The organism is Azospira sp. MPR-E4 (assembly GCF_058809645.1).
Genome location: NZ_JBXAST010000006.1, coordinates 1 through 54,743, shown reverse-complemented (window position 1 = coordinate 54,743; position 54,743 = coordinate 1). Strand labels below are relative to the sequence as shown.

Genomic DNA, 54,743 nt, shown 5'->3' with positions numbered 1-54,743 from the left:
CGCCCTGCGGCCCCGCACCCTGCCGGTGGCGGCGGCCCCGGTGCTGTCCACCTGCGCCCTGGCCTGGTCGGAAACGGGCCAGCTGCGCTGGCTGGTGGCCCTGGTGACCCTGGCGGCGGCCCTGCTGATCCAGATCGGCACCAACCTGCTCAACGACGTGGGCGACTTCGAGCGCGGCACGGACGCGCCGGACCGCCTGGGCCCGCCCCGGGCCACGGCCATGGGCTGGCTCAGCGCCGCCCAGGTCAAGCGGGGCGGCTTCCTGGCCCTGGGCGGCGCCTTCCTGCTGGGCATCTATCTGGTGGGGCAGGGCGGCTGGCCCATCGTCTTGCTCGGCCTGGCTTCCCTGTTCTGTGGCTGGGCCTACACCGGCGGCCCCAAACCCATTGCCTACGGGCCTTTCGGCGAGGTCTTCGTGTGGCTGTTCTTCGGTCTGGGGGCGGTGCTCGGCACCTACTACCTGCAGACCGGCGGCCTCAGCCGGGCCGCCCTGGCCCTGGCCAACATGTCCGGCCTGTTCGCGGCGGCGGTGATCGTGGTGAACAACACCCGGGATAGGGCCGGGGATGCCCGGGCCGGCAAGCGGACCCTGGCGGTGCGCCTGGGCCTGACGGGATGCCGGGTGGAATACGGGCTGTTGATGCTGGCGCCCTTCGTTTTGCTGGGCTGGCTGGCCGCCTCCGGCCACCATCTGGCCGCCGGCCTGCCCCTGCTGGCGCTGCCGCCGGCCCTGCTGCTGGTGGTGCGCTTCGCCCGGGCGACGCCGGGTACCGGCCACAACCTGCTGCTCGGCCGCACCGCCCAGTTGCAGCTGCTGTTCTCCTTCCTGCTGCTCCTGGGCTGTCTCTTTCGACCCGGCTGATCCGGCTTAGACCGTCTCGGCTGCAGCCTGGGGTTCGAACCAGCTGAGCTGGGGCTGCAGCTGCAGCACGCCGCCGACGAAAATCAGGGCCGGCGTGGTGATGCCCGCTTCCTGCACCTTCGCTTCCAGAGTGGCCAGATCGGCCACCACCACCCGCTGCTGGCGGGTGGTGCCCTGTTGCACCACGCCAGCCGGCGTTTGTGGCGGCAGGCCGTGGGCGATCATCTGCCGGCTGATTTCTCCCAGGCCGGCAATTCCCATGTAGAAAACCACGGTCTGCTTGGGCCGGGCCAGGGCCTGCCAGTCCAGATTGACCGTGCCGTCCTTCAGGTGGCCGGTGGCGAACACCAGCACCTGGGCGTGGTCCCGGTGGGTCAGGGGGAAGCCGGCGTAAGCGGCGCAGCCAGCCGCCGCGGTGACGCCGGGCACCACCTGGAAGGGCACGCCGTGGCGGGCCAGGATCTCCAGCTCCTCGCCGCCGCGGCCGAAAATGAAGGGGTCGCCGCCCTTGAGGCGGACCACGCAGCGGTATTTCTGGGCCAGCTGCACCAGCAGGTGGTTGATGTCGTCCTGGGGCAGGGTGTGTTTCGAGGCTTCCTTGCCGGCGTAGATGATCTCGGCGTCGGGCCGGGCCAGGTCCAGAATGCCGTCGCCGATGAGGTGGTCGTAGACCAGCACGTCGGCCTGGGCAATCAGGCGGGCGGCGCGTACCGTCAGCAGGTCGGGGTCGCCAGGGCCGCCGCCGACGAGATAGACGGTGCCGGGCAGGGCAGGGTGGGTGCGGTTCGGATCGGGCATGAGCATTATTTTTTCTCGTTTGGCAAAAGGCAGCATAGCCGGGCTGGCCGTCGGCCTTCAATCCCTTTTGGGGGTGTTTCGGCCTAGGCACCACTCTAGTGAATATCCCTACTTTTTGAAGTTGATTCGCATCAAGGATTTGGACAAGTCACCGGGCGCAATCTTTCGCCATCCCCGGATGCTGTGTCGGGGGTAACGGTTTGCTGATAATTCCTATTGAGGAGAGGAAAGCATGAAAAAGGGAGTTAGTGCCTTTATCTTTACGGCCCTCGCGGCCGCCATGGGCTCCGCATTCGCTGCACCCGCAGCCAACGCGCCGAGCCTGACCAAGGAAGCCAAAGAGGCTTCCGCCAAGATCTACTTCGAGCGTTGCGCCGGCTGCCACGGCATGCTGCGCAAGGGCGCCACCGGCAAGAACCTGGAGCCGGCGAACACCCAGAAGCTCGGCCAGGGCCGTCTGGAAAAGATCCTGACCTACGGTACCGAAGGCGGCATGCCCAACTTCGACGACATCCTGTCCAAGGATGAAATCAAGAACATGGCCACCTACATCCAGCAGCAGCCGGATGTGCCGCCCGAGTGGGGCATGAAGGAAATGAAGGCCAACTGGAAGGTGCACGTGCCCGTGGCCGAGCGCCCCACCAAGCAGATGAACAACATCAATCTGCAGAACGTCTTCTCCACCACCCTGCGTGACTCCGGCGAAGTGGCACTGATCGACGGCGACACCAAGAAGATCTGGGGCATCGTCAAGACCGGCTACGCCGTGCACATTTCCCGCACTTCCGCTTCCGGTCGCTACGTCTATGTGATCGGCCGCGACGGCCGTCTGGACCTGATCGACATGTGGTTCGAGAAGCCCACCATCGTCGCCACCCTGAAGGCCGGCCTGGAAGCCCGTTCCGTCGATACCTCCAAGTTCAAGGGCTGGGAAGACAAGTACGCCATCGTCGGTTCCTACTGGCCGCCCCAGTACACCATCCTGGACGGCATGACCCTGGAGCCCCTGAAGAACGTCTCCACCCGCGGCATCACCGTGGATGGCGAGTATCACCAGGAGCCCCGCGTCGCCTCCATCGTTTCCTCCCTGATCAAGCCCGAGTGGGTGGTGACGGTGAAGGAATCCGGCCTGGTCAAGCTGGTGGACTACTCCGACGTGAAGAACCTGAAGGAAACCACCATCGAAACCGCCAAGTTCCTGCATGACGGCGGTTGGGATGCCACCAAGCGTTACTTCCTCGTCGCTGCCAACGCCTCCAACAAGGTGGTGGTCGTCGATACCAAGGAAGGCAAGCTGGCTGCCCTGGTCGATACCAAGCCGAAGCCCCACCCCGGCCGCGGTGCCAACTTCGTGCATCCGAAGTTCGGTCCCGTGTGGTCCACTTCCCACCTGGGTTCCGACGTCATCAGCCTGATCGGTACCGATCCGGAGAAGCATCCCCAGTACGCCTGGAAGGTCGTGGCCGAGCTGAAGAACCACGGTTCCGGTTCCCTGTTCGTCAAGACCCATCCCAAGTCCAACAACCTGTGGGCCGATGCCCCGCTGATGCCGGAGAAGGATGCGGCCGAATCCGTCACTGTCTACAGCATCGACCAGCTGGGCAACCCGGATGCCAAGCCTGAGGTGATCAACGTCGCCAAGATGGCCGGCCTGCCGGAAACCAAGGGCGTGAAGCGGGTGGTGCATGCCGAGTACAACGAGAAGGGTGACGAAGTCTGGTTCTCCGTTTGGACGGGCAACAAGACCGAGCCTTCCGCCATCGTGGTGCTGGACGACAAGACCCGCAAGTTCAAGACCGTGATCAAGGATCCCAAGCTGGTCACGCCCACCGGCAAGTTCAACATCCACAACACCCAGCACGACGTGTACTAAGCGTTATTGCCGGAATCGTTGTCTAATGACCGGGGGCTGCGGCCCCCGGTTTTTTCATGGTGCACGCCTTTTGTCGAAGGAGATGAGGATGTCGCTGACGACCCGAACCCTGCTCTGCGCCGCCCTGCTCGGCGTGGTCGCCGTACCGGCCCAGGCCGCGGACAAGAAGCGGGATGCCGCCATGCTCGAACTGGCCGAGCGGCACCGCTGCCTCAATTGCCACGAGGTGGACGTCAAGGTGCGGGGCCCGGCCTGGCGCGAGGTGGGGCGCCGCTACCGGGACGACCCGGAAGCCGAGGCCCGCCTGCTGGTGAAGGTGAGGGAAGGCGGCAGCGGCGTCTGGGGCGACGATTTCATGTCGCCCAACAAGCGGGTCGGCGATGCCGACCTGCAGGCCCTGGTGCGCTGGATACTCTCCCTGCGCTAAGACTGGCGCCCTTTTCCGGCCGCCCCTGCGACCTTTGGTCGCATCCCCTTGGCGACCGTTGAACCCTAGAATTACGGGGTTCGCCACCCTCTCGCCAAAGCCGGCATGGCCGCCCTGGCGACGGCGTTTCCGGCAGTCCCGCGAGCCCTCGTCGGGATGCCGCTGCGGGGCCCCTCGCGGCCCGAAAAGGATCGTTTTCTGTCTGCTTCATTGCCCAGTCCATGGCCCTCCCTCTCCCGGGGGCGCCGGGGCTCGATCTTCCTGCTGGTGCTGGCCCTCCATGGGGGCGGTCTGGCCTACGCCCTGCATTCCGGTAGTGCCGTGGTCAGCGCCATGGTGCCCCAGCCGATGAGCGTGCGCCTCATCGACGCCGCGCCTGCTGCCAGGCCCCAGCCCGAGGTGGCGCCGCCCCAGCCGATGCCGCCCAAGGTCGAGCGGCCACGGCAGCCCAAGGCCCCGGCCCCCGTGCCGCTGGCGAAGACGCCGGCGCCGATACTGGCCGCAACGCCGGCGGCGGCCGTCAGCAGCGACTTCGCCGCTCCCGAAGCACCGCCCAGCCGTCCCGCCAGCAGCACCATTGCGGCGGCACCCGCCCTGGTGCCGGCCCGTTTCGATGCGGACTACCTGCACAACCCGAAACCTGTTTACCCCCCCATGTCCCGCCGTTTCGGCGAGGAAGGCAAGGTCCTGCTCAAGGTGCGGGTGACGCCCCAGGGCACGGCGGAGCAGGTGGATATCCAGACCGGCAGCGGCTATTCCCGCCTCGACAGCGCCGCCCGGGAGGCCGTCCAGCGCTGGCGTTTCGTCCCCGCCCGGCGCGGCGACGAGGCCGTGGCGGCTTCTGTCATCGTTCCCATCACTTTCGCTCTCGACAGCTAACCCATTGCAGGAGTCCCCATGAACACCCAACTCGGTCTTTCCCATTTCTGGGCCCAGGGAGATGGGGTTTCCCATTCCGTCGCCCTGATCCTGCTGCTGCTGTCGGTGGCCAGCTGGTGCGTCATCGTCGGCAAGTTCATCGCCCACTGGCGCGCTTCCCGCACCCAGAGCCGGGCCCTGGCCGCCTTCTGGCAGGCCAATTCCCTACCCGAAGCCCTGGAAGCCATCCGCCGCGAGGACGCCAGCGGCATCCTGGCCGGCCTGGCCCTCTCCGGCGCCCACGCCGCCCAGGCCCATGAGCAGCATGCGGCCCGGGGCATCGGCGCCGGCGTCAATGCCAGTGAATTCGTCACCCGCTGCCTGCGCCAGAGCATCGTCACCGCCCAGGCCCGCATCGAGCAGGGTCTCACCTTCCTCGCTTCGGTGGGCTCGACGGCGCCCTTCATTGGCCTGTTCGGCACGGTGTGGGGCATCTACCACGCTTTGGTGGGCCTCTCCGGCTCTTCCCAGGTGGTGCTGGACAAGGTGGCCGGTCCCGTCGGCGAGGCCCTGATCATGACCGCCGCCGGCCTCTTCGTCGCCATTCCCGCCGTGCTGGCCTACAACGCCTTTACCCGGGCCAACCGCCTGGTGCTGGCCCAGATGGACGGCTTTGCCCACGACCTCCACGCCTATCTCACCACCGGCGTGCGTCTCTCCAGCACCGTGCCCCAGGGCGGCCTGGTGCGGGTTGCCTGAGGCCGCCGGCATGGCTTTCGGATCCTTCAACGAGGGCGGCAGCGCCCAGCCCATGGCCGAAATCAACACCACGCCCCTGGTGGACGTGATGCTGGTGCTTTTGGTGATCTTCATCATCACCGCGCCCCTGCTCAATCAGGCCGTGCCGGTGGATCTGCCCAAGGTCAGCGCCACCCAGGTGGAGCAGAAACCCCAGGTGGTGCAGCTGGCCCTGGACGGCAACAGCCAGGTCTTCATCAACGGCGAGGTCGTGGCCGGCGAAGCCCTGGCCACCCGCCTGCAGGGCCTGGCCGGGCCGGAAACGGAACTGCACCTGCGGGCCGACCGCGGCACCCGCTACGAGAAGGTGGCGGAAGTGATGGCCACCGCCCAGCGGGTGGGCATCGCCAAGATCGCCTTCGTCACCGAGGAACCCGGCCGTCCCTGAGGTCGGGATTTTTCTGCCGGGGGCGGGAAAATCCCTCCTTGCGCTTGCCCCGCTTTTTTCCCACTATGAAACAGGTGGGCATCTGGGCATGGGCGAAAGGAGACGGGCATGGATATGGATGGCTTGGTCAAGGCGCTGGAACTGCGTTTTGCCTGCACCTGCTGTGCCGACGGTTGCCGCCTGCGTTCCTACCGGGGGCACAGCCTGCTCTGCCTGACCTACGATACGCCCTGGGTGCCCCACACCTGGGAGGATTTCGTCCGCTTTGACGACGGCACCCGCCGCAACATGCTGGAATTCCTACGCCTGGAACTGGGCATTTCGGAAAGCGTGGAGATTTCCATCGAACATGCGGCCCGGGCCCTGCGCCTGCGCTGGATGCCCGTCGGCACCTGCGGCGTCATGCAGGTGCCCGATCCGCCCCTGTATTTCGAGCGCACCCAGCAACTGGACAAGTACCGCACCGACGAACACGTCATGGGGCGCAACTTCAGCCAGTTCTGAAGGCGCCGGCCAGCAAAAAGGGACTCCCGCGGGAGTCCCTTTGCTTTGCTGCGTCCGGACAGGCTCAGTGCTTCATGGCGCCGTGGTTGTGCTGGCCCATGTCTTCCGGCTTGGCGGCGGGAACCTGGATCTTGCGTACCGGGGCTTCGATCTTGGTGGAGGAACCGTCGTCCAGCTTCAGGGTGATGGGTACCACGTCGCCTTCCTTCAGGTCCTGCTTGAGGCCGATCAGCATGACGTGCAGGCTGCCGGGCTGCAGTACGGCCTCGCCCTTGGCCTTGACCTCGATGTCGGCCACCGGGCGCATGCGCATGACGCCGTTGTCGTTGATGTGGTTGTGCAGTTCCACCACCTTGGAGACGGGGCTCTCGGCCTTCAGTACCTTGCGGTCGGCGTTGCCGCTGTTCTTGATTACCATGAAGACGCCGGTGTTGGGGGTGCCGGTGGGAACCAGGCGCACATAGGGGTCTTCCACCTTGATCGGGCTGTCGGCCAGGGCCGGCAGGGCGAACAGGGCGGAACAGGCCAGGGCGGCGGAAATGAGGCGGCGGTGCAGTTGCATGGGGAACTCCTGTGGGTGAAGTCGGTTACTTGGGGTGGGGCAGCAGGCGCCGCATGGCGGCGGCCATGTCTTCCGGCGTCGTGCCGTGGGGCAGGGAGGCGGCCAGGCGGCCGTCGGGAGCCAGCAGGTAGACGAAAGAGGAGTGGTCCACCACATAGCCGCCTTCCGATTTGACCTCCTGCCGGCTGTAGCTGGCGCCGTAGGCGTGGGCAATGGCGGCGATTTCCGCCGGGGTGCCGGTCAGGCCCTTGAGCTTGGGGTGGAAAAAGACGGCGTAGTCCTTGAGGCGGGCCACGCTGTCCCGCTCCGGGTCCACGGAGATGAACAGGGGCTGGACCTGGGCCAGTTCCGCCGGCGTCAGCTTTTCCAGGGCGCTGCCGAGGGCCGCCAGGGAGGTGGGACAGACGTCCGGGCAGTAGGTGTAGCCGAAATAGAGGGCGACCACCTGACCGCGGAAGTTCTGGGTGGCAATACGGCCGTCAGCGCTGTCCAGGCTGAAATCGCCGCCGCTGGGCGGGGCGGCCAGGGTCAGGCCGCCGGGGGCTGGCGGGGTGTCGCGGGAACAGCCGGGCAGGCCCGGGATGGCCAGGGCCAGGATGGTGAGCAGGGCAATGAGGCGCATGGTGTCTTTCAGTGGCCTTCCGGGGCGGCCGACTCGAAGCGGAAGGGGACGGCGATATTCTTGCCGCCGCTGCCGACCAGTACGGTGGCCTGCCAGATCATGGTGCCGGTGATGCAGACGGGCAGGTTGCCCTGCCCGACAAAGGTGCCGGCTTCCTTGGCGGCGGCCAGCAGGGGGCGGTTATAGCCCATCTTCATGTCCACCCCGGCAAAATCCACCTCCACCTGGCTGGCCGGGATGCCGCTGACCCGGGCGCTCAGGGTCAGGGGCTTGAGGGCCGGGACCGGGCGGGGGCTGATGCTGAATTCCACTTCGCCGCCTCCGGGCAGGGCCGCCCGGCAGGGACCCCGGTTCAGGTCGCAGTCCGAGAGGGGGGCTGCCAGGTCGGTCTTGGGGGTGAGCAGGGGGGCCAGGGTGTAGCCGAGGCCGCCGAGGGCGATGACGGCGCCGAGGATGGCCAGGTCATAAATAATTTTTTTGAACATTCGTTGCTTCGGGGCTGGGGCAGGTAATGGGTACCGGTGTTGCGGAGGGCCGGCGGACCGCGGTAGGGCTTGGTGGACCGGGTGGCGGTGCCGCGAAGGCGCGTATTTCCTTGGCTATCCTGACACGATGGCGCCAAAGCCGCTACTGGCTTGGCGATGGGCTCGATTCTCAACCCCGAGCCATTTCCCCAATTTAACCTGCATCAAAGTTTAGAAGTGTGGCGGCGCCGATGATGTGCGACATATTGCCGCATAGTAGGTGCGCACCCTATGGTGCCTAGGGCAATAGCAGAGAAATTTCCTTTATTTATCAACGGGAGAGTCAAAATGAAGACTCGTATGAAGCAGACCGTCGCCGCGCTGGTTGCAGCCGGTATCGGTTTCGCGGCAGCGGGGGCTGCCACGGCAGCAGAGTCCCTGCAGGACGTGATGAAACGTCGCAGCCTGTCCCAGCAGGACCTGCTGGCAGCGGCCAAGACCTACGTTCCCACCGGTAAGCGTGATGAATTCGTCGCCTTCTCCTCCGGCGGTCAGTCCGGCCAGGTGATCGTGTATGGCATTCCGTCCATGCGCATCCTCAAGTACATCGGCGTGTTCACCCCCGAGCCCTGGCAGGGCTACGGCTACGACGAGAACTCCAAGGCTGTGCTGAACCAGGGCATGATCGACGGCAAGCAGATCACCTGGGGCGACACCCACCACCCGGCCATCTCCGAAACCGATGGCAAGTACGACGGCCAGTTCCTCTTCATCAACGACAAGGCCAATCCCCGTCTGGCAGTGATCGACCTGCGCGACTTCGAGACCAAGCAGATCGTGGTCAACCCGATCTTCAAGTCCGAACACGGCGGCGCCTTCGTCACCCCGAACACCGACTACGTCATCGAGGCTGCCCAGTACGCTTCCCCGCTGGAAAACAAGAAGTTCTACCCCCTCGAAGAGTTCAACGAGAAGTACCGCGGCGGCGTCACCTACTGGAAGTTTGACCGCAAGGAAGGCCGCATCGATCCGAAGCAGTCCTTCTCCCTCGAACTGCCCCCCTACAGCCAGGATTTGTCCGACGCTGGCAAGGGTCCGTCCGACGGCTGGTCCTTCACCAACTCCTTCTGCTCCGAGCGCTATGTGGGCGGTATCGAGAAGGGTCGTCCTCCCTATGAAGCCGGCTGTTCCGCCAAGGACACCGACTATCTGCACGTGATCAACTGGAAGAAGGCTGCCGAACTGGTCGCCAAGGGCATGGCCAAGAAGATCAACGGCCATAACGTCCTGGCAATCGAAACTGCCGTCAAGGAAGGCGTGCTGTTCCTGATTCCGGAACCCAAGTCTCCCCACGGCGTCGACGTGACCCCGGACGGCAAGTTCATCACCGTTGCCGGCAAGCTCGACACCCACGTGTCCGTGTATTCCTTCGACAAGATCCAGGCCGCCATCAAGGCCGGCAAGTTCGAGTCCAAGGACGCCTACGGCATCCCCGTGATCGCCATGAAGGACGCGCTGCACACCCAGGTGCAACTGGGCCTCGGCCCCCTGCACACCCAGTACGACTCCAAGCAGTGTCTGGCCTACACCTCCCTGTACGTGGATTCCCAGGTGGTGAAGTGGAACTTCTGTGAAGGCAAGGTTCTCGACAAAATCAGCGTGCACTACAACATCGGTCACCTGATGACCATGGAAGGTGACTCCGCCGATCCCAAGGGCCGTTACCTGGTGGCGCTGAACAAGCTGTCCATCGACCGCTTCGTGCCCGTCGGTCCCCTGCACCCGCAGAACCACCAGCTGATCGACATCAGCAACGACAAGATGCAGCTCCTGTACGACATGCCCCTGCCGCTGGGCGAGCCGCACTACGTTGTCGCCATCGATGCCGCCAAGCTGAAGCCCGGCGTCCGCTACAAGGTGGGTACCGACTCCCGCACCGACAAGCCGCACCCCGGCGCCGTCCGTGCCGGCGAGGAAGTCACCACCAAGAAGGGCAACAAGATCGAGGTCAAGGGTACCCTGATCCGTTCCCACATCACCCCGGAAACCATCGAGGCTGAAGTTGGCGACGAAATCACCATCCACCTGACCAACCTCGAACGTGCCCAGGACGAGACCCACGGCTTCACCGTCTCCACCTACAACGTCCATGCTTCCGTCGAGCCGGGCAAGACCGTCACGGTCAAGTTCAAGGCCGACAAGGAAGGCGTCTATCCCTACTACTGCACCGAGTTCTGCTCCGCGCTGCACCTGGAAATGCAGGGCTACCTCCTGGTCAAGCCGAAGGGCTGGAAGGCGACCAAGACCGCCGGTGCCGAGAAGGCGATCTACAGCGAAGACGACTACAAGAAGCAACTGAAGAAGGTGGCCGATACCCAGGCCGTCATCGATCAGGTGGTCGGCTACATCACCTCCGTGAATTACAAGGACTTCCCGGATGTGGTGAACATGATGGACGACGCCGTCGATCAGCTGAACAAGATCAAGGACGCCAAGGCCAAGCATGAAGACGCTGCCAAGAAGAAGGACTGGAACCAGGCCACCCTGTGGGCCGAGCAAGTCTGGCAGTACCAGGTGAAGGCAGCCGACCTCGGCCTGCGCGCCAAGACCTATCTGGAACAGAACGGCGCCAAGAAGGTGAAGTAATCCGCCGGATTTGATTCAGGTAATAGTTGTTGAACGCGGGGAGCATCACCATGCTCCCCGTTTTCTTATGAAAGGGAATACCCATGAAAAAACTGGTGCTTTTCACCGCCCTGGCCGCCGCTGTGGCCGCCCCCGCCTTTGCTGCCGACGGCGCCAAGCTGTTTGCCGAGAAGACCTGCAATGCCTGTCACGGTGCCGAGGGCAAGAAGCCCCTGATGCCCAACTACCCGAAGCTGGCCGGCCAGAATGCCGCCTACGCCGAGCAGCAGATGAAGGACATCAAGAGCGGCGCCCGCAACAACGGCCAGACCGCCGCCATGAAGGGCGTCATGCACCTGGTCAATGACGAAGAGATCAAGGCGCTGGCCGACTACCTGTCCAAGGTCAAGCCCTGATCCGAATCCCCGGAGGACGGCGGTGCGGCTAGCTTGCCGACCGGCGTCTTTTTTTCGGATTGACCCGCATCAAATACAGGCCCCGCCGGGCCCGACTAACATTAGTACATAGCAATTTTCTCTCTGTAAGGGGATTCAAATGAAAAAGCTGATCATCGCCGCCTCCCTTTCCCTCATCGCCCTGGGGGTGGCCCACGCCGGTCCGCCGGCTCCCCACCAAGGCGGTATCGAGTCGAAGGACTACAAGTGGAATGCCCAGGAGGGCGAGAAGATCGAAGCCCTGAAGCTCAAGGGCGACAAGAAGCGCGGCCAGGAAGCCTACGAGGTCTGCGGCGCCTGTCACCTGCCTTCCGGTGCCGGCCGTCCCGATGGCACCTTCCCCCAGCTCGCCGGCCAGCACACCACCGTGCTGATCAAGCAGATGGCCGACATCCGTGCCGGTCTGCGCGACAACCCCACCATGTATCCCTTCGCCGCCACCCTGACCGATCCCCAGGAACTGGCTGATGTGGCCTCCTACATTGAAGGCCTGTGCATCCCCACCGACCACGGCAAGTATGAGGGCGTCGACGCCTCCATGCAGATCGCCAAGGGCAAGGAACTGTACGAGAAGGAATGTCTGGAGTGCCACGGCAAGAACGGCGAAGGCGTCAAGGACAAGTTCTACCCCGTGATCGCCGGCCAGCACTACAAGTACCTGCTGCGCCAGATGACCGAGATCCGCGACGGCCACCGCCGTAACGCCAACCCGGACATGGTGAAGATCATCAAGAAGTACAACAACGAACAGCTGGTGGCCATCTCCGCCTACCAGTCCAGCATGACCATGCCTGGCTCCATGTGTGCAGCCAAGCCGGGCAAGAAGAAGTAAGCTTGCAACACTCTGGGCCTCCCCGCAGGGAGGCCCCGGATGAGGGGGAGGCCCGATCCTCCCTCCATCCACCCCTCTCCCGGGGAGAGGGCCTCCGGCGGTTCAGGGAAGGCCGGTCAAAAATAACTAGCACTACCATCCTGCGGCCGTCGCCGGTAAGCGGGGCTGCTTTTCGAGAGACAGCAGAACATGGATACCCAAACCAAACAGACTCGCCTGGTCCAGGGACTGACCCTGATCGCCCTGGTGGCCATGGTGGCCGCCTATTTCGCCCCCATCTGGTGGGTCTCCCTGACGGCACCGAACTACCCCAAGGACGCCTTTCCTGACGGCATCCGCATCCACTTCCATTTCGATGGCGTCTACAACGGCTGCAAGGCGGCCGGGGTCGGCACCCGCATGGCCAACGAAATCATCCAGCAGGACCTGGATGAAAACACCGAACGCTACAACCCCATCCTGGATGCCAAGAAGGACGTGAACAAGGGGGCCCAGGGCCTGGACTGCGTCCACGAGATGAACACCATCAACCACTACGTGGGCATGTTCCCCATCGCCACCGGTGCCCCGGTGGAGAAGCCCCTGGCCAAGTTCTTCTTCGGCTTCTTCGCCGTCATGCTGGCCGGCTTCATGGTGACCAAGCGCAAGACCCGCATCCTGGTCCTGTCCGCCGGCTTTGCCGCCGTTGCCGCCTGGATGCTGGTGGACCAGTACGTGCTCGGCCATCTGGCCAGCCACGTCGAAGCCTACGTTCAGGAGGCCGGCACCTTCTTCAAGGAACCGGAGAAGATCAAGGCCTGGGGCGATAACGTCACCCTCATCAGCCACATCGTCATCGTCGGCCTGATCCTGGTCATGGGCATCGTCGTCGCCGGCGTTGCCAAGGTGCGCAATTTCAGCCTGCTGCTGGCCCTAGTGCCGGCCCTGCTGCCCCTCTTCTTCGTCGTCACCTACGCCGCCTGGCTGTGGTTCTTCGGCCACAACCTGCACCCCTGGGGCGCCTTCACGGTGAAGCCCTTCATGCCCACCGTCTTCGGCGAAGGCAAGGTGGCCCAGTTTTCCACCTACTCCTATCCCTACTGGGGTTACGGCCTGCTGGTGCTGATGTTCCTCAGCCTCATGCCGGCCCTGTTGATCCGGCGCAAGCAGGTGCGCGAGGGGGCTGCCGAGTGAGACGCCTGCTTGCAGTCGCCGCCTCGCCGTTGCTGGTGTGGGCGGCGGTAAGCGTTGCCGTGGGAGACCCGGATTACGCCCTGCGGGCCCTCGGCGCCGCCACCGATACGCCGGCAGCCGCATCCAGTGCGGCTGACGGCATGGGCAAGCCTGCCGGCAGCGCCTGGGGCGCCTCCGGCGAGAAGGTGCCCCTGCCCACGGCGCCGGCGGTGGCAGGCATTCCCTGGTTCCAGGACCTGGTCAATCAGGCTCCCGAAGGCTCGGTGCTGAAGGTGCCGGCCGGCAGCTATTCCGGTCCGGTGGTGGTGAACAAGCCCCTGACCATCGAGGCCCAGGGCCAGGTCATCATCGACGGCGGCGGCAAGGGCACGGTGTTCGTCCTGGATACCAGCGGTGCCGTGCTGCGCGGCGTGCATCTGACCAATTCCGGCGGCTCCCACGACAGCGACGATGCCTGTCTCAATGTGCGCGGCGACCGCAACGTGGTCGACCAGGTACGCATCACCAACTGTCTTTTCGGTATCGACCTGAAGCAGTCCAACGACAACAAGCTGACCCGCAACTACATCCGCTCCAAGCCCTTCGACCTGGGCCTGCGGGGCGACGGCGTGCGCCTCTGGTACAGCAAGAACAACCTGCTGGAAGGCAATGAAATCGAGGATTCCCGGGACATGGTGGCCTGGTATTCCGACCATAACGTCTTCCGCAACAACGTCAGCCGGCGCAGCCGCTATTCCATCCACTTCATGTTCGCCCACGAGAATACGGTGGAGGGCAACCGCTTCTACGACAACGCCGTCGGCGTGTATCTCATGTACACCAACGGCGCCTACATCCGCAACAACACCATCTCCCATGCCACCGGCGCCACCGGCATGGCCGTGGGTCTGAAGGAGGCCAGCAACACGGTCATCGAGGGCAACGAAATCCTCTACTGCTCCACCGGCATCGGCACCGACCTGTCGCCCTTCGAGCCCGGCTCCAAGACCGAAGTGCGCAAGAACCGCTTCGCCTTCAACGGCATTGCCGTCAGCTTCGTCTCCGACCGGGAGGGGAGCGTTTTCGAGAGCAACGTCTTCGAGGGCAACCTGGCCGACGTGGCCGTGGCCGGGGGCGGCGGTGCCGCCCATAACCGCTGGCACGGCAACTACTGGGACGGCTACCAGGGCTTCGACCGCAACAATGATGGTGTCGGCGACACGCCCTACGAGGATTACGCCTACGCCGACCGCCTGTGGATGGAAGTGCCCTTCGCCCTCTTTTTCAAGAGCGCCCCCATGATGGAATCACTGGATTTCCTCGAGCGCCTGGCTCCCTTTTCCGACCCCGTGCTGATGGTGCGGGACGAAGCCCCGGTGTTCAAGAATCCCCGGAGGAAAGCACCATGAGTGACAACAACCCGGAATCCGATACGCCTGCCGGCAATGCTGCCAAGCCCGCCGGCTCCGCCAAGCAGCGCACTGCCCGACGCCGCTTCATCCGCAGTTCCCTCCTGACCGGCGGCATCGTCGGCCTGGCCCTGCTGGGCTATCTGCCCGTGGCCCGGGCCAGCCGCACCCGCCTGCGTCCCCCCGGCGCCCTGGATGAAAAGGACTTCCTTGCCTCCTGCATCAAGTGCGGCCAGTGCGTCCAGGTCTGCCCGGTGCAGGCCATCAAGCTGGGCGATCTCACGGACGGCTATGGCATCGGCGTGCCCCACATCGACGCCCGGGAGCAGGCCTGCGACTTTTCCTGCGATGCCGGCCAGTGCATCCTGGCCTGTCCCACCGGCGCCCTCACCTACATCAAGCCCGACTTCCTGCCGGTGCGGCCCGGCGCCCACCTGGCCCGTCTGCCCATTCTCAAGGCCAAGGAAAAGGACCCGGAGCCCACCCTCAACTTGAAGGAACGCATGGGCCTGGCCCGTCTGGCCCAGCCCCAGATCTGTCTGGCGGCCCAGGGCAAGGGCTTCAAGGGGCAAGCCCGGGGCGCCGGCTTCAAGGGCACCATGCGCTACATGGATGTGGACCGCTGGAAACCCATTCCGGTGGCGGACCATCCCTACGAGCGGGAACTGTGCGACCTGTGCGTCACCGAATGCCCGATCAAGGACGCCATCCGCCTCAAGTTCGTGGACAACGGCGACGGCGTCAAACGGGCGGTGCCGGAGGTCCTGGAACAATGCGTCGGCTGCGGCGTCTGCGAAATGATCTGCCCCGTGGAAGCGGGCGGCATGGCCGCCATCGTGGTGGACGAACGCAAGACCTGGGAGGCCTGAAATGAAAAGCTTCAAGGAAAAGCTCCTGGTCATGCTCGGCCGGGAGCCGCAAAAGCCCGCCGCCTACAGTCCGGAGGCGGAACAGATCCACAAGCTGAAGCGCCTCAACAAGGCCGACTTCGAGGCCATGAAGCAGCACACCCGGGAGCACCAGCTGCTGCAGCACAAGTGGCGCAACCGCCGCTGGGCCGTGCTCATCGCCGTGAACCTGCTCTTCGTCGTCTCCTTCTGGCTGGACATCCAGATGCTGGAGGGGGCCCTCACCGCCTCCCGCTTCGTCGGCTTCCACCTGATCGACCTCAACTCCGCCCTGCAGGTGATGCTGGCCCACAAGCACATCATCGTGAACCTGCTGATCGGCACCGCCACCGTGTTCTTCCTCTGGGTGTTGCTGGGGGGGCGCACCTTCTGCTCCTGGGTCTGTCCCTACCACCTGGTGGCGGAATGGTTCGAGGCCCTGCACCTGAAGCTGGTGGAAAAGAAGTGGGTCACCGACCACGAGTTCCACCGGGGCACCCGCACCGTGTTCTGGGTGTTGTTCTCCCTGCTGGCCATCGTCACCGGCTACACCGTGTTCGAGACCCTGTCGCCCACCGGCATCCTGTCCCGGGCCCTGATCTACGGCCCCAGCCTGGCCCTGGCCTGGGTCTTCCTGCTGCTCCTGTTCGAAGTTTTCTACTCGCGCCGGGCCTGGTGCCGATATGTTTGTCCCATCGGCCTGACCTACGGTATGGTGGGCACCGTGTCGCCCCTGCGCATCGTCTACCGCCTGGACAAGTGCTTCCATGAAGGCGATTGCCGCAAGGTCTGCCTGGTGCCCCACGTTCTCGACGTGGTCATCAAGGGCCGGGCCGAGGAGGCGGTGATGTCCATCGGCCCCGATTGCACCCGTTGCGGCCTGTGCGTGGACACCTGCCCCAGCGGCGCCCTGACCTACGGGGTCAAGGGCCTGGACAAACTGCTTTAGGAAAAATGGAGCCGAAGGAGATAAATATCAAAGCGCCGCAGCCCGGGCTTTGGCATCCTGCGGCCTTGGCCCTGTAACGCTTTGCGAGAAATCTCCTTTCCCATGATCCGTTTCGACAACGTCAGCAAGATCTTCAAGAAGGCCCAGGTGCTGGCCGGGGTCAGCCTGGACATCCAGCTGGGCGAGCGCATTGCCCTGATCGGCTCCAACGGTGCCGGCAAGACCACCCTGATCCGCTGCCTGCTGGGGGAATACACCTACGGCGGCGAGGTCAGCATCGACGGCAAGGCGCCCCGGATCCATCGGGCCGACGTGCTGGGCAAGGTGGGCTTCGTGCCCCAGCTGCCGCCGCCCCTGAAAATGCCCGTGGGCCAGCTGGTGACTTTCGCCGCTGCCGTGTGCAAGTCCGATCCCCGGCGCATCCACGCCATCGCCGACCGCCTCGGCCTGGATGTGGACGCCATCGCCGCCCGTCCCTTCAACCGCCTTTCCGGCGGCATGAAGCAGAAGCTGCTGATCGCCATCGCCCTGGGGCGCGACACCCAGGTGCTGGTGATGGACGAACCGGCCGCCAACCTGGACCCGGAAGCCCGCCACATCTTCTTCCAGCTCCTGGCCGAGCGCCAGGACAACTGCACCATGATAATTTCCAGCCACCGTCTCGACGAGGTGGCGGCCCTGGTGAACCGGGTGATCGAGATGGACATGGGCAAGGTGGTGCTGGACGACCGGGTGGCCGACGATTCCGGCATGGATACCCTGCTCGACTGCCATGTGGACCTGCGCCGGACCGACCCGGCCATCACCAAGGCCCTGGAAGGCTGGGGCTTCGCCGCCCGCAACGAGGGCCTCTCCTGGCACGGCCAGGTGGCCGGCCCGGACCGCCTGCGCTTCCTCGGCATGGTGTCGCGCTACGTCGGCCTGCTGACCCGCATCGACATGCAGGAGGTCACGGGAGTGACCCTGCAATGAAGCGCCGCACCTTCCTCTTCTCGGTGCCGGCCGGCGTCTTCGTCTCCCTCGCCGGCTGCGGCGGCCAGCCCAGCAGCGGCCCGGTGGAAATCAAGTGGGACCGGGACGGCTGCACCCGCTGCGGCATGGCCATCAGCGACAAGGCCTACGCGGCCCAGATCCGCGATCCCCACAGCAAGAAGGTCTACAAGTTCGACGATTTCGGCTGCGCCATATTCTGGAGCGAGCACCAGCCCTGGTCGTCGGACCCGCGTATGGAATTCTGGATCGCCGATTCCCGCGACGGCCGCTGGCTCGACGCACGCAAGGCCTATTACGTGAGCGGCAAGCGCACTCCCATGGCCTACGGCTTCGGTGCCGTGGCCGACAAGGTGGAGGGCAGCATCGGCTTCGACGAAGCGAAGAAGCAGGTCCTCGCCAAAGGCAAATAAAAACACTCAGGGAATAGGACAGCAATGAAAACCCTCTGGCTCACCGCCAAACTCGACATCGTGGAATCCCTGCGGGCCCGCTGGTTCCTCATCTACAGCCTGGTCTTCGGCGGCATCGTGGCCCTGCTGTTCGCCTTCGGTCTGACCGAATCCCGGGTCCTGGGCTTCATCGGCCTGTCCCGCCTGCTGGTGACCTACATCCAGCTGGCCATGGCCATCCTGCCCATCTTCGTCCTCGTCACCACCGTGCGCTCCGTCGCCGGCGACCGGGAGGCGGGGGTCTTCGAATATCTGCTGTCCCTGCCCGTGGGCCTGGCGGCCTGGTTCTGGGGCAAGTTCCTGGGCCGCTACGTCACCATCTTCCTGCCGGTCTTCGTCGCCATGCTGGGTGCCGTGCTGTGGGCCCTGATCAAGGGCATCGAAGTGCCCTGGGGCATGTTCGTCTATTACACCGCCCTGCTGGCCGCCATGGCCTGGTGCTTCCTCGGCATCGGCATGCTCATCTCCACCCTGGCCCGCAGCACCGACGTGGCCCAGGGCACGGCCTTCATGGTCTGGCTGCTGATGCTGGTGTTCCTCGACCTGATCCTGCTCGGCGTCCTGATCCAGGGCCAGGTCAGTCCGGAAACGGTGATCGGCATCGCCCTGGCCAACCCCCTGCAGGTGTTCCGCACCGCGGCCCTGGCCCTCTTCGATCCCCAGTTGATCGTCCTCGGGCCCTCCGCGTACGTGATCCTGGATACCTTTGGCGTTCTCGGTTACAAGGTTTATGCTTTGGCCTATCCGGTCCTCCTGGGCAGCGCTGCCGCCCTGGCCGGCTTCCTGACTTTCCGCAAAACCGACCTGCCCTGATGCCCATGCTGCCCTTGCGTTCCTCCCTCGCCGCCCTGGCCTCCGCCCTGCTGTTTGCCGCTCCCCTGGCGGCTGTTGCCGAAGAGCAGGCCTCCGCGGCGCCGCTCTTCGCCGCCAGTTTTCCCGATACCGCCGGCGAGAAGGTGAATCTGGAACGCTATCGGGGCAAGCCCCTGGTGGTGAATTTCTGGGCCCGCTGGTGTGGCCCCTGCCGCAAGGAAATTCCCGATCTGGTGAGCATCCAGAACAAGTACAAGGCCAAGGGCCTGACCATCGTCGGCGTGGCGGTGGAAGAGGGCAAGGAGGCGGTGAAGGAATTCGCCTCGGCCTACGAGGTGAATTACCCGGTGCTGGTTTCCGGCCTGCAGCCCGGGCTGGACCTGATGCGCCAGCTGGGCAACGAGAAGGCCGGTCTGCCCTACACGGTGATCCTGGATCGCCAGGGCCACATCGTCGCCCGCAAGCTGGGCGGCATGAAGCTGGAAGACCTGGACAAGGCCCTGGCGCCCCTGTTCTGAGCGGCGGGCCTCGCCCCGCTGTTTTCCCCCCGATTTTTCCTGGCCGCACCGGGTCCCCGGCACGGTGCCTGCCGTCCGTTTGTCCGGCGTTTCCCTGATCCAGCCGCGGCGCCCTTCGTGGGACAATGGGCTTCGCCGGGCGAAAGGTCAGCGCGTGTCGGCCCGATCCCGGCGGATGTCGAGGGGAGGGGAGTGCGTGGCCGCCTGTTTGGCGCTAGTCTGCTAACACTCCCCGCAAGGACCGCAACATGCCCCACGACATCAGCCTCATCACCACCGTGGCCGCCGGCTTCGGCCTGGCCATGATCCTGGGCTTCATTGCTGCCCGCCTGAAGATTCCCCCCCTGGTCGGCTACCTCATTGCCGGCATCATCATGGGCCCGGCCACCCCGGGCTTCGTCGCCGACGTGGAGCTGGCCGGCCAGCTGGCCGAGATCGGCGTCATGCTGCTGATGTTCGGCGTCGGCCTGCACTTCTCCCTGGAAGACCTGATGAATGTGCGCCGCATCGCCGTTCCCGGCGCCGTGGTGCAGATCACCGTGGCCACCGCCCTGGGCACCGTGCTGGCCATGTACTGGGGCTGGTCTTTCGGCGGCGGCCTGGTCTTCGGCCTGGCCCTCTCCTGCGCCTCCACCGTGGTGCTGCTGCGGGCCCTGGAGACCCGGGGCATCCTGGATTCGGTGAATGGCCGCATCGCCGTCGGCTGGCTGGTGGTGGAGGACCTGGTGTGCGTCCTGGTGCTGGTGCTGATGCCGCCCCTGGCCGAGCTGCTGGGCGGCAGCGCTGCCGATGCCCACGGCGCCGGCGGCAGCCTGTGGGGCACCCTGGCGGTGACCCTGGCCAAGGTGGGAGCCTTCATCGCCCTCATGCTGGTGGTGGGGCGGCGGGTCTTCCCGCGCATCCTGTGGGCCGTGGCCCGCACCGGCTCCCGGGAGCTGTTCACCCTCTGCGTCATTGCCGCCGCCGTCGGCGTGGCCTACGGCTCGGCCAAGCTCTTCGGCGTTTCCTTCGCCCTGGGCGCCTTCTTCGCCGGCATGATGATGCGCGAATCCGATTTCGCCCACCGGGCGGCGGAGGAATCCCTGCCCCTGCGGGACGCCTTCTCGGTGTTGTTCTTCGTCTCCGTCGGCATGCTCTTCGATCCCCAGGTGCTGCTGCAGGAACCGGGCAAGGTGCTGGCGGTGGCCGCCGTCGTCATCGTCGGCAAGACGGTGGCCGCCATCCTGCTGGTGCTGGCCTTCCGCTATCCCCTCAACACCGCCCTCACGGTCGGTGCCAGCCTGGCCCAGATCGGCGAGTTCTCCTTCATCCTGGCCGGCCTGGGCGTTGCCCTGGACCTGCTGCCCAAGGCCGGGCAGAGCCTGATCCTGGCCGGGGCCCTGATTTCCATCGCCTTCAACTCCGTCGTCTTCGCCGCCATCGGTCCGGCCCGCAAATGGGCCCTGGCCCATTCCGCCCTGGCGCGGCGCCTGGAGATGCGGGAAGATCCGACGGCCGCCCTGCCGACCACGGTGGAAGAGCATTTCCTCTCCGGCCAGGTGGTGCTGGTGGGCTACGGCCGGGTCGGCCGGCGCATCGCCGAGGCCCTGGATGCCCAGAAGATTCCCTATGTGGTGGCCGAGCAGCACCGCCAGGTGGTGGAGAAGCTGCGGGAGCGGGGGGTGCCTGCCGTCTCCGGCGATGCCTCGGACCCGGCGGTGCTGATCCAGGCCCATATCGCCCGGGCCGGCATGCTGGTCATCGCCACGCCCGACACCCTGGACGTGCGCAAGATCGTGGACATGGCCCGCACCCTCAATCCGGCCATCGAAGTGGTGCTGCGCACCCACTCCGAGGAGGAGGCCGGCCTGCTGCGCCAGGAGAGCCTGGGCACGGTCTTCATGGGCGAGGACGAACTGGCCAAGGGCATGGCCCGCCACGTGCTGGCGCGGATGGGCAAGGGCGCCTGAGGGGCGGTCGGCGCCGGCCCGGAATTTAGAGGTTGGCCGGCCGGGAATTCCCGGCCTTTGCTTCGGCCCCGGGCGGCGGTATGCTCCCGGGCAAATTTCTTCCCCTATCCCCAGGAGCTTCCATGAACATCGCCCAGGTAGCCGAACAACGCTACACCACCAAGGCCTTCGATCCCAGCCGCAAGATTGCCGCCGACGATCTGGCGGCCCTGCGCACCCTGCTGCGCAATGCCCCGTCCTCCGTCAATTCCCAGCCCTGGCATTTCGTCATTGCCGGCAGCGACGCTGCCAAGGGCCGCATCGCCGCCACCCTCAGCGCCGATTTCCCCTACAACGAGCCCAAGGTGCGCAATGCTTCCCAGGTGGTGGTGCTGTGCGCCCGGGAAAGCCTGGATGAAGGCCATCTGGCGGCCATCCTGGCGCAGGAGGAGGCCGACGGCCGCTTTGCCAACGCCGAGGCCAAGGCCGCCCAGGCCAAGGGCCGGGCCTTCTACGTGGGCCTGCACCAGCAGCAGCTGCAGGACGAGGCCGCCTGGATGGACCGCCAGGTCTATCTGGCCCTGGGTACCCTGCTGCTGGGGGCCGGCGCCCTGGGCATCGATGCCTGCCCCATCGAGGGTTTCAGCCCCGAGGCCGTGGACGAGGCCCTGGGCCTCAAGGCCAAGGGGCTGCGCAGCCGGGTCATGGTGGCCCTGGGCTACCGCAGCGAGGACGACTTCAATGCCCGCCTGCCCAAGTCCCGCCTGCCCGAGAGCGCCATCATCAGCGAGATCTGACGCGCTTCTCCAGCCGGTCCCGGCTGGCAGGCAGAAAGAAAAAGCCCCGCATGGCGGGGCTTTTTTTGTGGCCGCAGCGGCGGCTTACATGCGGGCGATCATGGCCTCGCCGAACTCGGAGCAGGACACTTCCGTCGCCCCTTCCATGAGCCGGGCGAAGTCGTAGGTCACCACCTTGTCGCCGATGGCCGCTTCCATGGACTTGATGATGAGGTCCGCCGCCTCCTTCCAGCCCAGGTGGCGCAGCATCATCTCGGCGGAGAGGATCAGGGAACCGGGGTTTACCTTGTCCTTGCCGGCATACTTGGGCGCCGTGCCGTGGGTGGCCTCGAAACAGGCGTACTGGTCGGAGATGTTGGCGCCGGGAGCGATGCCGATGCCGCCCACCTGGGCCGCCAGGGCATCGGAGATGTAGTCGCCGTTGAGGTTGGTGGTGGCGATCACGTCGTACTCGGCCGGGCGCAGCAGGATCTGTTGCAGGAAGGCGTCGGCGATGGCGTCCTTGATGACGATGCCGTTGGGCAGTTTCTGCCACGGACCGCCGTCGATGTCGACGCCGCCGAACTCGCGCTTGGCCAGGGCATAGGCCGTGTCGCGGAAGTTGCCTTCCGTGAACTTCATGATGTTGCCCTTGTGCACGATGGTCACCGACTTGCGGCCGTTGTCGATGGCGTACTTGATGGCGGCGCGCACCAGGCGCTCGGTGCCTTCGACGGAGATGGGTTTGATGCCGATGCCGGAGGATTCGGGGAAGCGGATCTTCTTCACCCCCATCTCCTCCTGCAGGAACTTGATCACCTTCTTGCAGGCCTCGGAGCCGTGGGCCCACTCGATGCCGGCGTAGATGTCCTCCGTGTTCTCGCGGAAGATCACCATGTTGCACAGCTCGGGCTGCTTCAGGGGGGAAGGCACGCCCTTGAAGTACTGCACCGGGCGCACGCACTGGTAGAGGTCCAGCTCCTGGCGCAGGGCCACGTTGAGGGAGCGGATGCCGCCGCCCACCGGGGTGGTCATGGGCCCCTTGATGGAGACCGAGTATTCCTTGAGGGCGTCGAAGGTTTCCTTGGGCAGCCATTCGTCGGCGCCGTAGATCTGGGTAGATTTCTCGCCGGCGTAAACCTCCATCCAGTGGATTTTCTTCTGGCCGCCGTAGGCTTTTTGCACGGCCGCATCCACCACCTTGATCATCACCGGGGTGATGTCCACGCCGATGCCGTCACCTTCGATGAAGGGGATGATGGGGTGGTTCGGGGTCGGCTGGCCGGGGATGATTTTCTGGCCACCCTGAGGGACTTTGATGTGTGAACTCATTTCCTTAGCTCCATGAGAGATGAGAATTTTTGTTTATTGTTTTGCCAGGCACCTGCTTTGAGGGTCTGGGTCGGTTCGTCATGGAACCGACGAGCCATTATGGAGCAAATCTCAGGTGTGGAGCCATCCCTTGGCTAGGCTTGGCATTAGGGGATGGGAGCACCGCAATTAGCCGCTCTTCGGAGAAATACTATTCTCAGCGGCCTGGTGCTATGTGTTCATCTGTCGGGGGTTGATTCCGATGTGACTAATTTGCAGAAAGGCGTTCCGCAATGGGCCAGTAGATGAAGTCGGCGCAGGTGGCCGGGTGGTCGGCGGGGAAGTACTCCAGGTGGGCCGTGCAGGCCACCATGCCGGGTTCTTCGGCCAATTCCAGGGCGTGCTTGCAGTCGATGCAGGTGGGAGGAGGGACCATGGTCGGCGCGGCTGAATAGTTCATTGATATAAGTATATCGCCTCGTTCCCGGCGCTGGGGTATGAGATAAGTCACGCAGGTATCGGCTTCCCTTTGCCCCGATTTACCGCACTAGACGACTGGTCTAATTGTTGGTATTGTAGCGGTCATGAACACTCGCTACGACAATACCCGTCAGCACATCCTGGACAGTGGCAAGGGCCTCATCGCCGGCAAAGGCTTCTCTTCCGTCGGCCTCAATGAAATCCTCAAGACCGCCGGAGTGCCCAAGGGCTCCTTCTACCACTACTTCGAATCCAAGGAGCAGTTCGGCCAGGCCCTGCTGCAGGACCATTTCGCCGGCTATCTGGAGCGTATCGACGGACTGAGCCAGGACCCCGCCGCCAGCGGCCGGGAGCGGCTGGAGCGCTACTGGCAGCACTGGATGGATGCCCAGAGTGACGGCTGCAATGCCCAGAAGTGTCTGGTGGTGAAGCTCAGCGCCGAAGTGGCCGACCTCTCCGACGCCATGCGCATCACCCTGCGGGACGGTACCGAGCAGATCGTAGCGCGCCTGGCGGCCCTGGTGGAAGCCGGCGTGGCTGATGCCTCCCTGCCGCCCCTGGAGCCCCGGGAGACGGCCCAGACCCTGTATCAGCTGTGGCTGGGCGCCAGCCTGCTGGGCAAGCTGCACCGCAACCGGGCCGCCCTGGAAAACGCCATGGCCTTCACCCGCAAGATACTCACCCCCTGAGTTTCCCCCCGGGGCCGCCGTAGTGGCGGCCCTTTTATTGTTTCGCAGTCATAGACGACCGGTCTAATCAGCAACATCCTTTTCGAGGAGTCAATCCATGCCTTCCCTGTTCGATCCCGTCACCGTCGGCGACATTTCCCTGGCCAACCGCATCGTCATGGCCCCCCTGACCCGCAACCGGGCCATCGCCGGCAACAAGCCAGGCCCCCTGACGGTGGAATACTACCGCCAGCGCGCCAGTGCCGGCCTCATCATCGCCGAGGCCAGCCCCATCAGCCCCATGGCCCAGGGCTACCTGGACACCCCGGGCATCTACAGCGACGAGCAGGTGGCAGCCTGGCGCCAGGTGACCGACGCCGTCCATGCCGCCGGCGGTCGCATCGTCCTGCAGCTGTGGCACGTGGGCCGCATCTCCCATTCCTCCCTACTGCCCGGCGGCGCCGCTCCGGTCTCCTCCACCGCCCGTCCGGCTCCCACCAAGACCTTCACCAAGGAAGGTTTCGTGGACGTGTCCGCGCCCCGGGCCCTGGCCGACGAGGAACTGCCGGCCCTGGTGGAGGACTACCGCAAGGCCGCCCGCAACGCCATCGCCGCCGGCTTCGACGGGGTGGAAGTGCATGGCGCCAATACCTATCTGCTGGAACAGTTCCTGCGCGACAGCGTCAATGACCGCAGCGGCCCCTATGGCGGCTCCATCCCCAACCGGGCCCGGCTGCTGCTGGAAGTGGTGCGGGCCGTGGCCGGGGAAATCGGCGCCGGCCGCACCGGCCTGCGCCTGAGCCCCCTCACCACCTTTGCTGCGCCCCTGGACAGCAATCCCCAGGCCCTCTACGGCTATGTGGTGGAACAGGTGGCGCCCCTGGGCCTGGCCTACCTGCACGTCATCGAAGGCGAGACCGGCGGCCCGCGCCAGCCCGAAGGCGCTCCCGCCTTCGACTACGAGGCCCTGCGCCGGGCCTTCGGCGGCACCTGGATGGTGAACAACGGCTATAGCGGCGCCAGCGCCGAAGCGGCGGTGGCCAGTGGCCATGCCGACCTGGTGGCCTTCGGCCGGCCCTTCATCAGCAACCCGGACCTGCCCCGCCGCCTCAAGAGCGGCGCCCCCCTCAACGAACTGCGGGCCGACAAGCTGTACGGCGGCGGCGCCGAGGGTTACACCGACTACCCGGCCCTGGCCTGAGCGACAGCCCTACCCACGCCGCGGCGGCTTCGGCCATCGCGGCGCCTTCATCCTTTTGACGGAATTTCCATGAACGCCTATCGCCGCTGGCTGCCGCTCCTGGCCCTGGTCGTCCTTTCCCTCACCTGGGGCTATACCTGGGTCCTGGCCAAGCAGGGCCTGGCCCATGCCGCCCCCTTCGCCTTCGCCGCGGAGCGATGTATCGGCGCCGCCCTGGCCCTGGTGGTGGTGCTGCGCCTGCTGGGCAAGCCCCTCCAGCTGGTGGCGCCGGGCCAGACCCTGTCCATCGGCCTGACCCAGGTGGCCGGCTTCATGGTCTTCCAGACCTGGGCCCTGGTGGAAGGGGGGCCGGGCAAAACCGCCGTGCTCATCTTCACCATGCCCATCTGGACCCTGCTGCTGGCCTGGCCCATCCTGGGCGAGCGGGTGCGGGGCAAGCAGTGGCTGGCCGCCGGCAGCACCCTGGCCGGCCTTCTGCTCATCATCGCGCCCTGGGACATGCACTCCAGCCTCTTCAGCAAGTTCCTCGGCCTCATGGCCGCCCTCTGCTGGGCCGTCGGCACCATCCTCATCAAGCGCCTGCGCGGTGCCCAGCCGGTGGACCTGCTGGTGCTCACCACCTGGCAGATGATCATCGGCGCCGTACCCCTGACCCTGCTGGCCCTGGTCGTTCCCGAACATCCGACGGACTGGAACCTGTCCTACGTCGGCATCCTCATGTTCATGTCCGTGGCCAGCACGGCCCTCTGCTGGTGGCTGTGGATCTACATCCTGGACCGGGTGCCGGCCTGGGAGGCCAGCCTCTCGGTGCTGGGCACCCCGGTGGTGGCCATCCTTTCCTCCCGCCTGACCTTCGGCGAGGCCTTCCAGGCGAGCGAGGTGGCGGGCATCCTGCTCATCGGCGGCGGCCTGGCCCTGCTCTCCTTCTTCGGCTGGCTGGCCAGCAAACGCAATCCCATCGTGGTCCCGGCAGCGGGAGCGGAAGGAAAAAATCCATGACCACCACCGGCAAGGCCTCCCTCTCCCTGCTCGATCTGGTGACGGTGCGGGAAGGGGGCAGCATCGCCCAGGCCCTGAGCATCGCCCGGGACACCGCCCGTCATGTGGAAGCCCTCGGCTTCACCCGCTACTGGCTGGCCGAGCACCACAACATGCCGGGCATCGCCAGCTCCGCCACCGCCGTGCTGGTGGGGCACATCGCCGGCGCCACCTCCCGCATCCGGGTCGGGGCCGGCGGCATCATGCTGCCCAACCACGCGCCCCTGGTGGTGGCCGAGGCCTTCGGCACCCTGGCCGAACTCTATCCGGGCCGCATCGACCTGGGTCTGGGCCGGGCCCCCGGCACGGACGTGACCACCATGCGTGCCCTGCGCCGGGACCGGGTGGAGACGGAGGCCGACTTCCCCCGGGAGGTGGCCGAACTGCAGCGCCTGCTGGGGCCGCTGCAGCCGGGCCAGGCCGTGGTGGCGGTGCCCGGGGCCGGCACCCAGGTGCCAATCTGGCTGCTCGGCTCCAGCCTCTTCGCCGCCCGCCTGGCGGCGGCCCGGGGTCTGCCCTATGCCTTCGCCTCCCACTTCGCCCCGGCCATGCTGGACCAGGCGGTGGCCCTCTACCGCCACGAATTCCAGCCCTCCGCCGCCCTGCGCCGGCCCCACGTCATGGTGGGCGTGCCCCTGGTGGCGGCGGAGAACGACGCCGCCGCCGATTTCCTCGCCAGCAGCAGCCGGCAGCGGGTGCTGGGCATCCTGCGCGGCGACCGGGCCGGCCTGCCGCCGCCCCGGGAGGGTTTCATGGAGAGCCTCCATGCCCACGAGCGGGACGCCATCAACGGCTTCCTCGGCGTCGCCGTGGTGGGCGGGCCGGAAACCGTGGCCCGGGGCCTGGCCGCCCTGCAGGCCCGCACCGGGGCCGACGAGCTGATGCTGGTGTGCGACGTGTTCGAGCCGGCGCTGCGCCTGCGCTCCCTGGAGATCGCGGCCCGGGCCTGGGCCGGCTGAAGGCCTGCCCGCCGGGGCAGGCAGGACGGACATTCCCGCCGGTGCAAGGCCGGCGGGCGCGCCAATACTGGGTTTCAGGCCGGGATGGCCTGGGGACGAGCGCTAGCAGGGAGTCGGGCCCAGGATTGCCGCAGAACGAGGCGGGACGGGCCGGGTGGGGAGTGCTACGGAGTAGGGCGGCGGGACTGGCGTCCCCGAGTGGAATCGAACCACTAATCTTCCCTTAGGAGGGGAAAGTTATATCCATTTAACTACGGAGACAGCCGCGGGCGCGTATTGTACGCGCAGCCTCCGGCTGCCGCCAGCCGCGCCCCAGGCCAGGGTTTTCCCGGGGGCCAGGTCCGGGGTTCGCCATAGGTCATAGCGTGAAATAGTTGTATTACTTTAGTAAAGCAGGGATTAATAATATTGAAACATGCCGCGGCGGTGAGCTGGCCCCGGCACACAGCCATCCCGCCTGGCGGGTAGCCAACCAATAATAAACAAGGGGTTCAATATGCTCGACCTATACCGCAAACTGCCCATCGCCCGACGGATCATCATCGTCGCGGCCTCCCTGCTTGTCATCATCTTCACTGCCATGACCGTCATGGCCACTTCCATGGCTTCCCGTTCGGCGGTGGCCCTGGCCGAATCCGACCTGAAGGAACAGATGAGTATCCTGCAGGACACCCTGGACAGCGTCTTCGACAGCGTTCTGGCCCGGGGCGAGCGGCAAATGAATTTCTTCCGTCGCCAGCTGCCCGGCGATTTCAACCTGGGCTCGGGCATGGTCCGCACCGGCAATGTGGATCTGCCGGTGATCCGGGCCGGCGGCGAAGTGCTCAACGCCAACCGCAAGATACTGCTGGCCTTCCAGGAACTGACCGGCGAGGATGCGGCAGTGCTGGCCGTGCATGAAGGCAAGCTGTACCGGGCCGCCACCCTGCTGAAGAAGGACGGTGTCTATCAGGACGGCACCGAAATCAAGGCCGGCGACCCGGTGGCCGACGCCATCCTGCAGGGCAAGGACTACGGTGGCCTGGCCATCCGAAACGGCACCTACTACTTCAGCACGGTGAAGGCCCTGAAGACGGCGGAGGGCAAGGTCTACGGCGGTATTTCCGTGCGCATCAAGCTGGACAGCGAACTGCGGGATGTCCGGGCCCTCTTCGGCAAGGTCAAGGTGGCCGATACCGGTTACGTCTACATCGCCCGCCAGACCAAGGACGACAAGACCCTGGTGGAATTCGTGGCCCACCCCACCCTGGCCGGCAAGACCCTGGAAGGCATGGACGGGGAGACCCGGGACAGCATCGCCAAGGCCGTGGCCGGCCCCGACGGTCTGCTCACCTACGAGATGAAGGACGCCAACGGCAAGATGCGCAAGAAGCTGGGCGTGGCCGGCACCTCCTCCCGCTGGGGCTGGCGTCTGGTGGGCGCCTCCTGGGAGGACGAGTTCCTCGCCGAGAGCATGAAGCTGCGCAATTTCCTGGTCATTTCCAGCATCGTCGCGGCCCTGCTTTCCTGTGCCGTGATCTTCTTCCTGGTCAATGTGCGTCTGAAGCCCCTGTCCGAGTTCATGGTGCAGATGGACCGCCTCGGCGCCGGGGACCTGACCATCAGCGTGCGCGATGCGGATGGCAACAGCGGCAACGAGGTGCAGCGCCTGGGGCACTCCCTCAACGTGACCGCGGCCAATGTGCGCAGCCTGGTGGGCGAGATTTCCGCCGCCGCCGGTCGCGTCAATGCGGCCGCCTCCGAAGTGGAAAATGCCTCCCACCAGGCCATGGAAGCGGCGGAGCAGCAGTCCCAGTCCGCCTCCGGCATGGCCGCCTCGGTGGAGCAGATGTCCGTCAGCATTTCCCACGTGGCCGCCAGCGCCGGCGACGCCGCCCAGGTGGGCGAGGAAGCCGCCGAATCCACCCATCGGGGCCGCAGCATCGTGCAGAAGACGGTGGAGGAAATGGAACGCATCGCCGGCGAAATCGGCCGCTCCGCCGAGGTCATCCACAGCCTGGGCGAGCGTTCCCAGCAGATTTCCGGCATCGTCGGCGTGATCAAGGAAATCGCCGACCAGACCAACCTGCTGGCCTTGAACGCCGCCATCGAGGCGGCCCGGGCCGGGGAACAGGGCCGGGGCTTTGCCGTGGTGGCCGACGAAGTGCGCAAGCTGGCCGAGCGCACCAGTTCCTCCACCCAGGAAATTGCCGACACCATCGCCGCCATCACCGGCGAGACCCAGAGCGCCGTGGCCGGCATGCAGGTGGTCAGCCGTCAGGTGGAAGCCGGTGTCGAAATGGCCCGGGAGGCCGGCGAGGCCCTGCAGGTCATCGATGCCAATACCGAGAAGTCGGTCAGCACGGTGCGCGACATCGCCGACAGCACCCGGGAGCAGAGCGTGGTCAGCCAGGAAATCGCCCGTCTGGTGGAGCAGATCGCCCAGATGGCGGAAGAGGGCAGCGCCACCTCCACCCAGAACACCGAGTACGCCCGCAACCTGCAGACCCTGGCCCAGGAGCTGCAGACGGCCCTGCAGCGCTTCAAGGTCTAAGGCGGCTCAGCCCGTCCATGGCGGCCCGGCGGGGAAACCTGCCGGGCTTTTTTTTGGCGGCTCAGGCGGCCGGCGCTTCCTGGTGCACGTCGGCCCAGGGCGCGCCGGTGAGACGCTGCAGGTCGGCCGGGGCCAGGGGGAAGACGGAGAAGGGCGTGCCGGCGGCGGCCCAGACGGTGGCAAAGCGCTGCAAGAGACCATCCAGCAGCAGGATCACCTCTCCGGGCTGGCCCAGGGGCGAGACGCCGCCGATGGCGTAGCCGGTGGCCTGGCGCACGAATTCCGCCTCGGCCCGCTCGATGGGGCCGCCCACCAGGGCCTTGACCTTCTTCTCGCTGACCCGCTGGTCGCCGCAGGTCACCACCACCACGGCGCGGCCGTCGCTGCGGCGGCGGAAGACCACGGACTTGGCGATTTCCGCCACGCTGCAGCCGATGGCCTGGGCGGCTTCGGCGCTGGTGCGGGTGGGCTGGTCGAACTCGACCACGGCGGCGTTGTGGCCGGCGGCCTGGAGCAGGGCCTGCAGGCGCAGGGCGGTGGGGTGGCTGGCAGGTTTCATGGGGCCAAGCTTAAGGCGGCGGCGCCCCGCCGGGCAAGCCCGGGGGCTGGCCCGCGGCGGGGGAGGCTACAATAGCGGCCTTTGCTTCCACCGGCTGCCTCCCGTGCCCTACCTGCAACTCAAATCCGCCTGCCTTGCCTTTGGCCACGTGCCCCTGCTCGACCACGCCGACTTCCAGCTGGATCCTGGGGAGCGGGTGGCCCTGATCGGCCGCAACGGCTGCGGCAAGTCCTCCCTGCTCAAGGCCCTGGCCGGCCAGGGCGGCCTGGACGACGGCGAGGTGTGGCGCCAGCCCGGCGCCCGCATCGGCTACGTGCCCCAGGAGCCGCCCTTCGATCCGGAACAGAGCGTGTTCCAGGCCGTGGTCGGCGGCATGGGCGACACCTCGGCCCTGCTGGCCGAATACCATGAGGTGTCCCACCGCCTGGCGGAAGAGGGGGCCGACCATGAGGTCCTGCTGGCCCGCCTGCACCAGTTGCAGACCGACCTGGAGGCCCGCGGCGCCTGGGCCGTCAATGCCCAGGCCGAGGCCGCCATCCAGCGTTTTTCCCTGGACCCGGAGGCCCGGGTGGGCGGCCTTTCCGGCGGCCAGAAGAAGCGCCTGGCCCTGGCCCAGGCCCTGGCCGTGGCGCCGGAAGTGCTGCTGCTGGACGAACCCACCAACCACCTGGACGTGGGCGCCATCGCCTGGCTGGAAAACCTGCTTCTCGAAGCCAACGTCACCCTGCTCTTCATCACCCACGACCGGGCCTTCCTCAACCGCCTGGCCACCCGCATCGTGGAACTGGACCGGGGCCAGCTGGTGAGCTTCCCCGGCAATTTCGCCGCCTACCAGGAGCGCAAGGAACGCATGCTGGCCGACGAGGCGGTGGTGAACGCCAAGTTCGACAAGTTCCTGGCCCAGGAAGAAGTGTGGATCCGCAAGGGCGTGGAGGCCCGGCGCACCCGCAACGAAGGCCGGGTGCTGCGCCTGGAGCAGTTGCGGCGCGAGCGGGCGGCCCGGCGCGAGCGCCAGGGCAAGGTGGAACTGGCCCTGGACTCGGGGGAGAAGAGCGGCAAGCTGGTGGCCGAACTCACCCATGTGACCAAGCGCTACGGCGAGCGCACCATCGTCCGGGACTTCTCCACCCGCCTCATGCGCGGCGACAAGATCGGCCTCATCGGCCCCAACGGCGCCGGCAAGACCACCCTGCTGCGCCTCATCCTGGGCGAGCTGCAGCCCGACGAGGGCAGCGTGCGCCAGGGCACCAAGGTGGAGGTGGCCTATTTCGACCAGTTCCGCAGCCAGCTGGATGAGGAGGCGGCCCTGGCCGACGTCATCTCCCCGGGCTCCGACTACGTGGAAATCGGCAACGAGAAAAAGCACGTCATCAGCTATCTGGGCGATTTCCTTTTCGCGCCCCAGCGGGCCCGTTCGCCGGTGAAGTCCCTCTCCGGCGGCGAGCGCAACCGCCTGCTGCTGGCCCGCCTCTTCGCCCGTCCCGCCAACGTGCTGGTGCTGGACGAGCCCACCAACGACCTGGACATCGAAACCCTGGAGCTGCTGGAGCAGCTGCTGCAGGACTACCCGGGCACCCTGTTCCTGGTCAGCCACGACCGGGCCTTCCTCGACAACGTGGTGACCCAGACCATCGCCGCCGAAGGCGACGGGGTGTGGCACGAATACGCCGGCGGCTACAGCGACTGGTTTGCCTACCAGCAGAGGCGCCAGGCGGAGGAAAGCCAGGCGGCCAAGGCCCAGGCCAGGGAAGAGAAGGCGGCGGCGCCGAAGGAGGACAAGGCCGCCAAAGCCAAGCCGGTGAAGCTCAGCTACAAGGAAAACAAGGAGCTGGAAGCCCTGCCCGACCGCATTGCCGCCCTGGAGGCGGAGCAGGCCGGCCTCAGCCAGCGCCTGGAAGACCCGGGCCTGTACCAGCGGGACCCCCAGGAAGCCCAGCGCTGCTCCGCCAGACTGGGGGAGATCGACGAGGAACTGCTGCTCCTGCTGGAACGCTGGGAAGAGCTGGAAGCCAAGAGCAAGGGCTGATCAGGCCTGCTGCCCGGCGGCGGTGGCCTCTGCCGCCGGAGCGGCCTCCTCCCCGGCGGCGCTGGCTGCCGGCTGGTGGATGGGCAGGAAGACCTGGAACAGGGTGCCCGCCCGCTCCTGGCTGTCCACCTCGATGCGGCCGTGGTGCTTCTGCACGATGCCGTAGGAGAGGGAAAGGCCCAGACCCGTGCCCTTGCCCACCGGCTTGGTGGTGAAGAAGGGGTCGAAGATACGCTTCAGGTTTTCCGGCGGGATGCCGGCGCCGGTGTCGGCGATGCTGATGCAGACCTCCCCGCTTTCCGGCAGGTGGCGCGTGGCCACGTTGATGACGCCCTTGTCCTTGATGGCGTGGGCCGCATTCACCAGCAGGTTGAGGAAGACCTGGTTGAGCTGGTTCTGGTTGGCCTCGATCAAGGGCAGTTCCCCCAGCTCGGTGATGACCTCGGCCTTGTACTTCAGCTCGTTGTTGACGATGTTGAGGGTGGAGACGATGCCCGGGTTGAGGTCGATCCAGGCGAACTTGCCTTCGTCCGGGTGGGAGAAGTCCCGCAGGTCCTGCACGATCTTGCGCACCCGGCTGACCCCGTCCCGGGATTCGCTGAGCAGCTTGGGCACGTCCTCCCGCAGGAATTCCAGGTCGTAGCGCTCGCAGCTTTCCCGGATCTTGCGCCCCAGGGGCGAATCGTCGGGCAGGTCGGCGGCCAGTTCCTCCAGCAGGTCGGTGAGGGCGAAGAGGTCCTCCACGTAGCCGGCCAGGGTGTTGATGTTGGACTGCACGAAGCCCACCGGGTTGTTGATCTCGTGGGCCACCCCTGCCGCCAGCTGGCCGATGGAGGCCATCTTTTCCGAATACAGGAGCTGCCGCTTGGCATCCTCGAGCCGGGTGATGAGGGCCGCCTGCTCGCCTTTTTCCCGCTGCAGTGCCTCTTCCGTCTCGGTGCGCTCGGCCAGTTCCCGGCGCAGGTCGTCGTTGCGCCGGTTGAGTTCTTCCGAAGTGAGGTTGAGGGCCTGTTCCCGCAGCAGCAGGTCCCGGTCCAGCTGCTCGTAGGATTCGCCGATGGCGTTGAACAGGTGCTCCCAGGCCGCATCGCCCGGGGGCGGCAGGACCGTTTCCGGGTGTTCGCCCAGGTGGCGGCGAATCTGGCGTTCGAGCAGGGGGTGCATGGCGGCGGCCCCTTCAATCGTCGAGATGGATGGCCCCGTCGGGGCCCCAGTTGACCCGGGTGATGCCCGGTTCCTCCGCCTCCAGGCGGCGCCGTTCGATTTCCTCCGGGCTCAGCTGGCCCAGCTGCCGCTGCCGTTCCAGGGCCAGCTGGCGGTCCGCCTCCTGGCGGCCGAATTCCGCATAGGCGCCCTGCAGCACGCTGCATACCTCCTCGTCGTCCCAGGGCTTGATCAGGTAGCGGTGCAGGCCCACGGCATTCACCGCGCTCACCAGCACGTCGAAGTCGGCGGCGCCGGAGAGCATGAGGCGCAGGGCATGGGGCTGGATTTCGGCGAATTCCTTGAGGAAGGCGATGCCGTCCATCTCGGCCATGCGGTAGTCGCTCACCACCAGGGCGAAGGGCACTTCCCAGGCCCGCGCCAGGGCGGCCCGGGGGGAGGTGAAGGTTTCCACTTCGGGGCCGGCCGGCAGTTGGCGGTGCAGCAGACGGGCCAGGGCCGACAGGACGGCGGGCTCGTCGTCCACGAGCAGGATGCGGGGTGGGCGGTTATTCATGATCGACGATCTTCGGTGGATGGATGTGGAGGGTGATGCGGCCGCCGAATTCGCTCTTCTCGTATTCGCGAATCTGCCGGATCAGGTTTTCATCCAGGACATAGTCGGCGGCCAGCAGCAGGATGCCGTCGCGGCTGAGGAAATCCCGGGCCAGGACCATGCCCGGCTCCAGTTCGGCGGGCAGCAGGGGCAGGCCCACCGGCGGCGGCTCCTTGATGCCGCCGCAGACCACCAGGAAGGCATCCACCACCGCCGGGTCGTAACGCCGGCCCCGGCTCTTGTCGATGAACTCCAGGGCGGCCTGCTCGTTCAGCTTCTTGCCGTTGAGGGTGCCCTGGATGAGGCCGTCGTAGTCGTTGGCCACGGCCAGGATGCGGGCCCCCAGGGGAATGGCCCCTTCCATTTCGCCGGCGGGGTAGCCCTGGCCGTCCACCCGTTCGTGGTGGCTGCGGATCAGGCGGGCGGCGCCCCGCAGGTCCTCCAGGGCCATCAGGGCCTGTTCGCCCTTGAGCGGATGCTTGCGCCACAGGCCCCGCTCCTCCGGGGTCATCTGCAGTTCGTTCTTGGCCAGCAGGTGGTCGGGCAGGCCGATCTTGCCGATGTCGTGCAGCAGGCCGGCGAGGAACACGTCCTGGCTGTCCCGGGGCGACAGGTTCATCTGCTTGGCGGTCTTGCGCGAGAGGTCCGCCACCCGGCGGGAGTGGCCGGCCATGCGGCCTTCCCGCAGTTCGATGAGGTTGGCGAAGACCCGGATCGAGGTCATGAAGCTGGTCTTCAGCTTCTCGTTGGCCAGGGCCAGTTCCTGGGTGCGGGCCTGGACCTTCTCCTCCAGGCTGGCGTTGAGGCTTTTCAGCTCCTCGTTCTGCCGCCGGGTCAGTTCTTCCAGGCGGGCCTTTTCCCGCTCCAGGGCCTTGCGCTCCAGCACGTCCTTCACCGTCAGCATGACTTCGCTGTCGTTCCAGGGCTTGGCGATGTAGCGGTAGATCTCGCCCTGGTTGATGGCGGCCACGGTGGATTCGATGTCGGCGTAGCCGGTGAGCAGGATGCGCGCCGCCTTGGGCCAGCGGGCCCTGACCTGGGCGAGGAAGCGGGCGCCGTCCATCTCCGGCATGCGCATGTCGGAGATGACCACGTCCACCTCGCCGTTTTCCTCTTCCAGCAGTTGCAGGCCCTCGGCGCCGCTGTTGCCGAGCAGGACCTTGTAGCCGGCAGGGCGGAACAGGCGGCGCAGGGCGGCGAGGATGTTGGCCTCGTCGTCCACGCACAGGATGGTGGCGGGGGGGACGGGCAGGTTGCCGTCGCTCATGGGGTTGCTCCCTCTTTTGGCTGGCTGACCGGCAGGACGATGCGGAAGGTGGTGCCCTTACCCAGCTCGCTGCTGACGGTGATCTGGCCGTGGTGCTTCTGCACGATGCCGTAGGACAAGGATAAGCCAAGCCCGGTGCCTTTGCCCACGGGCTTGGTGGTGAAGAAGGGGTCGAACAGGCGGTGCATGTTTTCGGGGGAGATGCCGCTGCCGTTGTCCTCCACTTCCAGCCATACCTGGTGCGCCGGCTCGTCGTGACCGCTGCGCAGGGTGATGCGGCCCATCTGGCCCTCGGGCATGGCGTGGGCCGAGTTCACCAGCAGGTTGAGGAAGACCTGGTTGAGCTGGGAGGGCAGGCATTCCACCTCCGGCAGTTGGCCGTATTCCCGGACCACCTCGGCCCGGTACTTGATCTCGTTGTTGACGATGTTGAGGGTGGAATCCAGGCCCTGGTGCAGGTCGGCCCACTGCCAGTCCTGGGAGGCGTCGAGACGGGAGAAGTCCTTCAGGTCGGCGACGATCTTGCGCACCCGGTCGATGCCGTCCCGGGACTGGGTCACCAGGCTGGGCAGATCCTCCAGCAGGAAGTCGAAGTCCAGGTCCTGCTTGACCCGGGCCACGGCCTGGGCCGCCGGGTGCTCGGACGGCAGCTGGGCCACCGCCGTCGCCAGGGAGTCGAGCACCGTCTGCATGTCCTCCAGGTACCGGCCCAGGGTGGACAGGTTGGATTGCACGTAGCCGATGGGATTGTTGATCTCGTGGGCGACGCCGGCGGCCAGCTGGCCGATGGAGGCCATCTTCTCCGACTGCACCAGCTGCTCCTGGGCTTCCTGCAGGCGCTTGTTCACCTCCAGCAGTTCGGCGTTGCGCTGGCGCAGCTCGTTCTCCGAAGCTTCCCGCCGCCGCACGTCCTCCTCCAGGGCCTGCTTGGCCAGGGAGAGCTGGGCGGTGCGCCGCTCCACCAGGATCTCCAGCTTGGTGTGGGCATTGCGCAGGGCCTCCTCGGCCTCCTTGCGCTCGGTCACGTCCACCAGGGTCTCGATGGCGCCGATGATGCGGCCCTGGGCATCCTTGAGGGGGGCGGCGGTGAAGAACAGCCAGCGGCCCCGGTCGCCGAAATTGGGGAAGAAGGATTCCACCTCGTAGGCCCCGGGAATGATGGGGGAGCGGCGGAAGGTGTCGCCGTAGAGCCCGGTGATGCGGCTGTCGGCGGTGCCGTCCACCACCAGCTCGGCCAGCACCGGCCGCTCTTCGGCATAGAAACCGGACCAGGCCCGGGTGCTGCCGATGATCTTCTCCCCGGGCATGCCGGTGACCAGGGCGCAGGCTGCATTCCAGTGGGTTACCCGGTGCTCCGCGTCGATGACGAAGGTGGGCACCGGGTCGCCGTCGATGATCTGCTGCAGCATCTGCTGGGTGCTGCGCTGGGCCGCCTCGGCCCGCTTGCGTTCGGTGATGTCGATGGCTGTGCCGAGACCGGCGTAGCCGCCCTCGTATTCGATGCGGGCGGCGGTGATCTCCATCCAGATGGTCTTGCCCGCCTTGGTGACGAAAGGGGCCTCGTAGGTGGCCGGCATGGCCTCGCCGCGCAGCCGGGCGGCGGCCCGCTCCTGCAGGAGGTCGCGCACCGAGGGATGGGCCAGGTCGAAGAAACTCATCTGCAGCAGCTCGGCCCGGCTGTAGCCGGTGAGGCGCTCCATGGCCCGGTTCACGTAGAGCATGGGGCCGCCCTTGTAGAGGATCACGGCGGCGCTGATGGTTTCGGTGAGGCCGCGGAAGCGGGCCTCGCTGCTGCGCAGCTGCTGCTCGGCCTCGACGATGCGGGTGATGTCCGAACCCAGGCCGACGTAGCGGCGGGGCAGGTTGCCCTCTGCCGGCAGGGGCACCACGGTCAGCTCGATCCAGTATTCGGAGCCGTCCTTGCGCCGGTTGGACATTTCGCCGCGCCATTCGAAGCCGGCCCGCACCGTCTGCCACAGCTCGGCGAAGAACTCGGGCGGATGGCGGCCGGTGGCCAGCACGCTGTAGTTGTGCTGCAGCAGCTCATCCGGCCGGTAGCCGCAGGCTTCGCACATGCGCTCGTTCACGTAGAGGATGGCGCCCTGGTCGTCGGCCACGCTCACCTGCAGGTGGCGCAGCAGCACTTCCCCGTGCAGCAGCTCGGGCAGGCCGGGGGGGATCGGACCGGGATCAGGCAAGGAGGGCATGCAGGGTATCCTCGAACTCGTTGGCGATCTGGTCCAGGGTCGGCGCCAGCCGGGCCCAGTCGATGTTGAGCCGGTTCCAGGCCGTGTCGGAAAGGGGCGGCACCGGTTCTTCCAGGGGGGTGGAGAATTCCAGGCCGTGGGCCAGGACGTTGGCGACGTGGGTCAGGTCCACCAGGGAGTCGGCCCGGGCCTCGTCGGGCTGATGATGCAGGGCGATGGCTTCCCTCATGCTCTGGGGCAGGCCCCAGCGGGTGGCCAGCATGGCGCCGGCCTCGGCATGGGTGAGGCCCAGGTATTCCAGTTCGGCGGCCACCAGGGGCAGTTCATGGCCCTGGCTGCGGGTCAGGACGGCGGCGTAGTGGCGGGGGAAGGCGACGCACAGCACCAGCTGGCCGATGTCGTGCAGCAGGCCGGCGGTGAAGGCGGCCTCGGCGTTGCGGCCGCTGAGCATGGCCAGGTGCCGGGCCGCCACGGCGGTGCCGACGCTATGGCGCCAGAAGGTGCGGGGCGAGAAATTGCGGCCCGGCTTGAGGCTGGCGAGGGCCTGCACGGCGGCGGCGGAAATGACCAGGGAACGCACGGCGCGAAAGCCGAGCACGACGATGGCCTCCTGGATCGAGCCGACCATGCCCGGCATGCCGTAGAAGGGCGAGTTGGCCACCCGCAGGGCCCGGGCCGCCAGGACCTGGTCGGCGGCGATGCGCCGGGCCAGGGGCGCCACGTCCAGCTCCTCGATGGCGTCGCCGCTGAGCAGCTCCGCCGCCACGCTGGGCAGGCTGGGCAGGGCGGCGATGCGGGCGGCGACGGTGTCCCGGTCCGGCGGCGGAGGGCAGGCCTGGGGCGACATCTCAGGGCATCTCCAGTTGCCGCTGCAGCAGGACCTGGAACAGGGCCCGGCTGGCCTGACCGTGTCCGGCGTGGGCAAAGCGCCGCTCCATGCGCAGGCGGGCCTCCCCTTCGCGGCGGGCCATTTCCTCCGGGGTGGGCGGCGGCGGGGGCGGCGGCACCGGCACCGTGGCGATGCCCTGGCGGGCCAGCTGCTGCAGGCGGTGGGCATCGAGCCGGGAGCCGGCGGTGAGCAGCAACTGGCCTTCCCCGTCCGCCAGGTCGGCGGCCAGGGGGGTGCCGGGGATCACCTCGGCCAGGGGCAGCCAGCGCGGTTCCTGGTTCATGACGGACTCGTCGGCATCAGGGTGATGGCCAGGCCCCGGCCGGCGGAGGCAAGGCCGAGGGAATGGCTGCGGGCCAGGAAGGTGCGCTCGCGCAGCTGCAGGGGTGTTTCCTTGACCCCCTGGCGCAGCAGCAGGTCGCAGGTGGCCGGGGGCAGTACGGAGTCCAGGGGCTCGCCCAGCAGCCCGCCCTGGGAGCCGAGGAGGTTTTCGGCCTGGCCGTTCATGGTGACGATGATGCCTTCGTCGTCCACCCCGAGCAGGGGCCAGGGCAGGATTTCCAGCACTTCGTGCAGCACGTCCAGGGCCGTCTCGTTGCGGTTGATGCGCTGCTCCCGCTCTTCCAGCAGTTGCTGCAGGCGGCCGTTGGCGCTTTCCAGTTCCCGGTTGGCCAGCTGCACGGCGCTGGAGAGGCGCCGGTTCTCGTCCGCCAGTTCCTTCTGGTGGAAGGCCTCGGCGATGTGCTCCTTGAGCTGCTCGTCGTCCCAGGGCTTGGTCAGGAACTTGTAGATGGCGCCCTCGTTGATGGCGCTGGTGACGGATTGCAGCTCGGTATAGCCGGAGAGGACGATGCGGATGCTTTCCGGATGCAGCACCTTGGCCCGGCGCAGGAATTCCACCCCGGTCATGCCGGGCATGCGCTGGTCGGAAATGATGACGTCCACCGGGTGTTCGGCCAGGAGCTTGAGGCCTTCCTCGCCGCCGCTGGCGATCCGGATGTCGTAGCCTTCCTTGCGCAGCAGGCGCTTCATGGCGGAGAGGATGTTTTCCTCGTCGTCCACCAGGAGCAGGGTGCGCTTTCTTTCCCGGGGATGGATCAGATCCTCGGGGATGGTCTTGCCGTTTTCCAGCATGATTTCCATCTCCTCCGCCGGAACCGGCCGGCTGAAATAATACCCCTGGATTTCGTCGCAGCGGTTGGCGATGAGCAGGGCGAGCTGGGCTTCCGTTTCCACCCCCTCGGCGATGACCTTCATCTGCAGGGCATGGGCCATGGTGATGACGGCCCGGGTGATGGAGACGTCGTTGGGGTCGGCGACGATGTCCTGGACGAAGGAGCGGTCCACCTTCACTGCATCCAGGGGGAAGCGCTTCAGATAGGAGAGGCTGGAATAGCCGGTGCCGAAGTCGTCCACCGACAGGCGTACGCCCAGGGCCCGCAGTTCGCCGAGGGTGGCGATGGTCTCCTCCACGTCCTCCATCAGCATGGATTCGGTCAGTTCCAGTTCCAGCCAGCGGGCGGCCAGCCCGGTTTCCTCCAGGACCTGGCGCACCTGCTGCACCAGATTGCCCTCCCGCAGCTGCCGGGCCGAGAGATTGACGGCCACGGAGAACGGGCCCAGGCCCCGGGCATGCCAGCGACTGGCCTGGAGGCAGGCCTGGTGCATGACCCAGCGGCCCACGGCCACCACCTGGCCGCTTTCCTCCATGGCCTGGATGAATTCGGCGGGGGAAATGAGGCCGTGCTGGGGATGCTGCCAGCGGATCAGGGCTTCGGCGCCGATGATGGTGCCGTTGTTGCAGCTGACCTTGGGCTGGTAATGCAGGACGAACTGGTTTTCCTGCACCGCCAGGCGCAGGGCCTGTTCCGTCTGCTGGCGGCTGCGCAGGCGCTCGTTGGCGGCAGCCTCGAAGAAGCGGAAAGTGCCGCCGCCGTGCTGCTTGGCGTCGTGCAGGGCAGTCTCGGCCCGGTACAGCAGCTGGTCGGCGGAAGTGCCGTCGGAGGGATAGACGGCGATGCCCAGGCTGGCCCCCAGATAGACGTCGCTGCCCTCCACCTCGAGGGAGGTGGCGGTGAGGTCGATCAGGCGGCGGGCGGCCTGGGAGATGTCGAGGCCGCCCTCGTCCGTCAGCAGCAGGCCGAACAGGTCGCCTCCCAGGCGGCCCAGCAGGTCGCCGCCGCGCAGGTCCCGGCGCAGGCGCTGGGCCAGTTGGGCCAGGGCGGCGTCGCCGATGCGGTAGCCTAGGTTCTCATTGACGTTCTGGAAACCGTCCAGGCCCAGACAGAGCAGGGCGGCCTGGCTCTGCCGGCGTTCGGCGTGGCGCAGGGCTTCCACCAGCTGTTCGCGGAACTGGTTGCGGTTGGGCAGGCCGGTGAGGCCGTCGAAATGGGTCAGGTGGTGGGCCCGGGCCTCGGCCGCCAGGACGTCGGAAACGTCGAAGGCGATGCCGCCGATGGTGTGGGGCCGGGGGCCGTCGCCGATGGCAAAGCTCTTCATGTGCAGCCAGCGCACCTCCTCCCTCTCGGTGAGAATGCGGAAGCGGATGTCCAGGCCGCCGTGGGGGCGGCGCCGGATGGCGTCCCGCAGGCGCTGCTGCTCCTCCGGATGGACCTGGTGAAGCCAGTCGTGGCGGTCCTGGTAGAGGCTTTCCCGGCTGGCGCCCCACACCTTCTCGTAGGCCGGGTTGGCGTAGATCACCCGGCGCGAGGCCACGTCCACCAGCCACAGACTTTCCGGCAGGAACTCTGCCATCTGGGCGATGCGCTCTGCCACGGCGTCGCTGGGGCCGGTGCAGGGGACGTGGGTGAAAGGGGGCATGGGGCGGCCTGGGAGGATTTTCTGGTGTATTTGTAGCAAATATCCCTGCTGGCATACACCTAGGTCAAACCCCAGTCGCTGGGCCCCCGGGGGCTGGCCGCCGCTGGCGGGCCGGGCCGGCTGGCCGCAAGCGGCGCCCCTGCTCAGGCTTCGCCCAGGGCCTTCATCTCGGCGTAGAGGTCGGCCTTGCCTTCGAAGCCGATGCCCGGCAGTTCCGGCAGGGTGACGATGCTGTCCTTCACCTGCACGCCATCGGGGAAACCGCCGAAGGGCTGGAACAGGTCCGGGTAGGATTCGTTGCCGCCCAGGCCCAGGCCGGCGGCGATGGCCAGGGACATCTGGTGGCCGCCGTGGGGAATGCAGCGGGAGGGGCTCCAGCCGTGCTCCTTGAGCATGTCGAGGGTGCGCAGGTATTCCACCAGGCCGTAGGAGAGGGCGCAGTCGAACTGCAGCCAGTCCCGGTCGGCCCGCATGCCGCCGTAGCGGATCAGGTTGCGGGCGTCCTGCATGGAGAAGAGGTTCTCGCCGGTGGCCATGGGGCCGGCGTAGTGATTGGCCAGCTCGGCCTGCAGGGCGTAATCCAGAGGGTCGCCGGCCTCCTCGTACCAGAACAGGTCGTACTGGGAGAGGGCCTTGGCGTAGTCGATGGCGGTGGGCAGATCGAAGCGGCCGTTGGCATCCACCGCCAGCTTGCAGCCGGCAGGCAGGATGGAGAGCACGGCCTCGATGCGCTTCAGGTCGTCGGCCAGGGTGCCGCCGCCGATTTTCTTTTTCACCACCTTGTAGCCCCGGTCCAGGTAGCCCTGCATCTCGTTCTTCAGGGCCTGCAGGTCCTGGCCCGGCCAGTAGTAGCCGCCGGCGGCGTAGACGAACACCTCCCGCTTCGGGGTGCCGTTGCCGTAGCGCTCGGCCAGCAGCTGGTAGAGGGGCTTGCCCTCGATCTTGGCTACCGCGTCCCAGATGGCCATGTCCAGTGTGCCCACGGCGACGGAGCGCTCGCCGTGGCCGCCGGGCTTCTCGTTGTTCATCATGCAGGCCCACACCTTGTGGGGGTCCAGGTTGTTGCCGGAGTCGTCGAGTAGGGAATCGGGGGCGGCTTCGAGAATGCGGGGACGGAAGCGTTCCCGGATCAGGCTGCCCTGGCCGTAGCGGCCGTTGGAATTGAAGCCGTAGCCCACCACCGGCTTGCCGTCGCGGATGACGTCGGTGACCACCGCCACCAGGGACAGGGTCATCTTGGAAAAGTCGATGTAGGCGTTGCGGATGGGGGAGGAGATGGGCCGGGTCACTTCCCGGATATCGACGATGCGCATGGGGTTTTCCTTCTCGGAACAGTTGGCAGGGGCCGGTCGGGCGGCGAACGAGACGAAGGTTAGTCCCTCTTGCGTGGTTTATAGTTAAGCCAAATTCACAACATTGATGAACGAAAGTTATCAATGAGAGGCGCCCCATGAATACCGCTTCCGAACTGGAGTTTTTCGTCCTCCTGGCCCGCCAGGGCAGCCTGGCCGCCGCTGCCCGGGAACTCCACCTAACCGCCCCGGCCCTGAGCAAGCGCCTGGCCCAGCTGGAATCACGGCTGGGGGTGCGGCTGGTGCAGCGCACCACCCGGCGCATGAGCCTGACCGCCGAAGGGGAGGTGTTCCTGGCCCGGGCCCGGACCATCCTGGAAGACATAAGGGAGCTGGAGAACGAGGTGGCCGGCAGCAAGGCGGCGCCCCGGGGGCGGCTGCGCATCAACGCCACCCTGGGCTTCGGGCGCAGCCACATCGCCCCCCTGGTGAGCGAGTTCGTGCGCCAGCACCCGGCGGTGGAAGTGCAACTGCAACTCACCGACCGGCCCCTCAACCTGGCGGAGCAGGGCTTCGACCTGGGCCTGCGCTTCGGCGAGCCGCCGGACGCCCGCCTGGCGGCGCGCAAGATCCTCTCCAACCGCCGCTTCGTCTGCGCCTCGCCCCGCTACCTGGAGGCCCATGGCGAGCCGCAAAGCCCGGAGGAACTGGCCCGCCACGCCTGCATCATTCACCGCCAGAACGACGAGGATTACCACCTGTGGCGCTTCGCCAAGGGCAAGGAGAGCGTGGCGGTGAAGGTGCGGGGCGGCCTGTCGAGCAACGACGGCGACGTGGTGCAGCAATGGGCCCTGGAAGGCCAGGGCCTGGTGGTGCGCTCCGAATGGGATGCGGCCAAGTACCTGGAGAGCGGCCGCCTGCGGGCGGTGCTGGTCGAGTGGTCCCTGCCGCCGGCGGACCTCTACGCCATCTACCCGCCCCGCCTCAACCTCTCGGCACGGCTGCGGGCCTTCCTGGATTTCCTGGCGGCCCGCTTCAATCCCTGATGGCCACCCGGCCTGGTGCGCCGGCCCTGGCCGGGTGCGGGCGGCTTACAGTGCCGCCAGCAGATTGAGCCCCAGGGCCAGGGCCCCGGGCAGAGCCTGGACGAAGAGGATGCGGCGGCTGGCGGTGGCGGCGCCGAAGATGCCGGCTACCACCACGCAACCGAGGAAGAAGCAGCGGATGGAGAAGCCGGCCTCGCCCGGCAGCAGCCCCCATAGCAGGCCGGCGGCGAGGAAGCCGTTGTAGAGGCCCTGGTTGGCGGCCAGGACCCGGGTGGCGGCGGCGAACTCCGGTGTCAGGCCGAAGGCCTTGCGGCCCTTCGGGGTGTTCCAGCAGAACATTTCCAGCACCAGGATGTAGGCGTGGAGCAGGGCCACCAACAGGGTGGCGACGGCGGCAGCGGTGCTGAGGACGGTCATGTTGTCTCCTTGGGGGATGGGCGGTGCCCGGTTTTTTTATAGTTGTTGCCAGACCCAGGGCAGGGCGCCCAGGGCGGCGAAAAAGACGGCCAGGTGGAAAAGGGCCCACAGGCCGTAGCGCCGGGCCAGCTTTTCCGGCGCCAGGTTGGCAATGAGGTAGAGCCGGCCGCCATCGGGGCGGCCCATGAGGTGGATGTCGGGAACGGCCCGGGCCTGGCGGTGCAGCTGCGCCACCTCGCGCCGGGCGGCCTGGCGGGCCAGCCGCCATTCCTCCATGTCCAGCTCGCCGTCGCCGTTGAGGTCGAAGCGCCGGTGCAGTTCCTCCGGGTTGCGCTTCCACTCGGCCAGCACCTGCTTCAGGTCCTCCGCCGGGTCCAGCAGGGCGTCGCCGCCGCCCCGGGTGTGGAAGCCGCCCAGGACATAGATGTCGTCGCCGTCCCGCAGGGTCCATTCGGTATGGCGGTAGTCGCCCTCGCTCCACTGCTGCTTGTGCCGGGTGTGGATTTCGGCACCGGCCGGGTCCACGGCGCAGAGGCCGCTGCCATCGTCGAGGACGAAGGAAGCCTCGCTTTCGTCCCGGTTGATGACCTTCCACTGGTTTTCCGAATCCTTCTGCTCCGTGGTGTTGCGATACCACAGGCAGCGGCCGCCGCTGAGGGGCGAGACCAGGGGCAGACCGGCCATGGGGCGGCCGCTGCCCTGCAGCTCGACGTAGCCCTGGGCGGCGGAAGCGATGCGGGAGGTGGGGGTGTCGGCGATGGCCCGGCGCCGCTTGAGGGCGCCGCTCCAGGCCCACAGGCTGAGCAGGGCCATCAACCCGAGGCAGACGCTCCAGCCCAGGGGCGATTCGGTCTGGGCCCCGATCACCAGCAGAGCCAGCTGGGCGCCCGAGGTGATCCACTGGCCCGTCTGCCAGTGGAGCTTGAAGTGGCGGGGGATCAACTGAAGAGCTGCTTGATGTCCACGTCCGCCTTTTCGGCGGCAGCAAATTCCAGCAGGGGCTGGGGATCGAAGCGGAACAGGCGGGCGATGATGGCGTCGGGGAACTGGTCCACCCGCACGTTGTTGATGTTCACCGCCTCGTTGTACAGCTCGCGGCGGTCGGCGATGGAGTTTTCCAGGGCGGTGATGCGCTGCTGCAGCTGCATGAAGTGCTCGTTGGCCTTGAGTTCGGGATAGGCCTCGGCGACGGCGAAGAGCCGGCCAAGACCCAGGCGCAGCGCGCCTTCCGCCTCGCCCAGGGCGCCCACGTCCTGGGCCTGACGGGCGTTTTGCACCTGGCTGCGGGCCTCGATCACCCGTTGCAGGGTGCTCTGTTCGAATTCCTTGTACTGCTTGCACACCTCCACCAGCTTGGGCAGTTCGTCGTGGCGCTGCTTGAGCAGCACGTCGATATTGGCCCAGGCCTTGGCGACGCCGTGCTTGAGACCCACCAGTCCGTTGTAGAGGGTGATGCCGTAGATCAGGGCCACCACCACCAGGCCGAGGAAAATCATGCCGCCTACGCTCATTGTCAGCGCTCCCTGTTGATTGACGTGGGAATAATACCGGCTTTGAACTGTGCCGTCCCCGGCCTGCCTATAATGGCGGACCCCATGCTGCAGAGAACAAACAACATGTCCCCATCGAGCCCGTCCACCTGGCGCACGCCGACCCTGATCCTGGTCTGCGGCTGCATCATCCTCACCCTCTCCATGGGCATCCGCCATACCGGCGGCCTCTTCCTGCAGCCCATGACCGGCGCCCTGGGCTGGAACCGGGAAGTCTTCTCCTTCGCCTTCGCCATCCAGAACCTGGTGTGGGGCCTGGGCTCGCCCTTCGCCGGCGCCTTCGCCGACCGCTACGGTGCCGGCCGGGTGATCGTCGCCTCGGCCCTGCTCTATGTCGTCGGCCTGGCCCTGATGGCCGTTTCCAGCACCGGCCTGGCTCTCGATCTGTCCGCCGGAGTGCTGGTGGGCCTGGGGCTGTCGGGCACCACCTTCGCCGTCATCATGGGTGTCATCGGCCGCCACACGACGCCGGAAAAGCGCAGCCTGGCCTTGGGCATCGCCAGCGCTGGCGGCTCCTTCGGCCAGTTCGCCGTGCTGCCCATCGGCCAGGCCCTGATCAGCAGCTTCGGCTGGCAGGCCGCCCTGTTCCTCCTGGCCTGCGGCGTCGGCCTCATCGCGCCCCTGGCCTATGCCATGGCCGACGGCCACAAGCATGCGAGCGGCGCCGGCCAGTCCGCCGGGGCCGCCCTGGTGGAGGCGGGCGGGCAGAGGAGTTTCCACTACCTGTTCTGGAGCTACTTCGTGTGCGGCTTCCAGACCGCCTTCATCATGCTGCACCTGCCGTCCTTCGCCGTGGATTCGGGCTTCTCCGCCAACGTCGGCATGACCGGCATCGCCCTTATCGGCCTCTTCAACATCTTCGGCTCCTTCCTCTTCGGCTGGGCCGGCGGCAAGGGCAGCAAGAAGAACTTGCTGATGCTGATCTACGGCGCCCGGGTGGTGGTCATCGGCGCCTTCATGCTGGTCCCGCTGTCGGTGGCCAGCATCTGGATCTTCTCCGCCTGCATGGGCCTGCTGTGGCTGGCCACGGTGCCCCTCACCAACGGGCTCATCGCCCAGGTCTTCGGCCTGCGCTTCATGTCCATGCTGGCCGGCATCGTCTTCCTCGGCCACCAGCTGGGCAGCTTCCTCGGCGCCTGGCTGGGCGGCATGATCTTCGACAAGACCGGCTCCTACGACCTGGCCTGGCTGCTCTCCATCGGTCTTTCGGTGATCGCCGCCATCCTCTGCTGGCCCATCGACGAGCGGCCCGTGCAGCGGGCCGAGCCGAAGCCGGCGGGGGCCTGAGATGGCCCGCCACTGGCGCTGGTTTTTCTGGGGAGTGGGGGCGGCCCTGGCGGCCGCCCTGCTGGCGCTGATCTTTCTCGGTTACCAGGCGCCGGAACTGCTGCTGGACCTGGCCAACCTGCGCTACTGCGGCTGAGCCGGGGGCTCGGTTGGGTCGGCGGTCCCGGCGTCGGCCTCGTCGCTGAGGCCCAGTTCCGCCGCCTCCATTTCCGGCGGGATGGGGGCGCCGGCTTTCTTCATCACCGTATACACATGGACGTGCAGGAATTCGGCGATGTCCCGGTAGTCGTCGGGCAGGGCCGCGTCATCCCAGCCGTTGGCCGAATGGCGGGCCAGATTGACGGCCAGCAGGACATTGCGCACCCGGGGGGCGCTGGCCTGTTCCTCGTCGGTGAGCTTAAGCATCAGCTCGGGCAGGTTCCAGGCCCGGCACAGGGCCTGCTGCATTTCGGCGAAGTGGGCGCCGAGCACGGTTTCCTGGGCGGTGACGGAGCGCAGGGCACGGTCCGACTTCTGCAGGGCCTTGATCTGCAGGGCCAGCTTGGGGGCGCAGCACCACAGCAGCAGTTCGGGCAGTTCGTGGAGCAGGGTGGCCACCACGATTTCTTCCATGTTCAGGTCGTGCCGCCACAGGGCCCAGTCGTAGGCGTACTGGGCGGCCCGCTGGGCGCGCCGGACCACGTTGATGAGGCCGAGCAGGGCCTGGGGCTGCTCCTTCAGGGTGTCTTCCACCATGGGCAGGTTCTCGAACTTCTTGAAGAAGGGTTCGATGCCCAAAAGGACCACGGCCTGGTCGATGGTGGTGACGTCGTTGCGCAGGCGGGAGCCGCGCAGGGGCTGGATGTAGGCCAGCATGCGCACGGTCATCATGGGGTCCTGCAGGATGATGCTGGCGATCTCCCGGCCGCTGATGCTGTCCATGCGTTCCCGCGCCTCTTCCAGGCGCCGCACGGTGTGCCGCAAGACGGGCAGTTCCTGTTCGGAGAAGAACAGGACCCAGGAATCCAGGCTGGGAAGGGCGTGATCGAGCATGATGGGCCGTAGTTAAAAAATCGCTGTAATAAAAGCCTTCAACTGACTGATTTAACGGCATCAGTTCCGCCGACTTGAATACTAGCCGGGGCCTATGGGGCGGGCAAGGCATTTCTCTTGCCGGCGCCGGGCTGGGGCCGGCCCGGGCCTTGGTCTACAATGGCGGCCCGAACCGTTTCCGATTGCCTCCCCATGTCCCAGGCCGCTCCCGAAAAGAATCACCCCACCCGCCTCATCCACGGCTTCCATGCCGTCATCGCCAAGCTGCGCCACAATCCGGATGCGGTGAAGGAGGTGTACCTGGACCAGAGCCGCAAGGACGCCCGGGCCAAGGACCTGCTGCGCCATGCGGAGGCCCAGGGCATCCGCGTCATTCCCGCCGACGCCAAGCGCCTCGACGGCCTGGCCCCGGGCCAGCGGCACCAGGGCGTGGTGGCCAAGGTGGACGCCAACGAGCGCCAGGTGACCCTGGACGACGTGCTCGACACCCTGGAGGAGCCGCCCCTGCTGCTGGTGCTGGACGGCGTCACCGATCCCCACAACCTGGGTGCCTGCCTGCGGGTGGCCGATGCCGTCGGCGCCCACGCGGTGATCGCTCCCAAGGACCGCTCCGTCGGCCTCACCAACACCGTGCTGAAGGTGGCCAGCGGCGCCGCCGAGACCGTGCCCTACATCACCGTCACCAACCTGGCCCGCACCCTGCGCGAACTGAAGGAGCGGGACATCTGGATCATCGGCACCGCCGACCAGGCCGACGGCGACCTGTACACCGCCGAGTGGCCCAAGGGCACCGCCTGGGTCCTGGGGGCCGAGGGCGAGGGCATGCGCCGCCTGACCCGGGAGACCTGCGACCAGCTGGTGCGCATTCCCATGTTCGGCAGCGTCGAGAGCCTCAACGTCTCCGTCGCCTCCGGCGTCTGCCTCTACGAAGCCCGCCGCCGCCTGCAGCCCTAAGCGTCCCGGGGCCCGCCGCCCCGGCTGGCATCCGTCTTGCAATAAGCCTTCGCAAAACCATATGCGGAGGCTTTTTCATGTTCGTGAGCGCCACGTCGCTCGCCTTTCCCCAGGCAGCCTATCAGGCCCAGGCACGGGCCGGCAGCGCCCCGGAAGCTGCGCCAAAACAGGTGCTTCCAGCCGTTGCGGCCAGTCTGACCGAAGCGGTGGACGGCCAGCAGGTCGATGCCGCGCGGCAGTGGCTGTCCGCCGAGGTGGCGGATTTTGCCGCCGAGGTCGGCAAGAAATTCCGCGAAGAGGGGCTTCGCACCTCGCCGGAACCCATGCTGGCCGTCGCTTCCGATGGGCATGTGACGGTGGTCAACAACACTCCGGACCGTCAGCAGATCGAGCGCCTGTTCGCCGCCAATGCCGAACTGACCCAGCGCTTTACCGCCATCGCCGCCACGGCCGAGACCGTGCAGGCTGCCGACGATCAGCAGGCCTTCGTCGACCAGTACCAGGCCCTGGCCGGCGACGCCAAGGCCCAGAAAGCCCTGGTCAGCCAGGAGGCGGCCCGCAGCGGCAACCTCCGTTTCCATCTCGTTCTCACTCCCCACGGCCCGGAATATTTTTTCCCCGGGGTCTTGCGCGCCTCGGCCTGAATGTGCCCTCCGCCGCCCCTGCCGCTTTTCGTGGCAGGGTAAGGCAATCCCAGTAACGGCGGGCCCTGGCGGCTGCTGCCCCCAGCTCTCCCACAGGGTTATCCACAGGAAATGTGGATGACTTTCCCCGCTGCCGCGGAACATCTGCCGGCCTTTCGCTGTCCCTTCTCCCTTAAGCCCAGGTTTCATCTGCTCCCATGTCGGCGTCTGCCGCCGGTCGGGGCCCCGTGCCGGAAGCTGTTTCATTTGCCGATAGTCATTGACTATCTTAAATATGAAGACAATCAATTAGAGTAATTTCGCCGGGGTCTTTACTATTCACCCATCGCATCACCCAACCCCAACTTTGTTTCATCAACTCAGGAGATAAAACGATGAGCACTTCCTTGATCAACACCGTCATCCAGCCCTTCAACGTCAATGCCTTCCACAACGGCAAGTTCATCACCGTTTCCGACACCGACCTGAAGGGCAAGTGGTCCGTCCTGATTTTCATGCCCGCCGCCTTCACCTTCAACTGCCCCACCGAAATCGAAGACGCTGCCGACAACTACGCCGAATTCCAGAAGGCCGGTGCCGAGGTGTACATCGTCACCACCGACACCCACTTCTCCCACAAGGTGTGGCACGAAACCTCCCCCGCCGTGGGCAAGGCCAAGTTCCCCCTGATCGGTGACCCCACCCACCAGCTGACCAACGCCTTCGGCGTGCATATCCCCGAAGAAGGCCTGGCCCTGCGCGGTACCTTCATCATCAACCCGGACGGCGTGATCAAGACCCTGGAAATCCACTCCAACGAAATCGCTCGCGACGTTTCCGAAACCCTGCGCAAGCTGAAGGCCGCCCAATACACCGCCGCCAACCCCGGCCAGGTGTGCCCCGCCAAGTGGAAGGAAGGCGCCAAGACCCTGGCTCCCTCCATCGACCTGGTCGGCAAGATCTAAGACCTTCTTCCTTCCGCAGCGCGGTGCCCGGCCAGCCGGGCCCGCCGCGGCGGATTGCAGCGCAAAGGCGCCCGCCGGGTGTGCTCCCGCACATCCATCCCCATGCGGGCGCCTTTCCATTGCATGCCGCACCGTATTTCATCCGTTTCCGTACAGCATCGCTTCGATTTAGGGAGATAAGACCATGCTCGACAGCAGCATCAAGACCCAGCTCAAGGCTTACCTTGAAAAACTCGTCCAGCCCATCGAACTGGTGGCCTCCCTGGACGATTCCGCCACCGCCCAGGAAATGCGCAGCCTGCTGGCCGACATCGCCGAACTGTCCGACAAGGTGAGCCTGCGCGAAGACGGCCAGGCCGCCCGCCGTCCCTCCTTCGGCATCGCCCGGGCCGGCCAGAACCCCCGCATCCACTTCGCCGGCATCCCCATGGGCCACGAATTCACCTCCCTGGTGCTGGCCTTGCTGCAGAGCGGCGGTCACCCGCCCAAGGTGGAGGCCGAGGTGGTCGAGCAGATCAAGGGCCTGGACGGCAAGTTCAGCTTCGAGACCTTCATCTCCCTCTCCTGCCACAACTGCCCGGACGTGGTGCAGGCACTCAACACCATGGCCGTGCTCAACCCCAATGTGGAAGCGGTGATGATCGACGGCGGCGTCTTCCAGCAGGAAGTGGAAGAGCGCCAGATCATGGGCGTGCCCGCCATCTACCTCAACGGCCAGGCCTTCGGCTCCGGCCGCATGGAGCTGGGCGAAATCCTGGCCAAGGTGGATACGGGCGCCGCTGCCCGGGATGCGGCCAAGCTCTCCGACAAGGAAGTATTCGACGTGCTGGTGGTGGGCGGTGGCCCGGCCGGCGCCGCCGCCGCCATCTACGCCGCCCGCAAGGGCATCCGCACCGGCGTGGTGGCCGAGCGCTTCGGCGGCCAGGTGCTGGACACCCTGGGCATCGAGAACTTCATTTCCGTCAAGGAAACCGAAGGTCCCAAGCTGGCCATGGCCCTGGAGCAGCACGTGCGCGAATACGAGGTGGACATCATGAACCTGCAGCGCGCCGCCGCCCTCAAGCCCGCCGCCAACGGCCAGCCCGCCGAAGTGACCCTGGCCAACGGCGCCGTGTTGAAGAGCAAGACCGTGATCCTCTCCACCGGCGCCCGCTGGCGTGAAATGAACGTGCCCGGCGAAGCCGAGTACCGCACCAAGGGCGTGGCCTACTGCCCCCACTGCGACGGCCCCCTGTTCAAGGGCAAGCGCGTCGCCGTGATCGGCGGCGGCAACTCCGGCGTCGAGGCTGCAATCGACCTGGCCGGCATCGTCGCCCACGTCACCCTGCTGGAATTCGGCAAGGAAATGCGGGCCGACGCCGTGCTGCAGAAGAAGCTGCTCAGCCTGCCCAACGTCACGGTGATTACCGAAGCCCAGACCACGGAAGTGACCGGCGACGGCCAGAAGGTGAACGGCCTCAAGTACAAGGACCGGGTCAGCGGCGAGGAAAAGACCGTCGCCCTGGAAGGCATCTTCGTGCAGATCGGCCTGCTGCCCAACACCGATTGGCTCAAGGGCGCCGTCGAACTCTCCGACCGGGGTGAGATCGTCATCAACGCCAAGGGCGAGACCTCCGCCGAAGGCGTCTTCGCCGCCGGCGACTGCACCACCGTGCCCTACAAGCAGATCATCATCGCCATGGGCGAGGGCGCCAAGGCCAGCCTCTCGGCCTTCGACCACCTGATCCGCAGCTCGGCCCCGGCCTGAGTTATTTCCTGTTTCTCCTGTAGCAAGCCAGCAAGAAGCCCGTCCCGGAGGTTCCGGGGCGGGTTTTTTGTTATGGGGTGTTGTTGGTTTGTCTTGAGGGGGAGTCTTCGGGCGTGGTTTGGTGATTTTGCGGCTGTGTTCCGCGCCTGACGCGCGGGTTACTTATTCTTGTCTCGCCAAGAATAAGTAACCAACAAGAAGGCGACCCTCACCCCTGGCCCTGCGGGCTTCCCTGCGCTGCTCAGTCGGACGGGGCGGCTGCGGAACTCGGCCCTGCGGGCCTCAGACAGTCCTCGCCGAAAGCCCCCCGCCCGCCTTGCGCTGCTCGGCGGGGGTGGAAGGGGATGGGAAACCGGTGGCGTGGCGATGGTTATCGGCCAGCAGTTGCTATTAAGCGATTTGCTCAATAACCCCCTGGCTGAATTTCGATGGTCATCACTCTGTTAATCGAGTTGAAGCCAAAACCTACTTGCTGAGCGGCTAATAGAGCAGTGTCTGAAAAGACCAGATGGCGCTTGATATGCAATGGAGTCATCACTTCTGCGAGGGGAAAGTGGCCTTTGATAAACTAATGACATACATATTTCAGGCGTAGGGAGTCACATGAGCCAAGTCGAAGAAAATAAGCCTTATCTGTCAGTTGATTTCGGAGAGCATGGGGGGCGCTTCGACTGGATGAGTGCAGATGAGGCATTGGTCTGGATCAATCAACTCAGGGATCAGTGGGCTTGGATTTCAAAGATAGGGCATCAGGCAACAGGCAGGGTTTGGAACACTATTTCCAACGAACTCAACTCAGCCATTGGTAGCATTCAACAGGCACTGGGCTATCAAAGCCAAGGAAGACCAGGGGAAGTCGAAGGGCAGTTGGCAAATGCCCGTTCATCTCTCGAAAATTTCATCAAACGGAAAACCTGGCTGCTTCCTGATGATGCTCAACACCGATTTGTTGCTGAGATCAAAGAGGCAGGACAGGAAGTTGAAGCAGGGGTCATTGTTGCGAACTGGATGGGCATTGATCTAAATGGGGTACCTATTAGGTACGTTGTCTGGGCACTCATGCAGTGGGAGCTCTATGAGCGAGGAATCAAGGGCCGCGTGAAATCGGAGAGTGCTGCGTTAAAGCGTTTGGCTGGCGATATGCAAACTGTGCTTACCGGCTACCAAGAGACAGAGCGAACGCAGACGAGTCGGTTTGATAGCCTTCACTCCCAGATAACTGAGCAATCGTCTGGTCAGCAAGCTGAATTTATAGCAGCCCAGGACACTCGAGATAGAGAATGGCGGACCAAAATCGAGGAAACCCAGAGCGAACTCGATGCACTTAAACATATCTACGACAAGCATATGTCCCTTGCCGCACCAGTTGAATACTGGGAGGGGAAAAGAAAGAAGCACCGCCTTTTGACAGTGATTTCTTTTGTGGCAGTTGTGTTAAGCATGCTAGGTGTTGGATTCATGCTGCACAGCGAATTGCAAGACATCGGCAAAGCTGTCGAAGCAAACAGGGTCACGGTTGCCGCTGCTAAGACAATGGGTAATCAAACAACCAAGGATTCGAAGCAATCTCCGCAAACATCCTCCGATGCGTCGGCACACGATGCAACAACAGACGTTCATGTGTCACCTTCGAGCCAGGACTTGTTGCAGTCGGCCGCAACGTGGAAGATCGGATCGTTTGTTTTGCTTGCAACGCTTTGTTTCTGGTTTATCCGACTGCTAGTTAGGATTTTTCTCAGCAGTCTCCATCTTGAAAATGATGCTGCCGAGCGCGTGACAATGGCAAAAACTTATCTTGCGCTAATTAGAGATAGTGCCTTGCCGAAGGGGGAGAACATTTCCACCGTCTTGGCTGCTCTGTTCCGGCCAACCGGCGATGGGATCGTCAAGGATGAAGGGTTGCCGCCAACAGCTATGGAATGGCTGACGAAGCTAGGCGGTAAATAGGCCTGATGGCTGTGCGTTGATTTCTCACAGGTAGGTTCACTTACCGGTGGGCCATAGCGCAATTGGAAGAGAGCCAATTCGCCCTGTGCGGCGCCGAGCAACGGAGCTTGTGGCGGGACAAGGGCGAGCACTGTTTGAGGGCCTTTAGGCCCGAGTTGCGCAGCCCCCGCCGGAAGCGAGTAGCGCAGGGGACCCCGCGTAGCGGGGCGCCAAACCGGGCTCGC

Annotated in this window: 53 protein-coding genes and 1 tRNA gene (1 of these 54 running past the window's edge); 34 read left to right on the top strand and 20 right to left on the bottom strand. The window is 66.0% G+C overall.

Annotated elements, in window-relative coordinates; translation table 11 throughout:
- Window positions 1–862: the 3' portion of a 1,4-dihydroxy-2-naphthoate polyprenyltransferase gene (locus tag AC1RTA_RS03380; RefSeq protein ID WP_492783954.1), read on the top strand. Its footprint begins 59 nt before the window's first position; 862 of the gene's 921 nt are visible here — the last part of the coding sequence; the start codon falls outside the window, past its left edge; its stop codon occupies window positions 860–862.
- 6 nt (window positions 863–868) lie between these two features.
- Here the strand turns inward: AC1RTA_RS03380 and cobA are convergent, their stop codons facing one another.
- Entirely contained in the window at window positions 869–1,666 is a 798-nt protein-coding gene (gene cobA / locus AC1RTA_RS03375; protein WP_014238330.1) for a uroporphyrinogen-III C-methyltransferase, read from the bottom strand.
- Between the two features lie 274 nt (window positions 1,667–1,940).
- On the opposite strand from cobA, the gene AC1RTA_RS03370 reads away from it, so the two are divergent.
- From AC1RTA_RS03370 to AC1RTA_RS03345, 6 genes are all read left to right on the top strand, one after another.
- Window positions 1,941–3,533, top strand: coding sequence for a nitrite reductase (locus AC1RTA_RS03370; protein ID WP_235832414.1), 1,593 nt, complete (start codon window positions 1,941–1,943; stop codon window positions 3,531–3,533).
- Window positions 3,534–3,621: 88 nt separating this feature from the next.
- Window positions 3,622–3,960 carry a c-type cytochrome gene (locus AC1RTA_RS03365; protein ID WP_492783953.1) on the top strand — a complete coding sequence of 113 codons (339 nt, stop codon included), beginning with the start codon at window positions 3,622–3,624 and terminating at the stop codon, window positions 3,958–3,960.
- A 210-nt stretch (window positions 3,961–4,170) separates the two neighbouring features.
- Window positions 4,171–4,839, top strand: coding sequence for an energy transducer TonB (locus AC1RTA_RS03360; protein WP_492783952.1), 669 nt, complete (start codon window positions 4,171–4,173; stop codon window positions 4,837–4,839).
- A gap of 18 nt (window positions 4,840–4,857) precedes the next feature.
- Window positions 4,858–5,577, top strand: coding sequence for a MotA/TolQ/ExbB proton channel family protein (locus AC1RTA_RS03355; protein ID WP_492783951.1), 720 nt, complete (start codon window positions 4,858–4,860; stop codon window positions 5,575–5,577).
- A gap of 10 nt (window positions 5,578–5,587) precedes the next feature.
- Window positions 5,588–6,004, top strand: coding sequence for an ExbD/TolR family protein (locus AC1RTA_RS03350; protein ID WP_130458927.1), 417 nt, complete (start codon window positions 5,588–5,590; stop codon window positions 6,002–6,004).
- A 108-nt stretch (window positions 6,005–6,112) separates the two neighbouring features.
- Window positions 6,113–6,508 (top strand): hypothetical protein, encoded by a 396-nt coding sequence (locus AC1RTA_RS03345; protein ID WP_014238324.1) that lies wholly within the window; start codon window positions 6,113–6,115, stop codon window positions 6,506–6,508.
- Window positions 6,509–6,572: 64 nt separating this feature from the next.
- Here the strand turns inward: AC1RTA_RS03345 and AC1RTA_RS03340 are convergent, their stop codons facing one another.
- Genes AC1RTA_RS03340 through AC1RTA_RS03330 form a run of 3 tightly spaced genes read right to left on the bottom strand, consistent with a single transcriptional unit; the run spans window position 6,573 to window position 8,177 of the window.
- Window positions 6,573–7,070 (bottom strand): copper chaperone PCu(A)C, encoded by a 498-nt coding sequence (locus AC1RTA_RS03340; RefSeq protein WP_492783950.1) that lies wholly within the window; start codon window positions 7,068–7,070, stop codon window positions 6,573–6,575.
- A 25-nt stretch (window positions 7,071–7,095) separates the two neighbouring features.
- A complete protein-coding gene (locus AC1RTA_RS03335; RefSeq protein ID WP_205231022.1) occupies window positions 7,096–7,692 on the bottom strand; it encodes an SCO family protein in 597 nt (198 codons plus the stop codon).
- A gap of 8 nt (window positions 7,693–7,700) precedes the next feature.
- Complete coding sequence (locus AC1RTA_RS03330) at window positions 7,701–8,177, bottom strand: hypothetical protein (RefSeq protein WP_492783949.1); 477 nt, start codon at window positions 8,175–8,177, stop codon at window positions 7,701–7,703.
- A gap of 327 nt (window positions 8,178–8,504) precedes the next feature.
- Here AC1RTA_RS03330 and nosZ point away from each other — a divergent pair, with 327 nt between their 5' ends.
- The 13 genes from nosZ to nfsB all read left to right on the top strand — a co-directional run bounded on the left by nosZ (window position 8,505) and on the right by nfsB (window position 21,963).
- The gene (gene nosZ / locus AC1RTA_RS03325; RefSeq protein ID WP_014238320.1) at window positions 8,505–10,802 is read left to right on the top strand and encodes a Sec-dependent nitrous-oxide reductase; all 2,298 of its coding nucleotides are present in this window, start codon (window positions 8,505–8,507) and stop codon (window positions 10,800–10,802) included.
- Between the two features lie 83 nt (window positions 10,803–10,885).
- Window positions 10,886–11,197 carry a c-type cytochrome gene (locus tag AC1RTA_RS03320; protein ID WP_014238319.1) on the top strand — a complete coding sequence of 104 codons (312 nt, stop codon included), beginning with the start codon at window positions 10,886–10,888 and terminating at the stop codon, window positions 11,195–11,197.
- A 139-nt stretch (window positions 11,198–11,336) separates the two neighbouring features.
- Complete coding sequence (locus AC1RTA_RS03315; protein WP_205231383.1) at window positions 11,337–12,068, top strand: c-type cytochrome; 732 nt, start codon at window positions 11,337–11,339, stop codon at window positions 12,066–12,068.
- Window positions 12,069–12,257: 189 nt separating this feature from the next.
- Window positions 12,258–13,241: a hypothetical protein gene (locus AC1RTA_RS03310; protein WP_014238317.1), complete on the top strand. Its 984-nt coding sequence runs from the start codon at window positions 12,258–12,260 to the stop codon at window positions 13,239–13,241.
- Window positions 13,238–14,629 carry a nitrous oxide reductase family maturation protein NosD gene (nosD, locus tag AC1RTA_RS03305; RefSeq protein WP_492783948.1) on the top strand — a complete coding sequence of 464 codons (1,392 nt, stop codon included), beginning with the start codon at window positions 13,238–13,240 and terminating at the stop codon, window positions 14,627–14,629. The genes AC1RTA_RS03310 and nosD overlap by 4 nt, the downstream gene beginning before the upstream one ends.
- Window positions 14,626–15,498 carry a 4Fe-4S dicluster domain-containing protein gene (locus AC1RTA_RS03300; protein WP_205231381.1) on the top strand — a complete coding sequence of 291 codons (873 nt, stop codon included), beginning with the start codon at window positions 14,626–14,628 and terminating at the stop codon, window positions 15,496–15,498. The genes nosD and AC1RTA_RS03300 overlap by 4 nt, the downstream gene beginning before the upstream one ends.
- 1 nt (window position 15,499) lies before the next feature.
- The gene (locus AC1RTA_RS03295) at window positions 15,500–16,465 is read left to right on the top strand and encodes a NapH/MauN family ferredoxin-type protein (RefSeq protein WP_014238314.1); all 966 of its coding nucleotides are present in this window, start codon (window positions 15,500–15,502) and stop codon (window positions 16,463–16,465) included.
- Window positions 16,466–16,567: 102 nt separating this feature from the next.
- On the top strand, window positions 16,568–17,437 hold the full coding sequence (locus AC1RTA_RS03290) for an ABC transporter ATP-binding protein (protein WP_492783947.1): 870 nt from the start codon (window positions 16,568–16,570) through the stop codon (window positions 17,435–17,437).
- On the top strand, window positions 17,434–17,868 hold the full coding sequence (locus tag AC1RTA_RS03285; protein ID WP_130458920.1) for a protein NosL: 435 nt from the start codon (window positions 17,434–17,436) through the stop codon (window positions 17,866–17,868). The genes AC1RTA_RS03290 and AC1RTA_RS03285 overlap by 4 nt, the downstream gene beginning before the upstream one ends.
- A gap of 24 nt (window positions 17,869–17,892) precedes the next feature.
- Window positions 17,893–18,720 carry an ABC transporter permease gene (locus tag AC1RTA_RS03280; RefSeq protein WP_014238311.1) on the top strand — a complete coding sequence of 276 codons (828 nt, stop codon included), beginning with the start codon at window positions 17,893–17,895 and terminating at the stop codon, window positions 18,718–18,720.
- On the top strand, window positions 18,720–19,238 hold the full coding sequence (locus AC1RTA_RS03275; protein WP_014238310.1) for a TlpA family protein disulfide reductase: 519 nt from the start codon (window positions 18,720–18,722) through the stop codon (window positions 19,236–19,238). Before AC1RTA_RS03280 ends, AC1RTA_RS03275 begins: the two co-directional genes overlap by 1 nt.
- A 248-nt stretch (window positions 19,239–19,486) precedes the next feature.
- Window positions 19,487–21,187, top strand: a complete 1,701-nt coding sequence (locus tag AC1RTA_RS03270; RefSeq protein WP_130458919.1) for a cation:proton antiporter domain-containing protein — start codon at window positions 19,487–19,489, stop codon at window positions 21,185–21,187.
- A gap of 122 nt (window positions 21,188–21,309) precedes the next feature.
- A complete protein-coding gene (nfsB, locus tag AC1RTA_RS03265) occupies window positions 21,310–21,963 on the top strand; it encodes an oxygen-insensitive NAD(P)H nitroreductase (protein WP_492783946.1) in 654 nt (217 codons plus the stop codon).
- Between the two features lie 84 nt (window positions 21,964–22,047).
- Here the strand turns inward: nfsB and icd are convergent, their stop codons facing one another.
- Entirely contained in the window at window positions 22,048–23,274 is a 1,227-nt protein-coding gene (gene icd, locus AC1RTA_RS03260; RefSeq protein WP_130458917.1) for an NADP-dependent isocitrate dehydrogenase, read from the bottom strand.
- A gap of 247 nt (window positions 23,275–23,521) precedes the next feature.
- Window positions 23,522–23,689, bottom strand: a complete 168-nt coding sequence (locus AC1RTA_RS03255) for a hypothetical protein (RefSeq protein WP_492783945.1) — start codon at window positions 23,687–23,689, stop codon at window positions 23,522–23,524.
- Between the two features lie 148 nt (window positions 23,690–23,837).
- On the opposite strand from AC1RTA_RS03255, the gene AC1RTA_RS03250 reads away from it, so the two are divergent.
- The 4 genes from AC1RTA_RS03250 to AC1RTA_RS03235 all read left to right on the top strand — a co-directional run bounded on the left by AC1RTA_RS03250 (window position 23,838) and on the right by AC1RTA_RS03235 (window position 27,599).
- Entirely contained in the window at window positions 23,838–24,422 is a 585-nt protein-coding gene (locus tag AC1RTA_RS03250; RefSeq protein WP_492783944.1) for a TetR/AcrR family transcriptional regulator, read from the top strand.
- Between the two features lie 97 nt (window positions 24,423–24,519).
- Window positions 24,520–25,602 carry an alkene reductase gene (locus tag AC1RTA_RS03245; protein ID WP_492783943.1) on the top strand — a complete coding sequence of 361 codons (1,083 nt, stop codon included), beginning with the start codon at window positions 24,520–24,522 and terminating at the stop codon, window positions 25,600–25,602.
- A 69-nt stretch (window positions 25,603–25,671) separates the two neighbouring features.
- Window positions 25,672–26,601, top strand: a complete 930-nt coding sequence (locus AC1RTA_RS03240) for a DMT family transporter (protein ID WP_492783942.1) — start codon at window positions 25,672–25,674, stop codon at window positions 26,599–26,601.
- The gene (locus AC1RTA_RS03235) at window positions 26,598–27,599 is read left to right on the top strand and encodes an LLM class flavin-dependent oxidoreductase (RefSeq protein ID WP_492783941.1); all 1,002 of its coding nucleotides are present in this window, start codon (window positions 26,598–26,600) and stop codon (window positions 27,597–27,599) included. Before AC1RTA_RS03240 ends, AC1RTA_RS03235 begins: the two co-directional genes overlap by 4 nt.
- Before the next feature lie 186 nt (window positions 27,600–27,785).
- On the opposite strand, the gene AC1RTA_RS03230 is transcribed toward AC1RTA_RS03235, so the two are convergent.
- Window positions 27,786–27,860 (bottom strand) — tRNA-Arg (locus AC1RTA_RS03230).
- A gap of 235 nt (window positions 27,861–28,095) precedes the next feature.
- Between AC1RTA_RS03230 and AC1RTA_RS03225 the strand changes: the two genes are divergently transcribed.
- Complete coding sequence (locus AC1RTA_RS03225; RefSeq protein WP_492783940.1) at window positions 28,096–30,132, top strand: methyl-accepting chemotaxis protein; 2,037 nt, start codon at window positions 28,096–28,098, stop codon at window positions 30,130–30,132.
- A 61-nt stretch (window positions 30,133–30,193) separates the two neighbouring features.
- Here AC1RTA_RS03225 and AC1RTA_RS03220 read toward each other — a convergent pair whose 3' ends face one another.
- Window positions 30,194–30,691 (bottom strand): YbaK/EbsC family protein, encoded by a 498-nt coding sequence (locus AC1RTA_RS03220; protein ID WP_492783939.1) that lies wholly within the window; start codon window positions 30,689–30,691, stop codon window positions 30,194–30,196.
- 103 nt (window positions 30,692–30,794) lie between these two features.
- On the opposite strand from AC1RTA_RS03220, the gene AC1RTA_RS03215 reads away from it, so the two are divergent.
- The gene (locus AC1RTA_RS03215) at window positions 30,795–32,717 is read left to right on the top strand and encodes an ATP-binding cassette domain-containing protein (protein ID WP_416242882.1); all 1,923 of its coding nucleotides are present in this window, start codon (window positions 30,795–30,797) and stop codon (window positions 32,715–32,717) included.
- Here AC1RTA_RS03215 and AC1RTA_RS03210 read toward each other — a convergent pair whose 3' ends face one another.
- The 8 genes from AC1RTA_RS03210 to AC1RTA_RS03175 all read right to left on the bottom strand — a co-directional run bounded on the left by AC1RTA_RS03210 (window position 32,718) and on the right by AC1RTA_RS03175 (window position 42,972).
- Window positions 32,718–33,881 carry an ATP-binding protein gene (locus AC1RTA_RS03210; protein ID WP_492783938.1) on the bottom strand — a complete coding sequence of 388 codons (1,164 nt, stop codon included), beginning with the start codon at window positions 33,879–33,881 and terminating at the stop codon, window positions 32,718–32,720.
- A gap of 13 nt (window positions 33,882–33,894) precedes the next feature.
- Window positions 33,895–34,437 carry a response regulator gene (locus AC1RTA_RS03205; RefSeq protein WP_130458104.1) on the bottom strand — a complete coding sequence of 181 codons (543 nt, stop codon included), beginning with the start codon at window positions 34,435–34,437 and terminating at the stop codon, window positions 33,895–33,897.
- The gene (nosR, locus tag AC1RTA_RS03200) at window positions 34,430–35,743 is read right to left on the bottom strand and encodes a response regulator c-di-GMP phosphodiesterase, NosR family (protein WP_492783937.1); all 1,314 of its coding nucleotides are present in this window, start codon (window positions 35,741–35,743) and stop codon (window positions 34,430–34,432) included. The genes AC1RTA_RS03205 and nosR overlap by 8 nt, the downstream gene beginning before the upstream one ends.
- A complete protein-coding gene (locus AC1RTA_RS03195; RefSeq protein WP_014236960.1) occupies window positions 35,740–37,950 on the bottom strand; it encodes a PAS domain S-box protein in 2,211 nt (736 codons plus the stop codon). The genes nosR and AC1RTA_RS03195 overlap by 4 nt, the downstream gene beginning before the upstream one ends.
- Window positions 37,934–38,797 (bottom strand): HDOD domain-containing protein, encoded by an 864-nt coding sequence (locus AC1RTA_RS03190; RefSeq protein WP_492783936.1) that lies wholly within the window; start codon window positions 38,795–38,797, stop codon window positions 37,934–37,936. The genes AC1RTA_RS03195 and AC1RTA_RS03190 overlap by 17 nt, the downstream gene beginning before the upstream one ends.
- Before the next feature lies 1 nt (window position 38,798).
- Window positions 38,799–39,122, bottom strand: coding sequence for a hypothetical protein (locus tag AC1RTA_RS03185; RefSeq protein WP_014236962.1), 324 nt, complete (start codon window positions 39,120–39,122; stop codon window positions 38,799–38,801).
- Window positions 39,119–41,659 (bottom strand): EAL domain-containing protein, encoded by a 2,541-nt coding sequence (locus AC1RTA_RS03180; protein WP_152089558.1) that lies wholly within the window; start codon window positions 41,657–41,659, stop codon window positions 39,119–39,121. Before AC1RTA_RS03180 ends, AC1RTA_RS03185 begins: the two co-directional genes overlap by 4 nt.
- A 143-nt stretch (window positions 41,660–41,802) precedes the next feature.
- On the bottom strand, window positions 41,803–42,972 hold the full coding sequence (locus AC1RTA_RS03175) for a mandelate racemase/muconate lactonizing enzyme family protein (RefSeq protein ID WP_492783935.1): 1,170 nt from the start codon (window positions 42,970–42,972) through the stop codon (window positions 41,803–41,805).
- Between the two features lie 137 nt (window positions 42,973–43,109).
- Here AC1RTA_RS03175 and AC1RTA_RS03170 point away from each other — a divergent pair, with 137 nt between their 5' ends.
- On the top strand, window positions 43,110–43,997 hold the full coding sequence (locus AC1RTA_RS03170) for a LysR family transcriptional regulator (RefSeq protein WP_492783934.1): 888 nt from the start codon (window positions 43,110–43,112) through the stop codon (window positions 43,995–43,997).
- A 45-nt stretch (window positions 43,998–44,042) separates the two neighbouring features.
- Here AC1RTA_RS03170 and AC1RTA_RS03165 read toward each other — a convergent pair whose 3' ends face one another.
- The 3 genes from AC1RTA_RS03165 to AC1RTA_RS03155 are packed head-to-tail and all read right to left on the bottom strand — an operon-like array spanning window position 44,043 to window position 45,925.
- Complete coding sequence (locus tag AC1RTA_RS03165) at window positions 44,043–44,414, bottom strand: DUF1304 domain-containing protein (RefSeq protein ID WP_492783933.1); 372 nt, start codon at window positions 44,412–44,414, stop codon at window positions 44,043–44,045.
- A 36-nt stretch (window positions 44,415–44,450) separates the two neighbouring features.
- Entirely contained in the window at window positions 44,451–45,356 is a 906-nt protein-coding gene (locus AC1RTA_RS03160) for a GIDE domain-containing protein (RefSeq protein WP_492783932.1), read from the bottom strand.
- Entirely contained in the window at window positions 45,353–45,925 is a 573-nt protein-coding gene (locus AC1RTA_RS03155) for a LemA family protein (protein ID WP_492783931.1), read from the bottom strand. The genes AC1RTA_RS03160 and AC1RTA_RS03155 overlap by 4 nt, the downstream gene beginning before the upstream one ends.
- A 105-nt stretch (window positions 45,926–46,030) precedes the next feature.
- On the opposite strand from AC1RTA_RS03155, the gene AC1RTA_RS03150 reads away from it, so the two are divergent.
- Together AC1RTA_RS03150 and AC1RTA_RS03145 are read left to right on the top strand one after the other, a co-directional pair.
- Window positions 46,031–47,251: an MFS transporter gene (locus AC1RTA_RS03150; RefSeq protein ID WP_492783930.1), complete on the top strand. Its 1,221-nt coding sequence runs from the start codon at window positions 46,031–46,033 to the stop codon at window positions 47,249–47,251.
- A gap of 1 nt (window position 47,252) precedes the next feature.
- Window positions 47,253–47,387 (top strand): hypothetical protein, encoded by a 135-nt coding sequence (locus AC1RTA_RS03145; protein ID WP_416242873.1) that lies wholly within the window; start codon window positions 47,253–47,255, stop codon window positions 47,385–47,387.
- On the opposite strand, the gene AC1RTA_RS03140 is transcribed toward AC1RTA_RS03145, so the two are convergent.
- A complete protein-coding gene (locus tag AC1RTA_RS03140) occupies window positions 47,375–48,283 on the bottom strand; it encodes an HDOD domain-containing protein (RefSeq protein WP_152089553.1) in 909 nt (302 codons plus the stop codon). The genes AC1RTA_RS03145 and AC1RTA_RS03140 overlap by 13 nt on opposite strands.
- 192 nt (window positions 48,284–48,475) lie before the next feature.
- Between AC1RTA_RS03140 and rlmB the strand changes: the two genes are divergently transcribed.
- The 5 genes from rlmB to AC1RTA_RS03115 all read left to right on the top strand — a co-directional run bounded on the left by rlmB (window position 48,476) and on the right by AC1RTA_RS03115 (window position 54,519).
- The gene (gene rlmB, locus AC1RTA_RS03135; protein ID WP_492783929.1) at window positions 48,476–49,237 is read left to right on the top strand and encodes a 23S rRNA (guanosine(2251)-2'-O)-methyltransferase RlmB; all 762 of its coding nucleotides are present in this window, start codon (window positions 48,476–48,478) and stop codon (window positions 49,235–49,237) included.
- A 77-nt stretch (window positions 49,238–49,314) separates the two neighbouring features.
- Window positions 49,315–49,881 carry a hypothetical protein gene (locus AC1RTA_RS03130; protein WP_014236973.1) on the top strand — a complete coding sequence of 189 codons (567 nt, stop codon included), beginning with the start codon at window positions 49,315–49,317 and terminating at the stop codon, window positions 49,879–49,881.
- A 374-nt stretch (window positions 49,882–50,255) separates the two neighbouring features.
- A complete protein-coding gene (ahpC, locus tag AC1RTA_RS03125; RefSeq protein WP_014236974.1) occupies window positions 50,256–50,825 on the top strand; it encodes an alkyl hydroperoxide reductase subunit C in 570 nt (189 codons plus the stop codon).
- A gap of 184 nt (window positions 50,826–51,009) precedes the next feature.
- Window positions 51,010–52,572 (top strand): alkyl hydroperoxide reductase subunit F, encoded by a 1,563-nt coding sequence (gene ahpF / locus AC1RTA_RS03120; RefSeq protein ID WP_130458118.1) that lies wholly within the window; start codon window positions 51,010–51,012, stop codon window positions 52,570–52,572.
- Window positions 52,573–53,175: 603 nt separating this feature from the next.
- On the top strand, window positions 53,176–54,519 hold the full coding sequence (locus AC1RTA_RS03115) for a DUF6161 domain-containing protein (protein ID WP_492783928.1): 1,344 nt from the start codon (window positions 53,176–53,178) through the stop codon (window positions 54,517–54,519).
- The last annotated feature ends 224 nt before the right edge of the window (window positions 54,520–54,743 follow it).

Bases quoted from the DNA above. Each gene is read 5' to 3' on its own strand.
- cobA (WP_014238330.1), bottom strand. From the start codon at position 1,666: ATGCTCATGCCCGATCCGAACCGCACCCACCCTGCCCTGCCCGGCACC.
- AC1RTA_RS03370 (WP_235832414.1), top strand. From the start codon at position 1,941: ATGGGCTCCGCATTCGCTGCACCCGCAGCCAACGCGCCGAGCCTGACC.
- AC1RTA_RS03365 (WP_492783953.1), top strand. From the start codon at position 3,622: ATGTCGCTGACGACCCGAACCCTGCTCTGCGCCGCCCTGCTCGGCGTG.
- AC1RTA_RS03355 (WP_492783951.1), top strand. From the start codon at position 4,858: ATGAACACCCAACTCGGTCTTTCCCATTTCTGGGCCCAGGGAGATGGG.
- AC1RTA_RS03350 (WP_130458927.1), top strand. From the start codon at position 5,588: ATGGCTTTCGGATCCTTCAACGAGGGCGGCAGCGCCCAGCCCATGGCC.
- AC1RTA_RS03345 (WP_014238324.1), top strand. From the start codon at position 6,113: ATGGATATGGATGGCTTGGTCAAGGCGCTGGAACTGCGTTTTGCCTGC.
- AC1RTA_RS03340 (WP_492783950.1), bottom strand. From the start codon at position 7,070: ATGCAACTGCACCGCCGCCTCATTTCCGCCGCCCTGGCCTGTTCCGCC.
- AC1RTA_RS03335 (WP_205231022.1), bottom strand. From the start codon at position 7,692: ATGCGCCTCATTGCCCTGCTCACCATCCTGGCCCTGGCCATCCCGGGC.
- AC1RTA_RS03330 (WP_492783949.1), bottom strand. From the start codon at position 8,177: ATGTTCAAAAAAATTATTTATGACCTGGCCATCCTCGGCGCCGTCATC.
- nosZ (WP_014238320.1), top strand. From the start codon at position 8,505: ATGAAGACTCGTATGAAGCAGACCGTCGCCGCGCTGGTTGCAGCCGGT.
- AC1RTA_RS03320 (WP_014238319.1), top strand. From the start codon at position 10,886: ATGAAAAAACTGGTGCTTTTCACCGCCCTGGCCGCCGCTGTGGCCGCC.
- AC1RTA_RS03315 (WP_205231383.1), top strand. From the start codon at position 11,337: ATGAAAAAGCTGATCATCGCCGCCTCCCTTTCCCTCATCGCCCTGGGG.
- AC1RTA_RS03310 (WP_014238317.1), top strand. From the start codon at position 12,258: ATGGATACCCAAACCAAACAGACTCGCCTGGTCCAGGGACTGACCCTG.
- AC1RTA_RS03300 (WP_205231381.1), top strand. From the start codon at position 14,626: ATGAGTGACAACAACCCGGAATCCGATACGCCTGCCGGCAATGCTGCC.
- AC1RTA_RS03295 (WP_014238314.1), top strand. From the start codon at position 15,500: ATGAAAAGCTTCAAGGAAAAGCTCCTGGTCATGCTCGGCCGGGAGCCG.
- AC1RTA_RS03290 (WP_492783947.1), top strand. From the start codon at position 16,568: ATGATCCGTTTCGACAACGTCAGCAAGATCTTCAAGAAGGCCCAGGTG.
- AC1RTA_RS03285 (WP_130458920.1), top strand. From the start codon at position 17,434: ATGAAGCGCCGCACCTTCCTCTTCTCGGTGCCGGCCGGCGTCTTCGTC.
- AC1RTA_RS03280 (WP_014238311.1), top strand. From the start codon at position 17,893: ATGAAAACCCTCTGGCTCACCGCCAAACTCGACATCGTGGAATCCCTG.
- AC1RTA_RS03275 (WP_014238310.1), top strand. From the start codon at position 18,720: ATGCCCATGCTGCCCTTGCGTTCCTCCCTCGCCGCCCTGGCCTCCGCC.
- AC1RTA_RS03270 (WP_130458919.1), top strand. From the start codon at position 19,487: ATGCCCCACGACATCAGCCTCATCACCACCGTGGCCGCCGGCTTCGGC.
- nfsB (WP_492783946.1), top strand. From the start codon at position 21,310: ATGAACATCGCCCAGGTAGCCGAACAACGCTACACCACCAAGGCCTTC.
- icd (WP_130458917.1), bottom strand. From the start codon at position 23,274: ATGAGTTCACACATCAAAGTCCCTCAGGGTGGCCAGAAAATCATCCCC.
- AC1RTA_RS03255 (WP_492783945.1), bottom strand. From the start codon at position 23,689: ATGGTCCCTCCTCCCACCTGCATCGACTGCAAGCACGCCCTGGAATTG.
- AC1RTA_RS03250 (WP_492783944.1), top strand. From the start codon at position 23,838: ATGAACACTCGCTACGACAATACCCGTCAGCACATCCTGGACAGTGGC.
- AC1RTA_RS03245 (WP_492783943.1), top strand. From the start codon at position 24,520: ATGCCTTCCCTGTTCGATCCCGTCACCGTCGGCGACATTTCCCTGGCC.
- AC1RTA_RS03240 (WP_492783942.1), top strand. From the start codon at position 25,672: ATGAACGCCTATCGCCGCTGGCTGCCGCTCCTGGCCCTGGTCGTCCTT.
- AC1RTA_RS03235 (WP_492783941.1), top strand. From the start codon at position 26,598: ATGACCACCACCGGCAAGGCCTCCCTCTCCCTGCTCGATCTGGTGACG.
- AC1RTA_RS03225 (WP_492783940.1), top strand. From the start codon at position 28,096: ATGCTCGACCTATACCGCAAACTGCCCATCGCCCGACGGATCATCATC.
- AC1RTA_RS03220 (WP_492783939.1), bottom strand. From the start codon at position 30,691: ATGAAACCTGCCAGCCACCCCACCGCCCTGCGCCTGCAGGCCCTGCTC.
- AC1RTA_RS03210 (WP_492783938.1), bottom strand. From the start codon at position 33,881: ATGCACCCCCTGCTCGAACGCCAGATTCGCCGCCACCTGGGCGAACAC.
- AC1RTA_RS03205 (WP_130458104.1), bottom strand. From the start codon at position 34,437: ATGAATAACCGCCCACCCCGCATCCTGCTCGTGGACGACGAGCCCGCC.
- nosR (WP_492783937.1), bottom strand. From the start codon at position 35,743: ATGAGCGACGGCAACCTGCCCGTCCCCCCCGCCACCATCCTGTGCGTG.
- AC1RTA_RS03195 (WP_014236960.1), bottom strand. From the start codon at position 37,950: ATGCCCTCCTTGCCTGATCCCGGTCCGATCCCCCCCGGCCTGCCCGAG.
- AC1RTA_RS03190 (WP_492783936.1), bottom strand. From the start codon at position 38,797: ATGTCGCCCCAGGCCTGCCCTCCGCCGCCGGACCGGGACACCGTCGCC.
- AC1RTA_RS03185 (WP_014236962.1), bottom strand. From the start codon at position 39,122: ATGAACCAGGAACCGCGCTGGCTGCCCCTGGCCGAGGTGATCCCCGGC.
- AC1RTA_RS03180 (WP_152089558.1), bottom strand. From the start codon at position 41,659: ATGCCCCCTTTCACCCACGTCCCCTGCACCGGCCCCAGCGACGCCGTG.
- AC1RTA_RS03175 (WP_492783935.1), bottom strand. From the start codon at position 42,972: ATGCGCATCGTCGATATCCGGGAAGTGACCCGGCCCATCTCCTCCCCC.
- AC1RTA_RS03170 (WP_492783934.1), top strand. From the start codon at position 43,110: ATGAATACCGCTTCCGAACTGGAGTTTTTCGTCCTCCTGGCCCGCCAG.
- AC1RTA_RS03165 (WP_492783933.1), bottom strand. From the start codon at position 44,414: ATGACCGTCCTCAGCACCGCTGCCGCCGTCGCCACCCTGTTGGTGGCC.
- AC1RTA_RS03155 (WP_492783931.1), bottom strand. From the start codon at position 45,925: ATGAGCGTAGGCGGCATGATTTTCCTCGGCCTGGTGGTGGTGGCCCTG.
- AC1RTA_RS03150 (WP_492783930.1), top strand. From the start codon at position 46,031: ATGTCCCCATCGAGCCCGTCCACCTGGCGCACGCCGACCCTGATCCTG.
- AC1RTA_RS03145 (WP_416242873.1), top strand. From the start codon at position 47,253: ATGGCCCGCCACTGGCGCTGGTTTTTCTGGGGAGTGGGGGCGGCCCTG.
- AC1RTA_RS03140 (WP_152089553.1), bottom strand. From the start codon at position 48,283: ATGCTCGATCACGCCCTTCCCAGCCTGGATTCCTGGGTCCTGTTCTTC.
- rlmB (WP_492783929.1), top strand. From the start codon at position 48,476: ATGTCCCAGGCCGCTCCCGAAAAGAATCACCCCACCCGCCTCATCCAC.
- AC1RTA_RS03130 (WP_014236973.1), top strand. From the start codon at position 49,315: ATGTTCGTGAGCGCCACGTCGCTCGCCTTTCCCCAGGCAGCCTATCAG.
- ahpC (WP_014236974.1), top strand. From the start codon at position 50,256: ATGAGCACTTCCTTGATCAACACCGTCATCCAGCCCTTCAACGTCAAT.
- ahpF (WP_130458118.1), top strand. From the start codon at position 51,010: ATGCTCGACAGCAGCATCAAGACCCAGCTCAAGGCTTACCTTGAAAAA.
- AC1RTA_RS03115 (WP_492783928.1), top strand. From the start codon at position 53,176: ATGAGCCAAGTCGAAGAAAATAAGCCTTATCTGTCAGTTGATTTCGGA.